This window comes from Halomicrococcus pelagicus, assembly GCF_050954125.1.
The window spans coordinates 1-54530 of the sequence record NZ_JBPBWC010000003.1; the positions used below are offsets into that span (position 1 = coordinate 1).

The following is a 54530-nucleotide window of genomic DNA, read 5'->3' on the forward strand; positions in this document are numbered from 1 at the left end:
GTTGAGGCGGTCGAATTCGGGCATAGATCACTGCGAATTCCAACCGCCTCATCCTTCATCCTTATCTGAACAGTGCCCCACGTGACGGACCCAACGTTTATCACTACGACGGGAAACAGGTACAGGTGATGACACCCGACTGCGTGCGAGTCGCGCCGACGCGCCGGCGTCGCGAGCGCTCCGCTCGCACACTGCGTACGCAGCGGGATGCGTCCGCCCCGAATAGTGCGCCTGCCACGTAGCAGGCGCTCCACACACTCCCCCTCGTTTTCGCCCGGTTCGCCCGACGGCGAGCCACGGTATCGCGCGACGAACGACGCTACCCAACAACACGACTACGCAACGACACGACTCCATGACACACATCGTAGCTATCGGCGGCGGAGAGATCGCCGAACGAGAGACGGAACGAATCGACCGGCGCGTCGTCGCGGCGGCGGACGGCGCGTCACCGACGGCGCTGTTCGTCCCGACCGCGAGCGGTGACGCCGCGGGCTACTGCGAACGGTTCCACCGCTACTACGGCGACGAACTCGGCTGCGAGACGACGGTGCTCCGACTGGTCGACGACCCCGACGGCGACGACGCGGTCGAACGGAAGATCGCGGCGGCCGACCTCGTCTACGTCGGCGGCGGCGACACGGGCGCGCTGCTCGACCGGTGGCGCGAGCGCGGCGTCGCAGAACGACTCCGGACGGCGGCGCAGGACGGGACGCTCCTCGCGGGACTCAGTGCGGGCGCACTCTGCTGGTTCGACGGCGGACTCGCCGACGCGGTTCCGGACGCCGAGTACGGACCGCTCGACGCGCTGGGCTGGGTCGACGGCCTTCGGTTCACGCCGCACGCCCACGCGGAGCGACGGCGTGCGTTCGCGGACGCGCTGTGCGGGACCGGTGCGACGGGGCTGGCGCTCACCGACCGCGCAGCGGTCGAGATACGGGACGACGAGTTCCGGATTCTGACCGGCGGCGACGACGCGGCCGCGTACCTCCTCGTGGACGTCGGCGGACGCGTCGTCATCGAGCGCGTCGAAGCGACGTCGTTCCGGCCGCTCGACGACCTGGGCTACCGGTTCGGTGCGGACTAGACCAGCGGCTCGACCAGGTCGCGACCCGCGTCCAGCAGTTCCGACACCCGGTCCTCGCTGTCCGCTTCGGCGTAGACGCGCATCTTCGGCTCCGTCCCGCTCGGCCGGACGAGCAGCCAGGAGCCGTCGTCGAGCAGTATCTTGAACCCGTCCGCGGTCACGACGTCCTCGACGTCCTGGCCGGCGACCGACTCCGGCAGTTCGGCTTCGAGGTCGTCGAGCACGCGCGCCTTCTCCTCGTCCGGGCAGTCGACGCTGATCTTCCCCTGGTGTATCTCGCCGAACTCCGAGAGGAGCGCGTCGACGCGGTCGTCGAAGCCGCGTTCGGCGGCCGTGGCGGCAGCGAGCAGCGCCACGAGGACGCCGTCCTTCTCGCGGACGTGGCCCCGCACGGAGAACCCGCCGCTCTCCTCGCCGCCGACGAGCGCGTCGTGGTCGGCCATCGCCTGCGCGACCCACTTGAAGCCGACCGGCGTCTCGAACACCTCCTCCCCGTGGGCGTCCGCGACGCGGTCGACGAGGAAGGTGGTGGAGACGGTCCGGATGGCGGGTCCCGAGTCGTCCTCCAGCAGGTAGTCGTACAGTGCGGCGAAAAAGAGGTTCTCGTCGAGGAAGCCCCGGTCGGGCGTGACCACCGCGAACCGGTCGGCGTCGCCGTCGTTGGCGATGCCGAGGTCGGCGTCGCGCTCCCGGACCGCCGCGGCGAGGTCGCCGAGATGCTCCTCGCTCGGTTCCGGCGGCGACCCGCCGAACTCGGGGTCGCGCTCGCAGCGCAGGCGCTCGACCTCCGCGCCCGCCTCCGCCAGCAGGCGGTCGGTCACGCCGCGACCGCTACCGTGCATGGCGTCGTAGACGACCGAGAGGTCCGAGAGGTCGAGGGGAACGTCGCCTTGGCTCCCGTCCGACCCGGCGCGCTCGGCGACGAGACCGAAGGCGTGGTCGGCGTAGGGCGCGACGAAGTCCTCTTCGCGAACCGCGCCGTGTTCGTCTTCGGGGAGCGGGTCGGGTTCCGCGAGTCGCGCCTCTATCTCGTCCGTCACCTCCGGGAGCGCGGGCGCGCCGTCCGACGGGATGAACTTCACGCCGTTGTACTCCGGCGGATTGTGCGAGGCGGTCACCATCAGCCCGCCCGCCAGCTCGCGGTCCGCGATGGTCCACGCGAGCAGCGGCGTCGGCGTGTCCCGCTCGGGAATGAGCACGTCGAAGCCGTTCGCGGCCAGCACCCGGCTGAGGTCCTCCGCGAACCCGCGCGAGGTCTCCCGGGCGTCGTAGCTCACCGCGACGGTGCCGTCCTCGCGCCCCTCCACCTCCCGCAGGTAGTTCGCCACGGCCTGCCCCACGATACGAACGCGCGGAGCAGTGAACTCGTCCAGCGTCGCCCGCCAGCCGTCGGTTCCGAACGAAATCGGCGTCTCCATACTGCCCACGACATCGCGCCCCCCGAAAAAACCTCCGCGTAACGGGGTTCGTTCACAGGCGTCACGGCTCCGCGCCCCGCCGACGCCGGGTGATTCGAGTTCCGTCCGGACGGGCTCGCGGCCGGAATCTCCCCGGGACGGACCGCCGTCGACGCCGGTCGCGGTCGGGAGCGACCGTGACGCGACGACGCGACGGAGCCGGGACGACAGCGGTCGTTTCGCACGCTTTTTGAGGCTCGACCGCAAAACGATGACAACGAATGATCTCGAAGGGCTGTGAACAGTGCGCCAAAGGGGGCAAGATGGTACTTTTCGTCTACGGTTACTGCGACCAGCGCGACTGCTTCTACTGCCCGCTCGGCGAGAACCGCAAGAACGTCACCGACGTGTACGCCAACGAGCGTCTCGTCGAGGACGACGAGGACGTCATCACCGAGGCGAAGCGGATGGACGCCCTCGGCACCTCCATCACGGGCGGCGAACCGCAGGAGGCGATGAACAAGACCTGCCGGTACCTCTCGATGCTCAAGGAGGAGTTCGGCGAGGACCACCACACGCATCTCTACACCGGCATCACGGGCGGCCGGGAGAACATGCGTCGCCTCTCGGAGGCAGGCCTCGACGAGATACGCTTCCACCCGCCCTACGAACTCTGGGGGGACCTCCACGGCACCGAGTGGGAGGAAATCCTTCACATCGCCCGCGAGGAGGGACTGACGCCCGCGTTCGAGATTCCGGGCATCCGACCCGAGGAGGAGTTTCTGGAGTTCCTCGACGAAGGTGCTGCCGAGTTCTGCAACGTCAACGAGTTCGAGATGTCCGACGGCAACTACCGCCGGATGCAGGAGGCCGGCTACGAACTCCAGGACGGGCACATGTCCGCCGTCGACGGGTCGAAAGAGCAGATTCTCGACGTGATGGGCGACCACGAGCGCGTCTACTTCTGTACCTCCGTGTTCAAGGACGCGGCCCAGCACCGCAATCGACTGAAGCGGATGGCCCGGAACATCCGCCGGGAGTTCGACGACGTCACCGACGACGGCACGCTCGTCTACGGCAAGACGTGGGAGACGAGGGAGCGTCTCGAAGAACTCGGCGTCCCCGAGGAGTTCTACACGGTCAAGTCCGACCACGTCGAACTCGCGTGGTGGCTGCTGGAGGAGATGGTCGAGGAGGGCGACGTCGAGCGCGGCGAGATCGTCGAACAGTATCCGACCTACGACGGACAGGTCGTCGAACGCACGCCGCTGGCCTGAGATGACCGGACAGTACCTCACCATCGGACTGCTCGCGCTGTGCTGTGCGACGTTCGGCGTCTCGCTGAGCATGATGGGTATGCTGACCGTCGGCCTCCCGTTCGTCCTGCTGTACGGCGGCAGCGGCGCGTACGTTCTCTGGAAGCGCGACGCCCGCTCCGCGTGAGCGAGGTCGACCGTCGGAACGTCGCAATCCAGGGTGTCGCCGCTCGACGCTTCTCGGACAGGAGACCACGGGCAGCGACGGCGGTGCGTGCCGGCGTCTCGGGCCGTAGAAAACGGCTGTCGGAAGTGTTTAGGCGGGGGGAACACAAGAGGTAGCCATGCCGGACTGTCCACTCGCCGACGACTGCCCGAGTTTCGAGGAGCGCATCGATGGAATGGGGTGTCACCACTACGGTGACCGCGGCGGGGCCGAGTGGTGCAACTACTACAACCAGCCGATTCGCGACCTGAAGACCGCCCCGGTCCAGCCCGGCGAGGAGGTCGTCGTCGACGTCGACGACATTCACGAAAGCGGTGCCGGCGTCGGCCGGACCGAGGACGGCTTCATCGTCATGGTCGACGGCGTCCTGCCGGAGGCCCGCGCCAAGGTCGAGATAATCAACGTCAAGAGCAATCACGCTCGCGCCGACCTCGTCGAACGTCTGCCGATGGACGAAGCGGACGAACCCGACGCAGACGAAGCGGACGCGGACGCCGACGAAGCGGACGACGAGGCGACCGCTGACGACGAGGAGACCGCCGAAGACGACGGCAGCGAGCGACCGCCCCAACTCGGCAGCCGCGACAACTTCTGGGGCGGGTGAGGCCCGACGAGACGACCGTTTCGGGCGTGGACAGTCCCCGGTCTCTCTCGTCTCGACGGAGTTCGCTCGCCGCGGACGGACCTTTTTTCGCTCCCGACTCCTATCGGTCGGTATGAGCCAGCAACCCGACGCCGACGAACTGCTCCGGCAAGCCGGGTTCGACGCCGACGAGAGCGTGCTCACGTATCGGCAGGCGGAGGTGCTCGCGCTCCGCGAGCGCGGACTCTCCCAGGCCGCCATCGCCGACGCGCTCGGGACGTCGCGGGCCAACGTCTCCAGCGTCGAAGCCAGCGCCCGCGGGAACGTCCGGAAGGCGCGCGAGACGGTGGCGTTCGCGGCAGCCCTCGAAGCGCCGGTGCGCATCGAGGTCGACGCCGGAACCGACCTCTACGACGTTCCCTCTCGGGTGTACGACGCCTGCGACGACGCCGGCGTGAAGGTCAGCCACGCCGCGCCGGAACTGATGAAGCTCATCAGCGACTCGGCGGGCGACGCCGTCGACGGTCGGGCGGTCCAGGAGCCGCTGCTCGTCGGCGTGACTCCCGACGGTGACGTGACGGTGCGCAAGCCGGGCCGACCGTCGCCGTAGTCCCGGGCGCTGGCGAACCGCGGACGCGAACCGGTGGGATTGATGAGCGTCGGAGCAAACGTGTCGAACAATGGGCATCCTCGAAAACAAGCGCCGCGCGAGGGTCTTCTACAAGTACCTCTCGAAGGTGTACGACACGGTCAACCCGTTCGTCTGGAACGAGGAGATGCGAGCGGAAGCGATATCGATGCTCGACGTCGACGAGGACGACCGCGTGCTGGACGTCGGCTGCGGTACCGGCTTCGCCACCGAGGGGCTGCTCGAGCGGACCGAGAACGTCCACGGGCTGGACCAGAGCGTCCATCAGCTCGAGAAGGCGTGGGACAAGCTCGGCAAGCACGACCCCGTCAGCTTCTATCGCGGCGACGCCGAGCGCCTGCCGTTCCGCGATGACACCTTCGACGTGGTGTGGTCGTCGGGGTCCATCGAGTACTGGCCCGACCCCGTCGCGACGCTGCGGGACATGCGACGCGTGACGAAACCCGGCGGTCAGGTGCTCGTCGTCGGCCCGAACTACCCCAAGACGGGCGTCATGCAGAAGGTCGCTGACGCCATCATGCTGTTCTACGACCGCGAGGAGGCCGACCGGATGTTCCACGCGGCGGGCTACGACGACGTCCGCCATCGCGAGATGGGCCCCTCGTACGACCCCGACGTCGCCATAACGACGGTAGCGCGCGTGCCCGAGGAGTGACGAACCGCCGGACGAACGTCTTCTCTGCGAGCACCTCTCGGCGAACGCTCGATTCTCGACCGGGGCGTCGGACTCCTGGACTCGACGAATGGGAACTCAGCCCGCGGTCGTCGACACCTCCGCGACGAGTCGACCGTCGAGGCGGACGCGGACCAGGACGCGGTCGCCCGGGTCGAGGAGCGGGTCGTTCGTCCCGGCGAGTTCTATCGCCGTCCGTTCGCCGGGGGTCCAGGTCTCGTTCGTCGCGCTGTTGAACGGCCTCGTCGGGCCGGGTCGGAACCCCGTCGCGGCGAAGAACGGGACCGGCGGCTGGTGGTCGAGCGGCGTCCCGTCGATTCGGACGGCGACCGAGAGCCGCTCGACTGACAGCGGGTCGCCGCCTCGGTGGAGCAAGACGAGCCGGTCGGCTTCCGCGTCGGCCGAGACGGCGAGGGCGGCGTGGGTCGGCTCTCGCGGCACGGTCGTATCAAGCGCGAGCGTCCCGACCCCTCCAGCGAGGACGAATGCCACGACCAGCAGGAGGACGGTGCCGACGGCGGGCGAGAGGGCGCGAGACGACACGCCCCGAGGTGGCCCCGTCTCCGTACTTCAAGTTTCGGACGGGCCGGACGTGGCGTTCTCGGCCTGGACGCCGTACGGACGGACGGTCACGGAGACGGTGTTCAGTCCGCGTCGAGCGGAACGGTGAACTGCTCGCGCGGAGCGACGGTCATCAGGACCCCGTCCGCGCCGGTCGGTCCGAGTTCGGTTCCGGCGACCTCGACGGTGCCGTTGACCGGATTACCGTTCGCGTCGGTCAGGTTGATCCGGAGTGGACCCCCGGAGTACGTCCGGTTGACCGCCAGTTCGAGGTCCGTGGAGTTGTTCCGCACTGCCGGACCGTAGGGGACCCGATACGGACCGGTGAGGTCCTTGTACTGGACTTCGCGGAAGACCTCCTTCGTGCTGCCGTCGAGGTAGGCCTCGATGACTCCCTAGGGGTGGACGAAGTCGGTCTTCCAGATGCCGACCGAACTGTATCGCACGTCGGTACTCTTGTCCACGTTGACCGAGTTCGACTGCAGCCACGGATACTGCGAGACCGTGACGTTCTGGGCTTCCCGGTAGGACATCGTCCCCGTCGTCTTCGGTTTTCGGTAGTCGGCCCGGTACGCTTCGCGGACGTACTGCGAATCGCGAGTCGTCGCGAGGACGACCCCCGCCTTCGTCGCCGCGACGGAGACGACGTTGGCGTCCGACTGGCCGCGAATCGTCCTGCCGATCGACTGCCTGACCGGCCCCTGTAGCGTGACGAGGTCGCCCCTGAGCGTCCAGACCTGCGGCGCGAACCGCGGGACGTCGTCCGCGTGCTCCGCCATCCAGCTTATCGACCGCTCGACGCCGGCCGCCTGCGCATCGATGAGGGCGAGTCTGCGAGTGTACTGCCGCGTCGTGAGCGTTCCGTCGTTGTACTTCTAGCTGGCGGCGCGCTCCGCGTTCTGTAGCGTCGAGAGCCGGGACTTGATCGAGAACTGGTAGCGGAGCAGGATCTGATTTTTCTCCTGGCGACCGCTCGCCGACTGGAGGCGCTCCTCTAGCGTGTACATCTGGTGTCGGGTCTCGGTCCGTTCGGTGTCCATCGCCAGCGCCGTTCCGAGTCCGATAGACGGCGAGTGGACGTCGGTTCTGCCCGGCGTTCCGAGGCTCAGATGCGAAGACGTGTTGTTGAACCCGGGCGGCTGTACCGGATTCGGTTCTTTCTCGCTCGGTGGCCTCTCCGCCGCGGGCGCGTCGACGCCGACGGCGAAAGGAGAAGGAGCAACGACAGGATAAGGGGGAGGGCTCGACTCATAATCGTTGCTTAGGAACTTACTCGTTAAAATACGCGCACGCTGGGACGCCACTGCACGTCCCGGCGTGGCCGCGAGCGTCGACGCCCCCACCGACGTCGACGCAGCGGTCGCGAACCGGTCGGCGCCGGCGAACGTCACGCGGTCGAACGGAACGACGATGTACGTCACGCCGCAATCCGACGGTGACGCCCACTGGAACGTCTCGACGAGGTTCGCGCTCGACGGTGCGAACGAGACGGCCGCGTTCGAGCGCCTCGGCAAGGAGTTCGAACGCGGCCAGAACGACGTGGGTTACTCCGTCGAGTTGTTCCGGAAGGTCGCTCGTCTGGCCGCGGACGAAACGGGTCGGACGATGCGGATACGGCAGGTCGACCGGAGCTACCACGTCGGGAACGGGACGGGGCGGCTATCGCTGACGTTCACCTGGACGAACTTCTCCCGGACGCCGGGCGACCGTATCGTCGTCCGCGACGCCTTCCTCCTCGACGGGGGCAACTCGACGTGGCTCTGGGAACTGCGGGACGACCAGCGACTCGTCATCCAGAAACCGGAAGGGTACCACGTCAAGAGTTCGCCGAACAAGGGTCACGAGAACGGGACGCTCCGCTACGAGGGCCCGACGTCGTTCTTCCCCGGCGAGATAGCGGTGACGTACGAGAAAAACAGCGGCCAGGGGCCGTCCCAGGAGAGTTTCGACTGGCGCGGGATACTGGGAATCGTCCTCCTGTTGTTCGTCGTCAGCACCGGCGGGGCGGGTCTCTACGTCCTGGCGCAGCGACGCGACGGGGAGTCGTCCGACGACGCGCCGCCCGCCGAGGAGCAGACGTTCGACCGCGCCGGCAGCCTCGCTCCCGAACCGGACGAGTCGGACGGGGACACCGACCCCGAACTGCTCTCCGACGAGGAACGCGTCGAACACATGCTCCGCCGAAACGGTGGTCGGATGAAACAGGCCGACATCGTCACGGAGACGAACTGGTCGAACGCGAAGGTGTCGCAACTGCTGTCGTCGATGGCCGACGAGGGGCAGGTCGACAAGCTCCGCATCGGCCGCGAGAACCTCATCACGCTCCCCGACGAGGAAGTCGGCGACTTCGACGAGGAATGACCTCCGGTTCGTCCGCTCGTCTTCGCTGCACGAGGCTCGCCCCGTCAGTTCCTGTGGAGCGCGAAAAGAGTCGGTTCAGGCTCCGCGGGGTTCGCTCCCCGGCGGAGTGGTCGTCTCGCGGGCCGTCTCGCGGCCGCCCATGGCGACGAACACCATCGCCAGACCGCTGGTCAGCAGCTTCACGCCGAAGAGCAGGCCGATGGCCCAGGCCGCGCTCGCCGGGAAGTTCACCCAGACGAGTCCGGCTAACACGAGCGCGAGCGCGCCGCTGACGACGAGTCCGCTCCAGTTCTTCTCCGGCCGCGCCCGGACGCCCATGACGATCTCGAAGACGCCGGCCGTGAACAGGAACGCGGTCACCAGCACGGTCAGCGTCGCGAGTCCGACGACCGGGTTCGCCATCAGCGAGATGCCGGCGACGGCGTAGAGGACCGCCAGCAGCCCCTGGACGACGAATCCCGTCCATCCCTTGCCGGAGAACGCCGCCGCTACGTGGACGAGGCTCCCCACGACGAGCGCCGCGCCGAGCAGGATGGACAGCGAGACGCCCGTGACGAACGGGAACAGTATCGCCAGGACGCCGAGGACCGCCACGACGATTCCGGCTCCCATCATTCCGCGCCACCCCTCGGCGGCGGTGTTCGATACCATTTCGGTGCCACTCTCGTACTCAGTGTTCATCGTAATTCCTCCTCATCATGTAGATACGCTAGAATACTATTTAAATAGAGTTGCCTATTTGAAGCAGCTTCCGGCTTCTAGACCGTTCACCGGGCGTACTGCGGTCAGAATCGGCCGCGTCGATCGAACGTCGCGGCGAGAGCAACTGCGCCCCCGTCGTCAGGACCGGCTACCAACACGTCGAGCGGTCGGCCGATTCGCCGGCCGTCCCGTTCCGCCGCAGTCCGGGCGTTCGGTCGCGGAGCCTCGGACGCCTGATGGGTCGCCGGCAGGACCCTCCCGAACGTCGCTCTCGTTCGTCCGGAACTCCGGTCACCACGTCTCGACGCGCCCGTCGCGGACGTCCTCGACGCAACCCTCGCAGTCGGGATGGTCGGGGTCGAAGCAGGCCGGACGACCCTCGGGGTCGAGGCGGACCGCCCGGCGTTCGACGTACCGCCGACAGACTATCTTCGCCCGGCCATGTTCGTCCTGTGGAAGGTCCGCGAGCGCGGTGTCCCGGGCGTTCCGGTAGGCCTCCTTCGCATCGGAGATCTGGTCGTTGGTGGACCTGCGTCGCTCTTCGACCTTCTTGCCCGCCTTCCGGAGTTTCGAACGGAGGAAGCGTTCGAGGCGGTCGTCCATGCGTCGCGTTTGTGGGTAGAGGTAGATAGGTTAACTGGTGGTCTCGGCCTCGCGGTCGTCGACCAGGTCGAGGGCCGCGTAGAAGGTGAACGCGAGCGGGTCGTCGACCTCGTCCAGCGCGCGGAGGATGCGGAACCGGGTCTCGTGAGCCATCAGTTCGAAGGCCTTGTCGGGAGACAGGCGCTCGACGACGACGTCGCTCATGCCCGTCGTTCTGTCGGCGATGGACAAGGAATTTCGGGTCATCACCGGTCTCACGCTTGTTCTAACCCAGACCACCCTCCGGACGAACCGAAGAGGGCTCTCGAACCGCCCGAAAACGCCAGCTTCAAACCGCTCGTATGCACAGTCTCGACGCCGCTCCCCCGACTTTACACTTTCACTCCGGCTACGTAACCTTTTATACCATCGCGCACCAACCCCGATACGTCTCCCGTGGAAACCAAAGCGGAGACGTGGAGCAAACCATGACCGATGTGCGACAGCATGCGGAAGAGATTCAGGAACAGTTCTCCGACCACCTGGACGTGACGGTAGACGACGTAGCGTCGCGTCTCGACAGCCTGGTCAACGAGTACAGAGTGCCGATGGAGGAGGCTCGACGCAGCGTCGTCAGCCACTACCTCGACGAGGCGGGCCTCGAACGCGACGAGATTCGCAGTGGCGGCGGCACCGAGGAAGCCGAACTCGCCGACATCGACACCGACGAGCAGTGGCTGAACGTCACCGCCAAGGTAGTGGACCTCTGGGAGCCCCGGAGCGACGCCGTCGGGCAGGTCGGCCTGCTCGGCGACGAGAGCGGCACCATCAAGTTCACGAAGTGGGCCAAGTCCGACCTCCCGGAACTGGAGGAGGGCAAGGTCTACCGACTCGGTAACGTCGTCACCGACGAGTACCAGGGCGACTACTCCGTGAAGCTCAACCGGACGACCACCATCGAGGAACTCGACCGCGAGATGGAGGTCGGCGACGACAGCGAGGAGATCGAGGGCGCGCTGGTGGACATCCAGTCCGGCAGCGGCCTCATCAAGCGCTGTCCCCACGACGACTGCACTCGCGTCCTCCAGAACGGTCGCTGCTCGGAACACGGCGAGGTCGAGGGCGAGTTCGACCTGCGCATCAAGGGCGTTCTGGACGACGGCGTCGACGTGCACGAAGTCATCTTCGACGAGGGAGCGACGGAGGAACTGACCGGCATCTCGCTCGACGAGGCGAAACAGATGGCGATGGACGCGCTCGACACGACGGTCGTCGCCGACGAGATGCGCGAAGAGACGCTCGGACACTACTACCGCGTCTCCGGGCCGACGATGGGTCGATACCTGCTCGTCGACGAGATGGAGACGCTGACCGGGCCGGTGGATGCCGAGGAAGCGCTCATCAAAGCGAGGTCGATCTGATATGAGTGGTGCACCAACGCGAGAAGTCGCGCGGCGTGCGTTCGCCGCGGAGTTCAACGACGCGAGTTACACGTTCAAGGAGTCGGAGGACGAACGCGCACCGGTCTACCTGCTCCTCCCCACGGGCGAGCGGGCGAACCGCGTGTTCGTCGTTGGAACGCTGACCGAGAAGGAGGACGTCGGCGAAGACAGCGAGTACTGGCGCGGCCGGGTCGTCGACCCGACCGGGACGTTCTTCGTCTACGCCGGCCAGTACCAGCCCGACGCCGCGGGGATGCTCCGCGAACTCGAACCGCCGGCGTACGTCGCCATCGCGGGCAAACCGCGCACGTTCGAGACGGACGACGGGACGGTCAACGTCTCGGTGCGTCCCGAGTCCATCACGGTCGTCGACGATTCGACGCGCGACCGCTGGGTCGTCGAGACGGCACAGCGCACCATCGAACGCGTCGCGGCGTTCGACGACGACGCGAACGAGTACGCCGCGATGGCGCGCGAGCAGTACGACCTCCCGGTCGAACAGTACCGCGAGGCGGCCATCGACGCGCTGGAGGGCCTCGACGAGGAGGCCGACGCCGGCGACGCTGGCGAGTCCGGCGAGTCGGAGCCTCCTGCGCAGTAGCGGACGCGGTCGACTCGACGGCCGCGGTCCACCGCGTTCGAGAGCATTTCTGGGGGGTGACGACGAACCGTCGAACGAAGACGGAGCCGCGAGTAGTCGTACGAGCGCGATGGGCGGGAGAACAGCGCGATGAACGACGCCTGGCGTCGTGAAACGGTCGGGGTGTCACCAGCACCCCGACGCCGGGCGTGCCTCTGCCAGCAAGCCCAATGCACACCCATACGAGACGGTTACAAGAAAGCACCGTTCCCGAACCGATAACCGGGCCGCACGAGGGACTCGACGCGGACGGACGCCTCGACCACCAGTACTGGCGCTGTGAGCGCTGCGGCCTCGAAAGCACCGACTCCCGCATGCGAGCGGGCTGTTTCCGCTGCGGTGCGGGAGGCGACGATGGTTGACGAGCGGTCCTCGCCCAGCACCGGCTGGGAGGAGGTGTACGACGCGATGGACGCCGACACCGACGCCGAGGACCCGGCCCGCCCGTGTCCGGACTGCGACGCGGAGTCCGAGCGCGTCTTCGACCGGGTGTTCCGCTGTCCGGACCACGGGTTCTGGGCGCTCGGCCGCGACGGCGACGTGCGGTCGGGCAACCGGACCGGGACGGAAGCGTAGTCGCGCTCCGGCCGACTTCGGACTGTTACTCCAGCGACTCGTCGAGGTCGTCCTCGACGCGCGCTTCGAGCAGGCCGGACCGGACCAGCGTCGCTGCGGTCGCGATGTCCTCGTGGATAGGTCGGTCCTCGACGAGCGGCGGCACGACCTCCCGCACCGCGTCGTAGGCCGCGCCCGTCCCGACCCCGTGCGAGAGGTCGTCGTCCTCGCCGTGGTGGTCGGCGCTACCTGTCGCGTCCGCCGCCGCCAGTGCCTCGCGGTCCACGAACTCCGCGGCCTGGGCGGCACAGAGGAGTTCGACCCCGACGACGGTCAGCGCGTTCTCGACCGCGCTCCGGGCGTCGAAGGCGCTCTGGGCGCTCATGCTCACGTGGTCCTCCTGGTTGCCGCTGACGGGCGTGTTGTCCATCGACGGCCGGCCGGTCGCGCGGTTCTCGTTGACGAGCGCGGCGGCGGTGTACTGGGCGAGCATGTACCCCGAGCGCAGGCCGGGCCGTTCGGTGAGGAACGGCGGCAGGTGCGGTTCCTGCACGTTCGGGTTCAACATCCTGTCCACCCGTCGCTCGGCGATGGCGGCGAGTTCCGTGACGGCGTTCGTCAGGTAGTCGAGCGGGAGCGCGAGCGGGTCGCCGTGGAAGTTGCCGCCGGAGAGGACGGCGGCGTCGCCGGTCCCGCTGGCGCGCTCGTCGACCGCGTCGGCCGGGAAGATGAGCGGGTTGTCGGTCGCGCTGTTGAGTTCCGTCTCCACGGCGTTCCGGAGGTGGGCGACGGCGTCCCGGACCGCGCCGTGGACCTGGGGAAGACAGCGAATCGAGTAGGCGTCCTGCACGCGGTCGCAGTTGCGGTGGGACTCGACTATCTCGGAGTCGGCGGTGAGTCGCTTGACGTTTCGGGCGCTCGCGGCGTGGCCGGCGTGGGGACGTACGTCGGCGATGGCCCGGTCGCAGGAGGCGGTCGTGGACATCGTCACCTCGGTCGTGAGCGCGCCGGCCACGTCAGCGGCCCGTATCGCGCGCTCGGCGTCCCGGACCGCGAGCGCGGCCAGACCGACCGTCAACTGGGTGCCGTTGATGAGCGCCAGTCCCTCCTTCGCCTGCAACGTCAGGGGTTCGAGGTCGGCGGTCGCGAGCGCCGCGTCGCCGTCGAGTCGTTCGCCGTCCGCTCGGCGGTCGCTCTCCTCCTCGCTCGCCCCGTCCGTCGAGCGTCGCTCGACGCGGGCCTCTCCCTCGCCGACGAGCACCAGCGCGAGATGCGCGAGGGGGGCGAGGTCACCGCTCGCACCGAGGCTTCCCCGGGAGTTGACGACCGGGTGAACTCCCTCGTTCAGCATCGTCGCGAGGTGGTCGACGACGACCTCGCGCACGCCGGAGTAGCCCTTCACGAGCGCGTTGACGCGCCCGACCATCATCGCCCGGACCTCCTCGCGGGTCAACTCGCGGCCCGCGCCGGCCGCGTGGCTCCGGACGAGGTTGGTCTGCAGGGTCTCTATCTCCTCGGCGGGGATGCGCTCGTCGACGAGTTCGCCGAACCCGGTGTTGACGCCGTACACCGCGTCGCCGCTCTCGACGACCGCGTCGACGCGTTCGCGGGCCGCCCGGACGCGCTCGCGGGCGTCGTCGGTGACGGTGACTGGCGCGTCGTCGCGGGCGACGCGCTCGACGTCCTCCGGCGTCAGGCTCTCGCCGTCGAGGCGTACCTCGGTCATGCTCGTACCTCCTGAACGCTCAGGGTCGTCCGTCGCCGCCGGTGAACGACACCCTGCCGTCCGCCTCGGCGACGTAGCGGTCGCCGAACCGACCGTTCTCCGATAGGACCTCGCGAATCACGACGTGCATCTCCTCGGGCGTCGAGTCGGGCCGCTCGACCAGGAACTGGAGACTGAGCGACCCGATACCGACCGGGCCGACGTCCGGTATCTCCAGTATCGTCGCGCCCGCGTCGTGGTCGTCGCGGAAGCGAATCTCCGGGTCCGGGCTGCCGTCGAAGGTGTCGAGGTACACGTCCGGTGGGACCTCGCCAGCCGGTCGACCGAAACCGAACTCGAGGCGGATTGACTCGACGGTCGTCCCCTCCCGGTGCCACGTGTGATACTCCAGCGGCCGATACGCGGACTCCGAGAGGCCGCTGTAGCCGATACCGACGTTCAGGAGCTTTGTCCCGCCCTCGCGGAACACCCAGGACGCCCGGGTTTCGTCGTCTTCCCGTTCCGGGTTGTGGAGGTGTATCGTCTTTCCGAATGCGGAACAGCCGGCCAGCGACGCACAGGCGGCGACGCCCGACGCGTGGAGGAATCGACGGCGGCGCATACCGGCGACTATTCAGGACCGCGACAAATCCCTTCGGGTTCGTGGACGCAGCGACCGTGACGAGCGGCCACGAGCGACGCTCGTACGCGGCAGTACGCTCGCGCACGGTCGACCACCGACGCGCGACGAACCGTTCGGACGTGGTCGACTGCTCACGCACGGTCGACCGCCTCCCCGCTCTCGACCACGTCGCCACCGTCCGCGACCACCTTGCCGCCCTTCACCACGGTCTCGACGGCATTCACGCCAAAGTTGTAGGGAACGTGGACGTAGGTCGGCGCGTCGAGCACCGCGAGGTCGCCGGGCGTCCCCTCCAGCAGGGTCCCGGTGCCGTCCTCGACGTCGACGGCCCTGGCCGCGTTCTTCGTCGCGGCGACCAGCGCCTCGGCCGGCGTCATCCCCATCTCGACGCAGGCGAGCGACGCGGCGAACCCCATGCTCTGGGAGTAGCAGTTCGGGTTGAAGTCTGTCGCGATGGCGACGGGCGCGCCGGCGTCGAGGAACGTCCGGGCGTCGGCGTAGTCCGCGCCGAGACCGAACGCCGTTCCGGGGAGGAGGACGGGCGAGACGCCCGCCTCGACGAGCGCGTCGACGTCCTCCTCGGTCGAGTGCAGCAGGTGGTCGGCGCTGGCCGCGCCGACGTCGGCGGCGAGTTGCGTCCCGCCGATGTGGGCCAGTTCCTCGGCGTGCACCTTCGGCGTCATCCCCTGCTCTGCCGCGGTCACGAGCACGCGCCGCGACTGGGGCACGTCGAAGACGCCCTCCTCGCAGAACACGTCGCAGAACTCCGCGACGCCCTGGTCGGCGACGGCGGGGATCTGCTCCTCGACGACTTCGGTGACGTACTCCTCCATCTCTCTCCCCTCGGGCACCGCGTGAGCGCCCATGAACGTCGGCACCACGTCGACGGGATGGCGGTCGTCGGCGCGGTCGATGACGTCGAGCATCCGAAGCTCCGTCTCGGTGTCGAGACCGTACCCCGACTTCACCTCGACCGTCGTCGTGCCGTGCGCGAGCATCGTGTCGAGGTGGTCGAGCAGGTTCGAGAGCAGCTGGTCGTCGCCAGCGTTCCGCGTGGCCCGCACCGTCCGGAGGATACCGCCGCCCTCCGCCAGTATATCCTGGTAGGTCTTCCCCCGCAACTTCGACTCGAACTCGTCGGAGCGGTCGCCAGCGAACAGCGCGTGCGTGTGGGGGTCGACGAACCCCGGAATTACGGCCTTCCCGTCCGCGTCGACCGCGTGCGCGGCGTTCTCCGGCGGGAACTCGCGGGTGACCGGGCCCGAGGAGCCGATTCGCGCCACCTCGCCGTCGACCACGGCGACCGCCGCGTCCTCGTAGACGCCGAGTTCGCCGTTCTCCTCGACCGTGACTATCTCGTTCGCGTCGTACACCACGGCGTCGACGTCGCTCATCGTCCACCTCCCGCGGCCGCGGCGAGGAAGTGGGCGACGGCTCGCGCCCCGGCCCGCGCCGTGCGGTCGCCGGACTCCAGCGGCGGCGCACACTCGACCACCTCGAACCCCGCGACGCGGTCGCGAGGCCCGCCGGCGTCCGCCGTGGCGCGTCGCGCTCCGCTGGCGACGAGGCGGAGCGAGCGGAACAGCTCCCGGGTCGAGAGGCCGCCCGGCGTCGGCGCGCTCACGCCGGGCGCCGCGGCCGCGTCGAGCACGTCCAGGTCGACGCCGACGTACACCGAATCGACGTCCGCCATCGCATCCAGCGCGGTGTCGACCGCCTCGACCGGGTCGTCGCCGACCTCCTCCGCGGTGACGACCTCGCCCCGCTCGCGGACGTAGTCGGCGTACGCCGTCGAGTTCTCGAAGTGACGCGCACCGACCACGGCGTAGGCGTCCAGCCCCGCCTCGTGCAACTGGCGGTACGGCGTCCCGCTGGACGGCTGGCCGTCGACTGCCCGGCAGTCGAAGTGGGCGTCGAAGTTGACGACGCCGACCGACTCGTCGAGCAGCGGCGCGACGTTCGGCACCGTCAGCGAGTTATCGCCGCCGAGAAACACCGGTAGCGCGTCGGTGTCGTGGACCGCCGCGGTCGTCTCACCTATCGCGTCTTGGACGTCGGCGACGCTCTCGCCCGTCGGCACGTCCACGTCGCCGAGGTCCGCCACGTCGCCGACGGGACCGGCGTCCAGGTGGTGGGTCTTCGTTCCCGCGAGCGCGCTCCGGACGGCGGCCGGTCCCTCGCGGGCACCCGGCCGGCCGATGACCGCGCCGTCGTACGGTTCGCCGACGATGACGGCGTCGTACCGGTCGGCGTCCGCGAGCGCGGCCCGTTCGACGACGTGGCCGAACTGCTCGTCGTTCGGGTCCGCCGAGGTCCCCGTCCACTCGAAGGCGTGCGTGAGTCCCGTCATTCTCGGTCACGCATCGGGACGGCGACGTTCGACTTCTCCGACTCCTCCAGCGCGATGTCGTAGCCAGCGTCGGCGTGCCGGACGACGCCCATGCCGGGGTCGGTGGTGAAGACCCGCCGGGCCTTCTCGGCGGCGAGGTCGGAGCCGTCGAGCACGACGTGGTTGTTCGCGTGGAGGGCGTTGCCGATGCCGACGCCCCCGCCGTCGTGGACGCTCACGATGTCCGCGCCCGCCGCGCAGTTCAGGAGAGCGTTCAGGATGGGCCAGTCCGCGACCGCGTCCGAGCCGTCCTGCATCGCCTCCGTCTCGCGGTTCGGCGAGGCGACGCTGCCCGCGTCGAGGTGGTCGCGGGTCACGACGATGGGCGCTTCTATCTCGCCGTCGGCGACGAGGTCGTTGATGCGGAGCGCGAACCGCGCCCGCTCGGTGAGTCCCTCGTCGTCCGTCTCGTAGCCCAGCCAGCAGACCCGCGAGGGGAGGCCCTGGAACTCGACCTGCTCCTGGGCGAGGTCTATCCAGCGGTGCAACTGCTCTTTCTCCGGGAACAGTTCCGTGACCGCCTCGTCGGTGCGGTGGATGTCCTCGGGGTTCCCCGAGAGCGCCGCCCAGCGGAACGGGCCCTTCCCCTGGCAGAACAGCGGGCGCACGTAGGCCGGGACGAAGCCCGGATAGTCGAACGCGTCCGCCATCTCCCGGTGTTCTTTCACCTGTCCGCGGATGTTGTTGCCGTACTCGAAGGCGACGGCCCCCGCGTCCTGCATGTCGAGGATGCCCTGGACGTGCCGGGCCATCGTGTCGAGGCTCTCCTCGACGTACGTCTCGGGGTCGCGCTCGCGCAGTTCGTCGGCCTCCGCGACGGTGTAGCCGGAGGGGTAGTACCCCTCCAGTTCGTCGTGGGCGCTCGTCTGGTCGGTGACCACGTCGGGGACGAACCCTCGCTCCAGCATCGCCTCCAGCATGTCCGCGGCGTTGACGTGGACCCCGACCGAGTAGGGTTCGCCCGCCTCGGCGGCCGCCTGGGCCTTCTCGATGGCCTCGTCCAAGTCGTCGGTCTTCTCCTGGCAGTACCCGGTCTCGATGCGGCGGTCGATGCGGTCCTCGTCCACCTCGGCGGCGATGCAGACGCCCTCGTTCATCGTGACGGCGAGCGGCTGTGCGCCGCCCATTCCGCCGAGACCGCCCGTGACCACTATCTTCCCGCGAAGCCCGTCGTTCTCCGGGTAGTGTTCGTCCGCGAGCGCGGCCAGCGTCTCGTACGTGCCCTGGATGATGCCTTGCGTGCCGATGTACGCCCACGACCCGGCGGTCATCTGGCCGTACATTATCAGCCCCTTCGCCTCGAGTTCGTGGAAGTGCTCCCAGTCGTCCCAGTGGCCGACGAGGTTGGAGTTGGCGATGAGGACGCGCGGGGCCATCTCGTGGGTCCTGAAGCGACCGACGGGCTTGCCGGACTGGACGAGCAGGGTCTCGTCGTCGTCCAGTTCGCGCAACTCGTCGACGATGGCGTCGTAGGCGTCCCAGCTCCGGGCCGCCCGTCCGGTGCCGCCGTAGACGACCAGTTCCTCGGGCTTCTCGGCCACCTCGGGGTCGAGGTTGTTGTTCAGCATCCTGAGGGCGGCCTCCTGCCGCCAGCCCTCGCACTCGATGTCGGTACCCGTGGGTGCACCCCGGTACTCGCGCCACTGCTCGCTCGGTTCGCCGACGTCGTGGTCGGCCTCGACTTGTTCGCTCATCTCTACCACGTGTTTGGTTCCCAGAGTGCAAATATCTCGGCCCCCGCAAGCGGAGGGGAATTTAAGTACCATCGGCGAGACGGAGCCTCCATGCACGAGGCGGTGTTGCGCGTCGGACAACCGGGCGTGTACGCGGCGGCGACGGACGGCACCGACACGACGCTCGAACTGTGGTGCAACGACCACTGCGACCTCCTGCACGTCAGCGGTCCAGGCGGTCGGGCGGTGCTGGACCACGTCGAGTCGCTGGTCGGCGTCCGCGAGTGGCTGGTCGAGGGCGACGAGCGCCTGCTCATCACCGAGGCCTGCCTGAAAGACCACGAGAACGACCGCATCGAACCCGTACTCGCCCGCCACAACTGCCTGCTCGTCCCACCGCTGCGGTACGCGGACGGCGAGAAGTGGTGTCGCGTGCTCGCGCTCGACCCGGCGAACCTCACCGCCCTCTACCGCGAACTCGCCGAGTCGTTCCCGGTGACCGTCGAGTCCAAGCGCGAGGTCGCCTCCGTGACCGCCGACCGTCCGCTGCTCACTCCGGAGACGGCGCTGCCGGACCTCTCCGAACGCCAGCGGGAGGCGCTGCTCGCGGCCCACGAGGCGGGCTACTACCGGATTCCGCGCGAGACCACGACGGCCGAACTGGCCGACGCGATGGACGTCGAACGCCGGACGTTCGAGGAACACCTCCGACGCGCGGAGAACAAACTCGTCGCCGGGCTGACCGAGTTCTACTGAAGCAACCCGAGCGCGGCCACGAGGTGCGTCATCGCGGCGACGAGCGGGACGAGGATGACGGTTCGCATCGCGAACAGCAACAGGAGGTCACGGAACCGGATGGGGACGTCGCTGAACATGTCCATTATCATCGGACCGACGCTGGAGAAGAAGATGAGTTGCGACACCGCGAGGACGGCGACGAAGAATCTCGCCATCGGAGCGGCGTTCTTGGCGATGAGGACCGGCACGTACATCTCCGTGATGCCGACGATGGTCGCCGGCGCGACGGTTTCCGCGCTCGGGATGCCGAGCGCCGCGACGACCGGAACGAGCGGCGTTCCCAGGACGTCGAACGTCGGCGTGTACGCGGACAAGAGCACTGCCGCCAGTCCGACAGCGAGGATGGTTCCGAGGATGAGGCTGGTGAGCCGCAGTCCGTCCACGAACCCTCGTTTCGCCGCCTCGAAGAACGTCTCTCCCTCCTCGGCCTTGCCAACCGCTTCGCTGACGGCGAACCGGAAGTAGTCGAGTCCGGACCCCTGGAACGGGACTTCGGGGTCGGGTTCCGCGACGTACTCCCGGGGAATCGAACTGATGGGGGGAATCCGGACGAGAATCGCGCTGCAGACGACGACGCAGACGAAGTACGCTGCGAAGATGATCGGGAAGAGCGCGAGCATGTCGAGCGTGACGGCGACGACGCCGACGAACCCGATGCTGACCGTCGAGAAACAGGTGGCGATGGTGAACACTTCGCGTTTGTCGTAGCCGCCGCGTTCGAATACGTTCCGGGTGACGTACAGTCCGACGCTGTAGGACCCGACCCACGAGGCGAGACTGTCGAGTGCGGCCCGGCCAGGGAGCTTGAACAGCGGTTTCATCAGCGGACGGGCGAGCGTCCCGACGAACTCCAGTCCCCCGAGTTCGACGAATACCGTGATGAACACCGCACCTATCGGGATGATGACGCCGACGCTGTACACCAGCGTTCCCCACATGAACCCGCCGGTGCCGTTCGAGTGGAGCCACGCCGGCCCCAGCTTGAAGAACATGACCGGTGCGAGAATCGTCCCGACGACGCGCAGGAACCAGAATCCAACGGAGCTCTCGTAGTACGAGAGGTCGACGTCGAACCAGCCACGCCTGGCGTCGAGTTCGGCGAGCGTCGTGAGTACGCCGCCAGCGACGATGATAGCGAGCGAATAGACCCCGACGGCGTCCGGGAAGTTGTCGGTGACGTAGCTCACCGCGATGTCGAACGGGACGGTTATCTGGCCCTCCCACGGAATCGGCAACAGGAAGAAGAACGCGCCGACGGCGAACGCGACGACGAACTTCGCCACGGGTCGCGTGCTGTACTCGTTCAGGTCGATATCCTCGATGCTCCGAACCGACGGCTCGGTGTCGACGGTCCACGTGTTTTCGGTAGACATTGACAGACACGAATTTACGGCCGAGTGATATATACCCCACACCGCCACACGCGGAGGAATTTATAAGCTCTCCCACACTCACCGGTCAGCGACGGTCGATTCGCCAGCCGTGTCGATACGCCGTTGCTAAGGCCGTCGCCCGACGCCGGGCGCGGAGAAACGGCTCGTTACGATGGATTCAAGCGGCCCGTAACGGCGGAGCGAAACGGTATCGCCAGGATACCGTCGTGAAAGCGGCTCATAACAAAGCCGGTCGCACCGTTACGCCAGGCCACAGGCGCGAGAGTTGTTATGAGTGGCACGCACGAGACGAGTACGCACGAGGAACAGTTGCCCCAGCGGTTCGACGAACGGGTGGAACTAGAGATCGAAGACGGCGCAGAGCGCGAACGACCGCTGGTCAGGATGCGCGACGCGACCGACGACGAGGCGTGGGTAGCGGCGAACATCGACGCCGTCGTCTCCCTCTCCGAACACCGCTAGGCGTCTTCGACGAGTTCTATCTCGTCGTCGCCGTTCGGGACGGCGCAGATGAACGCGCCCGCCTTCTCGGCCTCGTTGCGGTACCAGTGGACGGTCCCGGCGGGGATGAACAGCGAGTCGCCCGCGCTCACCTCGTACTCTTCGTCCCCGATGCCGACGACGTACTCGCCCTCCAGCACGTACTGCTCGTGTTCGACCTCGTTGGTGTGCTTCGGAACCTCCGCGCCGGCCTCGAGCGTGAACCGCCGGACGGCGAAGTTGGGGGCGTTCTGGTCCTCGCCGACGAGCACGCCCTTCGACAGGCCGTCGGCGGCGTCGACGCTCTCGTACTCGATATCGTCCGACCGGCGAACGACTGGGTCTGGCATACCCGGTCGTAGGCGCTCCGCCGGCTAAGTCTTTGGCACTTCCGACAGTTCCGCGTTCGGAACGAAGTCGCCGTCCGGCGTCACCCGACCCGAGGACAACGCGCAGTACGCCGCGCCGACGCCGGGCGAGGAGAGCGGCCCGCGGCGAACGCACCGGAACGCGACGTTCTTGGCCGCGTTGTAGTCGTCGTTGGCCTCGTTGCCACATTTCAGGCACTCGAAGTGGTTGCGGTCGAGGTCGCGGTTCTGGGGATGGGTGAACCCGCAGGCGGTGCAGCGCTGGCCGGTGTACTCGGGGTTGACCTGCACCACGGTGATGCCGCGTTCGGCGGCCCGGTAGGAGACGAACTCGTACAGTCGCTCGAACGCCCACTCGTGAAACTCCCCGGCGTCCTGCAGTCGGTCGTGGGCGTCACCGAGTTCGCCGAACGCGACGACTTCGCAGCGGTGTCGCTCGGCCTCGTCGACGATGCTGCCGGCGACCCGGTGGAGGTAGTCGCGGGCATGTCGGTCCGTGCGGTCGCCCGTCCTGCGCAGTGTGCGGCGGGCGCTCCGGGTGTCGGTCGCCCGGAGGCTCGCCCGGCGGTCGACGAACTCGCGGTGGCGGTGCGCGAGTTCACCCCCCGGGAAGAACTCCGCGGTGCTGGTCACCGCGAGGTTCTCCACGCCGAGGTCGACGCCGAGGACGGTCGCATCCTCGCCCGGCGGGTCCACGGCGGGCCGGGACGCGCGAAAGCCGAGGTGGAGGTCGAACTCGCCGTCGCGGTAGTGGAGGGCGCTCTTGGCGGGTTCCCAGCGGTCGTCGTCGAGATAGCGCGACTGGTACCCGTCTTCGGCGGTGACGAGGTCACAGCGGACGCGCTCGTCGGTCGTCGTGAGGCTGACGGTGCGGTCGTCGAAGACCGTCATCGTCCGGGTGTCGTAGACGACCGTCGGTGCGGTGAACTCGGGTTTTGCGCCCGGGTCGTCGGCCTGCCCCCGGTCGATCGCACCCTTGACCGCTTCGGCGGCGCGGTGGGTGGCGAGGACGGCGTGCTGGCTCCCCAGGTCGGTGCGCTCGCGAAGCTCGTCGTACGCGAGCTGCTGGACCTCGTTGCGCGTGTGACAGCGTCCCCAGGCGCTGTTGACCGCTATCTGACACCCCCGCTTCCACTCCCGGACCATCGCCAGCAGTCGCTCCCGGTCCCGCGGCTCCACCGCGAGGCGAGTGACCGCCGTCCGCTTGCAGTAGTCGGACTCCGTCACGCTCTTTTCTCGCGGGAGTGGCGCCTTGAATACTTCGGGATGGTACGCCCGCGCGGTCGTGGCGGAACCGGGCTTCGTCGTCCCGCGCTGAACCGGGCGTTCACCGTCTTCAGGAGAGCGAGTCCGGCACGTACTCGTCGGGAACGTACTCCTCGCGGGCGGCGTTCAGCACGCCCTCCGTCGGGAACTCGAACTCCAGTTCGGCCGCGACGAGCGCCTCCGCGGCGCGGGCGACGGCGGGCGAGAACTCGGCGTCCAGGTCCGGCGCGCTCGCCGGGGCGGAGTCCCCGTTCGCTGGCACCACCGCGTCCGCGGCGTCGACCGGCTGGTCGTCGTCCGTCGCGCGGGTGGCGACGACGGTCTCCGCCGTCGCTCCGACGTCGGCCAGTCGACCGCGGGCGCGCTGGACGGCGTCCGCGCCGCGCTCGGTGGCGGGGGCGACGAGCGCGACGCGCTCGACGGCGTTCGCGGCCGCGACGGCCTGGTTCGCCGCGACCGGCGGCGTGTCCACCAGCACGTGGTCGAACTCGCGGGCGGCCTCGGCGATCAGGTCCTCGAAGCGTTCGGCCGCATCGGCGGTCTTGGCGCGCGCGCGCCGCTCGAACGGAGCGTAGGCCGGACAGAGCGCGAGTCGCCCGGCGAGGTCGGTGGGATGGTCGACGAGCGCGTCAGGGAGGTCCACATCGGCGTCGGTCAGCAGCGCGGTCACGTCTGGGTCGATGCGTCCGGGCGCGTGGCGGGCCAGTCCCTGGGTGGCGAAGGCGGCGTCGAGAACGGCGACGTCTCGTCCGGCGTGCGCGAGCAGGGCCGCGACCTCGACGCAGAGCCGGGTCGTCCCGGCCCCGCCGGTCGCGCCGACGAGTGCGACGGTTCGTTTCACGTTTCTGACCGAAACTGCTTCGGTGTCCTACAAAAATCTACGGGTCCGCTGGGCAGAAGAAGGTCAGTGACCGCTCTCGATGTCCGCGGCGATTTCGTCCAGTTCCTCCTCGGAGAGGTCGGGGCGCCGGCCCGCGACCGCGTGGATGGGATTACCGCCGTCGTCGTGGAACCGGGGTATGACGTGGGCGTGGACGTGCGGCACTTCTTGGCCCGCGGCCTCGCCGTTGTTGAACGCGACGTTGCTCCCGTCGGCGTCGACCGCGTGCTCGACGGCGGGCGTGAGCCGGTGGAGGACGCCGAAGAGGTGGGCGGCGGTGTCCTCCGGCACGTCGTCGAGCGTCTCGTGGTGACGCTTCGGAATCACGAGGGTGTGGCCGGGCGCGAGGGGATTCGCGTCGAGGAACGCCATGGAGACGTCGTCTTCGAAGACGGTTCGACTCGGAATCTCGCCGTCGACTATCTGGCAGAAGATGCAGTCGTCTTGGCTCATGACGTCGGTGATTTCGAGCGCGTGGCGTATCAAGGTTGAGGCTCCGCTTCGGCCCCGTCCGCGACCGACGCTCCGTCGGGACGTCCCGAATCGACCTCCGACGGGTACTACAGGCCCGACTGCACAACCGAACTCGATTTAACTTCGGGGAAGCACAGAACCAGTATGAGCAGCTTCGAGGACAGCGAGGAACAGAACTCGTCGAACCGCCGAACGCGGTTCGGCGAAGTCGACGACCAGTACGAGCCGGACGCGGTGGAGGACCGCGTGTTCGAGTACTGGGACGAGGTGGACGCCTACGAGAAGGCCACGGAACACCGCGAGGGAGGGGAGCCGTTCTTCTTCGTCGACGGCCCGCCGTACACGTCCGGGGCGGCCCACATGGGAACGACGTGGAACAAGACGCTGAAAGACGCATACATCCGCTACCTCCGGATGCAGGGCTACGACGTGACCGACCGCCCGGGCTACGACATGCACGGTCTGCCCATCGAGACGAAGGTCGAGGAGCGGATGGGCTTCGAGAACAAGAAGGACATCGAGGAGTACGGGATGGAGAACTTCATCGAGGAGTGCAAGGAGTTCGCCGACGAGCAACTCGACGGCCTCCAGAGCGACTTCCAGTCCTTCGGCGTCTGGATGGACTGGGACGACCCCTACAAGACGGTCACCCCCGAGTACATGGAGGGCGCGTGGTGGGGGTTCCAGCAGGCCCACGAGCGCGGCCTCGTCGAGCAGGGCAAACGCTCCATCAGCCAGTGTCCACGCTGCGAGACCGCCATCGCCAACAACGAGGTCGAGTACGAGGACGTCGAAGACCCCTCCGTCTACGTGAAGTTCCCGCTGCGGGACGGCGGAGCCGGGAACCGCGAGGGCCACCTCGTCGTCTGGACGACGACGCCGTGGACCATCCCGGCGAACACCTTCGTCGCGGTCGGCGAGGACGTGACCTACGTCGGCGTCGACGCGGAACGGGAGGGCGACACCGAGCGCCTCTACGTCGCCGAGGACGTCGTCGACGACGTCCTCAAGCAGGGACGGTACGAGGACTACGAGGTCGTCGAGGAACTGACCGGCGAGGAGATGGTCGGCTGGGAGTACGAGCACCCGCTCGCCGAGGAGGTTCCGGACCACCCCGACGGCGAGGATGCGCTGCAGGTGTACACCGCGGACTACGTCGAGGTCGACCGGACGGGGCTGGTCCACTCCGCGCCCGGCCACGGTGAGGAGGACTTCGAGCGCGGCCGCGAACTAGGTCTCGACATCTTCTGTCCGGTCGGCGGCGACGGCGTCTACACGGAGCAGGCGGGCGAGTACGCCGGCCAGTACGTCAAGGACGCCGACGACGACATCGTCGCCGACCTGGAAGAGAAGGGACTGATGCTCTCGTCGGACACGACGACGCACAGCTACGGTCACTGCTGGCGCTGTGACACGGGCATCGTCCAGATCGTCACCGACCAGTGGTTCATCACGGTGACCGACATCAAGGACGAACTGCTCGTCAACATCGAGGACAGCGAGTGGCATCCCCCGGAGGCCCGCGACGAGCGCTTCCGCAACTTCGTCGAGGACTCGCCCGACTGGAACGTCTCCCGGCAGCGCTACTGGGGCATCCCCATCCCCATCTGGACGCCCGAAGAGGACGGGGACTCGTCTGCCGGCGACTGGAACGGCGACATGGACGACGCCATCGTCGTCGGCACGCGCGAGGAACTCGCCGAACTGGTCGACCAGGACGTCGACCCCGAGAGCGTCGACCTCCACCGTCCGACGGTCGACGACCTGACCATCACGAGAGACGGCAACACCTACACGCGCGTCCCCGACGTGTTCGACGTGTGGCTGGACTCCTCGGTGGCGTCGTGGGGAACGCTCGACTTCCCAAGCGAGCAGGACGACTTCGAGGAGCTGTGGCCCGCAGACCTCATCATCGAGGCCCACGACCAGACCCGCGGTTGGTTCTGGTCGCAACTCGGCATGGGTACCGCCGCACTCGACGAGATTCCCTACGAGGAGGTGCTGATGCACGGATACGCCAACATGCCCGACGGACGCGGGATGTCAAAGTCGAAGGGCATCACCATCGAACCCGACGAGGTCATCGACGAGTACGGCGCCGACCCGATGCGGCTGTTCCTGCTGTCGGTGACCCCGCAGGGCGAGGACATGAGCTTCTCGTGGGACGAGACCGAGAACATGCAGCGGGACCTCAACATCCTCTGGAACGTGTTCCGGTTCCCGCTGCCGTACATGCGCCTCGACGACTTCCGTCCCGACGAAGTCGACCTCGACGAGGTCGACCTCGAACTCGTCGACGAGTGGGTGCTGTCGCGGCTCCAGACCGTCACCGCCGAGATGACCGAGCACTGGGAGGAGTTCCGCCAGGACAAGGCGCTGCACACCTTCCTCGAGTTCGTCGTCGAGGACGTCTCCCGGTTCTACATCCAGGTCGTCCGCGAGCGCATGTGGGAGGAGGAAGACAGCGCGAGCAAGCGGGCCGCCTACGCGACGTTCTACCACCTCCTCACGGATCTGGTCGCCCTGCTCGCGCCGTACGCGCCCTTCGTCAGCGAGGAGATCTACCAGAAGCTCACCGGGGACGCGGGCTACGACACCGTCCACATGCTCGACTGGCCGGACCCCAGCGGCTACCTCCAGGACCCGCAGCTGGAGACCGACGTGACGATGCTGCGCGCCATCGAGGAGGCGGGGTCGAACGCCCGCCAGCAGGCCGAGCGCAAGCTCCGCTGGCCGGTCCAGCGCGTCGTCGTCGACGCCACCGACGAACGAGCGGTCGAGGCGGTCGAGCGCCACCGCGACCTGCTGGCCGACCGCCTGAACGCCCGGAACGTCGAACTCGTCGTACCCGACGAACAGTGGGGCGAACTCCAGTACAGCGCCGAGGCCGACATGTCACTGCTCGGTCCCGCGTTCGGCGACGACGCCGGCCGGGTGATGAACGCGCTCAACGAGGCCCGCGTGACGGACCCGACCGTCGCCGCCGTCGAGGGCGCGGTCGAGGAAGCGCTGGACGAGGACGTCGCCCTCGACGAGGAGATGGTTTCCTTCGTCACCGAGACGCCCGACGACGTCACCGGTGCGTCGTTCGGCGTCGACGGCGAGGAGGTCGGCGTCGTCTACGTCGACACCGCGCTCACCGAGGACATCGAGAGCGAAGGGTACGCTCGCGAGGTCATCCGCCGCGTCCAGGAGATGCGCAAGGCCCTCGACCTCGACATCGAGGAGCGCATCCGTCTCGAACTCGACGTCCGGGACGACCGCGTCGCCGACCTGGTCGACCAGCGCCTCGACCTCGTGACGTCCGAGGTCCGCGCCGACGACGTCGGCCCCGTGGAGGACGGTCACCGCAAGGAGTGGGACGTTGAGGGCGTCGCGATGGAGATCGCCATCGCGCCGCTGGCGGAGGCGCAGGCGTAACCCGACGGCCGTTTTCTTTTCCACCGGAGCAATCGCTGTTTTATGCCGCCCCGGTCTGTCGGTGTCTCCGAAGATGCGTCTCCGCGCTGTTGCCGACCGACCGCCGCGCCGCGGGAGTGAGCCGGCGTGAACTTCGCGGCGCTCGACGACCGCGACGGGATCGAGATCCGCGACCCCATCGAGAACGCCCGGTTCGAGCTGTACACCTCGTCGCCCGTCGATCCGACGCCGGCCGACGCGGACGACTTCTACTTTCCCGTCGATTCGGCGGTCGAGATTCGGACGTCGGCAGTCGAGTATCCGAACCTTGGAATCATCGTTTGGAGCGCGTCGGGTGAACTCCGGTCCGACGACTCCACCGACGTCCGGCGACTGCCCGAGGGCGAGTACCTGGTCGACATCGCTACGGCTCCAGTGAAGGTTTACGTGGCAATACCGGGTCCGGTCTCTTTCGAGGGGGACCCTCCGGCGTTCGCGTTCGACGATGAACGAACCGTCAGGGTCGGAGTCCGCTCCTTCCACGAAAGCCCGGTCGGAACGATAACCGTAACGGACGACGCGAGCGACGTAATGCGGGCGATGTCGCTGCTGGGGTCGGCACTGAAGACGACGATCCCGGAGCGGTCGTGGCCGACGCTCCAGGGCCATCCGCCGCTCGTCGAACGCGGCGACGAGTTCGACGTGCCGGCCGGCATCGAACCGCCGGCAACCGAAACCGGCCTCGTCCTTCCTCCGGAACGGGAGTACCTCTATCCGGCGGCCTTGCTCGCGTACTACCTCGGGGCGACGGTGGAACCGGGCCGCGCTCCGCGACTTGTCGCGGGCGACTTCGAATACCCGCTCGACGGACCGGAGGGGTACGAGACGACCGTCGAACGCGTTCTAGAGCAGGTTCACTTCCTCGACTGTTTCACCCGAACGGAAGGTTACTATCAGGTCACGCTCTACGAGCGCGAAGCGGTCGAACCGCGAGTCGCCCTCGACTTCGCCGCGCTGTACGACGCGACGCCGGCAGAGCGCCTCGAACGCTACCTCAGCGTACCGTTCGACCGCCTCGAATCCGTCATGTCGCCGTGGCACTTCTCGGTCGACGTAGTCCCGACCGCCGAGAACGCCGAGGCGCTGCCGTTTCTGGCCGACGACCTGGCTCACGTTCGAATCGCGCAACCGCCGACCGGAGACGCTGCAGCCACAGTCGAGGCTCCCGAGTTGTACGAAGGGTTCTTCCGAGACGACATCCCATCGACTTCCGGTGGCGAACCATCGGATACCGGTCCTGTCTTCGAACTGGAAAGCTCGAACACGTTGGAACGCGCGTGGCTGGGTTCAGGATATCCGCTGCATGGAACAAACTCACGCTCGACTCCCTACGCCGACGAAGGATTCGCGACGGACCCCCCGATCCGGAGTCGCACGGGGAGTTTACCATCGACATTGATGTCGTCTGTAACGACGCTTCGATGCAGGACGGAAGTGGTGTGGAGCAGTACTACGGTCTCCGGGAACTTCCGTCGTTCGACGTGACAGTCCACCACGGGACGACGACGGACGAACTCACCGAACTGCTCGAAGCTTCCGGGAATTTTTTCCACTACATCGGTCACGTCACCGACGACGGCATCCGTTGCACCGACGGCCACCTCGACGTCGGGACGCTCCAAGAAGTGAACGTCACGGCGTTCCTGCTGAACGCGTGTAGCTCGTACGCCCAGGGGACTGCGCTGGTCGACCGTGGCTCCTGCGGGGGTATAGTCACGCTCTCCAGAGTTGGCAACACCGTTGGAACAAGTATCGGTCACGCTCTTTCCAGATTACTGCGGAGCGGGTTCTCGTTACGTTCGTCGCTCTCGGTAGTTCATCGGCACTTCTTGACCGGGTATCGGTACGTCGTTATCGGAGATGGTGCGCTGACCCTCTGCCAGAGCGAAAGCGGCGTGCTCTTCACGCTCGGCGTCGAGAGTGCCAATTCTGACACGTTCGAAATTACGTCGCTAGCGTATCCCGGCCAGTTCTCCAAGCCTGGAACGATGGACCAATTGACCGTAACGGAGTCGTCGACTCACTACCTATCTCCGGGGCCCCTTCCGACTATCGAGATATCGACCTGAGAAATGAACGACGGACTGTCGCGTGTAGCCATGCCCGTCGAGGTCGGCGACGAACTCAACTGGAGCGACGAGATAACGGCCGACGAGTAGCCGACCTGCTCGACTGACTACAGCGCGTCCGCGACGGTCGGCGCGACCGACACCGCGCTCACCGCGCCCTCGACGGTGTCGGTGCCGTACACGGCCTCCACTCCCGCGCGCGCCAGCTTCGTCCGGGCGTTGCTCGCCAGCACGGGATGGACGCAGGTGACGTACACGTCGCCCACGTCGCGCTCGCCGAGGAGGGAGACGGCCTCGCTCATCGTCGAGCCGGTGGCGATGATGTCGTCGGTGACGACCACGTCGCGGCCGGCGACGTCGGTGTCGCTCGGGCGCATCTCCACCTCGGTGTCCGAGAGGCGCGTCTTCTCGAAGTAGTCGGTGGTTCCCGTACCGTAGGCGTCCCGGACCGTCTCGGCGATGTCGAGCGCGCCGTCGTCCGGCGAGAGGAAGACGGGGTCGACGAGCTCGCTAGGCAGCGGTTCGGCGAGGCGACCGGCGGCGTCGACCGGTTCGGCGGGTACGTCGAAGAAGTCGCAGACCGCGTCCTCGTGGGGATTGACGGTGAGCACGCGATCGGTGCCGGTGCTGACCGCGCGAGCGACGGCGCGGGCGGAGACGGGGTAGCCCGGCGTCGGTCCCTCGTCCGCCTTCCCGGGCGCGAGCGGCCTGTCCTGGCGGGCGTAGCCCATGTACGGGAGGACTGTGACGACCTCCTCGGCACCCCACTCGCGCGCGGCGTCCTGCAACTGGAGCAGTTCGACGTGGGCGTCGCTGGAGACGGTAGAGGCGACGACGACGGCTCGGTCGTCCTGGAAGCCGGGCGCGCTGGCGAGCAGTTCGCCGTCCGGGAACGAGCGGTACGCCACGGACGCGAGCGGTTCGTCCAGTTCGTCGGCGAGGGCCGCCGCGAGCGACTGAGAGGCGGACCCACTGAGTATCATAGAAGAAGGCTGGACGGCCCCGGTTAAACTCGTTTTCACTCCCCGTTACGGGCCCAACAGCATCGCGGCGGCTTCCGACTCGCGTCGCCTCTCGTCCACTTCGTGGTCCTCTGACTCTTGGGACGTTTCTTCTTCTGATTCCATAGTTGTTTACAACTACAGCACTCTACAACTAAAGCGTGTTGGCACGTTGACGACGCGGCGGAGACGACTCCCTCCAGATATATTTTATGTAGTAAAATAATAATATTTTATTTATCTGGCGGGGTATTAGTGTCGGCGCGATGGTTTCGGTAATTCGGCTCGACAGCGATGCCGCGGGGCTCGTCGACGAAGAGAATCTGACACCGGCAGAGACGGGCGTCGTCAATCTGCTGGCGAAGGACCGGTGTACTCCCGCGTACGTTGCCGATCAACTGGCCATCGAACCGGGCACGGCCGGGGCGCGACTGAGCGACCTGTGCGAGCGCGACGTCGCCAGGAAGGTGTACCGCGGCCTGTACGAACTCGCGGACGGGACGCCGGACCCGCATCGCCGACCGACCGAACGGTTGCTCGTCGACGTCCCGTACGACGAGACGCAGTTCTCGCCCACGGAACGCGGAATCCTGAACCTGCTCGCGGAGGGACGAGCCATCCCGGCCTATCTCGCACAGGAACTCGACGTGACCCAGGGTTGGGCGAAGGCGCGACTCCGCGACCTGTCGCAACCCGGCCCCGTGAGACGCGTCCATCGGGGCCTGTACGAACTCGACGCGCGACGATGACCGCGAGCAGCGCTAATGGGCGACCGCCAGCCTGCGCGACTGCGAGCCTGTGGGACCGCCAGCCGGTGCGACCGTCGAGTCACGCGACCGCGAGGCCGTTGACGCCGCGGAGGCCGATTCCCCGGTGTCGCCAGCCGTCACCGACCGTCACCAGGAACGTGCCGTCCGCGGCGACGACGTAGGTCCCCTCGCCGTAGTCGACGTCGGCGACGGGTCCGTCGACGGGGAGCGACTCCTCGCGCCACTCGTCACCTCGGCGGGCGAACAGGGCGTCGTCGGTCGCGGCGTGGGCGCGCCCGGCGTCGGCACCGACGATGCGGAAGTCGCCGTCGAGCAGGTCACGCCAGCCGTTGCCGAGTCCGTAGAGACCGGTGCCGGTCGCGGCAAGCGGCGGTTCGGCGGCCGCCACGTCGCTTGCGTCGTCGAGACCGACGTGCTGGACGCCGTCGTCGAGCGCCCGGTAGACGCCGTCGGCGGTCGCCACGAGGTCGCCGTCGATGGAACGCACGTCGCCGACCGCACCGAGTTCACGCCATCCGTCGTCGCCGTCCAGGCGTTCGACCGTTCCGTCCGGCGACGCCGCAAGGAGGGCGTCGCCGTCGAACCCGACCGCGACCGCCGGGCCGAACCCGAGGGGTTCGAACGCCCCGTCGAGCACCGCCTCGTCCGTGGCGACGGCGACCGCCGGTCGACCGTCCCGTCGCTCGTCGTCCGCGGTTCGGTCCCTGGCCGCCACGTCGCGAGCGGAACAGCGGTGTGCGACGCCGAACTCGCCGACGATGTCGTCCGACACCGACACGGTCACGACGCCGATGTCGGCGGCGACGAGGACCGTCGTCGCCTCGCCCCGGTCGTCGTACACGCGCTTCTCGTCGATGCTGACCATGTCCGGAACTCGAACCCGGGGATGCGAAAACGTTCGGATTCCGACGTACCGGTCCGCGGCCGCCGTCACCGTGCCGTCCCGCACTCGGGCGGCGACGGTGCTCCCGACTGCGGCGGAGGTCGGCCACTCCCGACGTAGTATTCTCGTCGGCCGTTTTCGGGACTATTCGGAATCTCTTTGAATGCAGGGGCCTCACCTGGCGCATATGAAGGTGTTCGGGTCGAGCGGGACTCGCGGGGTCGTCAACGAGGAGCTGACTCCGGAGTTCGTGCTGAAGATCGCCAAGGCAGCCGGTACTGTCTGGCGGTCGGACCGGGTCGCGCTCGCGCGGGACACGCGAGCGACCGGGGACATGCTCGCGGACGCGGCCGCGAGCGGTCTCGCCAGCGTCGGCGCCGATGTCGACCGTCTCGGGGTGGTGCCGACACCCACCGCCCAGGCGTACGCCGAGCGCGAGGGCGTGCCGGCGCTGGTGATCACCGCCAGTCACAACCCGCCGGAGTACAACGGCGTGAAACTGGTCGGGGACGACGGCATCGAACTCTCGGTCGACCACCTCGAACGCGTCGAGGAGAAGTTCCTCACGGAGGCGTTCGAGTCGGTTCGCTGGAACGAGACGGGCCACACCCACCGCGTCGAGGACGTACGCGACCGCTACGTCGACCAGTTGCTCGACGCCGTCGACCGCGAGGCCATCGCGGACGCCGACCTGACCGTCGCGCTCGACCCCGGTCACGGCGCGGGAGCGCTCACCTCCCCCGAGTTCTTCCGGCGACTCGGCTGCGACGTCGTCACCGCGAACAGCCAGCCGGACGGTCACTTCCCCGGCCGCGACCCAGAACCCGTCCCGAAGAACTTAGACGACCTCGGCCGCCTCGTCGAGGTCACCGACGCCGACGTCGGCATCGCCCACGACGGCGACGCCGACCGCGCCATCTTCTACGACGAGACCGGCGAGTACGTCGAGGGCGACGCCACCCTCGCCGCGCTCGCCGCCGCGGAACTCGACGCGGGCGACGCGGTCGTCTCGGCGGTCAACGTCTCCCAGCGCCTCGTGGACGTGGCCCGCGACGCCGACGCTCGACTCGAACTCACGCCCATCGGGAGTACGAACATCATCACCCGCATCCGTGAACTACGCCGGGCGGACGTGTCCGTCCCCGTCGCCGGCGAGGGCAACGGCGGCATCTTCTTCCCGGACTACCGCCTGACGCGGGACGGCGCGTACACCGCCGCCAAGTTCCTCGAACTGCTGGTCGACGGTCGCGCCAGCGAGGTCGTCGCCGACTACGACGGCTACCACAACGTCCGCGTCAACGTCTCCTACGCCGGCGACGCCGAGCGCGACGCGCTGCTCGCGGCCGCAGAGCGCGCCGCGTCGGAGGCCGACGCCGATGTGAACGCCCGCGACGGCTACCGCCTGGACTACGGCGACGCCTGGGTGCTCGCCCGCCCCAGCGGTACCGAGCCGATGGTCCGCATCTACGCCGAGGCGCGCGAGAGAGAGCGCGCCGAGGAACTCGCCGAGGAGATGGCCGAGACGCTGCGCGTCGCGAAAGCGAGCGTCTGAACGCCCGCCGTCGACCGCGGTCCGTACGCTACTCGGAACCGACTGCCCGACGAGCCGTGGGACGGTCGACTCACGTGGTCTCCTCGAAACCCCGGGCCGCTCGTCGGGGATTTCGGCCGTGAGACGCGTCGGTCGGCGGAACTCACGCCTCCTCGCTCCGTTCTTCTCCGTGCGCCGCACAGAGGATGTCGCCGGTTTCCGTGTCGAAGAAGAACGCGTCGCCGGGTCCGATTCGCGTTCCGTCCTCGCCGCACCCGTCCGCGTGCTGCAGGAAGTACTTCCCCTCCTCCCGTCCGGTCTCCAGCCGCCCTGCCTGTGCGGCGAACCGGACGATTCCCTCCCCGATCTGCGTTCGCTCGGTCGAATCCGCCATCTCGAAACGAATGAGTGGCACGTGAATCCCCCGGTGACCTACGGGGACCGGGGGAATAAATCCGCGGACCGGTGCTTGCCATACGGTAACAATCACTATTGCGCTCGCCGACTACGGTACGCCCATGGAGGACGCCACGTCGATCTTCGAAGAGTTCGGTGACGAACGGTTACCGCCGGGCCAGCGCCGCACAAAACGGTTTCCCGTCCTCTCGAAGAGCGGTGTTCCGAAGCGGGACGTGGACGCGTGGGAGTTCACCGTGACGGGCGCGGTCGAGGACGAACTCGCGTTCTCGTGGGACGAGTTCACCGACCTCCCGGCCGAGACCCAGCGCCAGGACTTCCACTGCGTGACGGGGTGGAGCCGGTTCGACAACGAGTTCACCGGCGTGCCGTTTCCGACCATCGCCGAGCGTGCGGACGTGCGCGACGACGCCGTCCACGTCCTGTTCTCCGCGCTCGACGGCTACACGACCAACCTGTCCCTCGAAGAGTGCATGCGCGAGGAGGTCCTGTTCACCTGGGAACTCGACGGTCAACCGCTCCCGTCCGACCACGGCGGTCCGCTCCGCGTCGTGACGCCGCACAAGTACGCGTACAAGGGCGCGAAGTGGGTCGACGGCGTCGAGTTCCTCACCGAACCGGAGCGCGGCTACTGGGAGAAGCGCGGCTACTCGAACACCGCGAACCCGTGGGAGCAAGAGCGGTACAGTTCGTGGTGAGCGCTACGACGCGCCGGAGCGTCCGCGAGGAGGTCCGCGAGCGGACTACTTCCGCGGGGAGTCGAGTTCCATGTCGAGGTCCTCCAGGAGCTCCTCGGCCTCCTCGCGTTTCTCCTGGTGCTCTTCGAGGAACTGCTCCATCAGCTCGGCGGCCTGTTCCTTGCAGCCGCCACAGAGGCGCTCGCCGCCGACGCACTCGTCGTACACTTCCTTGGCGAACTCGTCGTCGTCGCCCGCGAGCAGGTAGGCGTACAGTTCGTACACGGGGCATTCGTCCGCTCGCCCGCCGAGTTCGCGCTGCTTCTCGGCCGTCTCGCGGCCGCCGGTGGTCGCGGCCTTCACCTTGTCGTACCCCTCCTCGGGGTCGTCGAGCAGGCTGATGTGGCTCGCCGGCACGGACGAGGACATCTTCCCGCCCGTCAGCCCGGTCATGAACCGGTGGTAGATGGACGATGGCGGGACGAAGCCGTAGCCGCCGTGGTCGACCTCGACCTCCCGGGACAGCTCCTCGGCTTCCTCCCGCGAGAGGTCGAAGGAGTCGACGTGCTCCTCGAAGACGCGCTTCTCGCCGTCGACGGCCTCGACGAGCGCCTCGAACGCTTCGTCGGTGGCGTTGCGGTCGAGGAACCGGACGCGCGGCCGCAGGGGCTCCATTCCGGCGTTGTCGAGCTTGTCGATGGTTCCGGCGACGACGGGGTCGGTCGCGTCCCTGACGTCGGCCAGCCACTCGGCGGCCTCCTCGCAGCGCGGTCGCTCAGGCTCCTCGGCGTACGATTCGCGGTTCTGATACGCCGCAGCGACGTGGATGCGCTCGGCGTCGGTCAGCTCGAAGCTCGCGTACGCCTCCGTCACGCCGAAGTAGCGCATCCGGGCGGCGAGGTCCCGGGCGAGTCGGACGTGGGGGTCCTGGTCGGGACCGACCGGGATGACGGTCGGCTTCGGCTCCTCCAGTTGCGGGTAGCAGATGTCGGCCATCTGCGTGACGACCGACTGCATGTGGGATACGTCCGTCTCGCCGGAGAAGCCGTAGATGTTCTCCAGTTCGGAGAAGTTCGCCTTGCTCCCGAGTTCGAACGCGAGGTCCTGCAACTCGCGGTTCTCGGACTGCCGGTAGAGCGTTCCCTCCTCGGGGTCGAAGCCGAGCGCCACGAGCGAGAGGAGGTAGTCGCGGGCGTGTTCGTCGATTTCGTCCCACGAGAGGCCGCGAGCGCTGTGGGCCTCTAGGTCTGCGATGAGACCGTAGGTGTCCCCGCCCTGCTGCTGGTGCCAGATGAGTTCGTCGAAGACGAGCTTGTGCCCGATGTGGGGGTCGCCGGTCGGCATGAACCCCGAGAGCGCGGCGAACGGCTCGTCGTTCCGCATCGCCTCGGCGACCCGGCGGTAGTCCCGATGGCCGAAGATGACGCCCCGGCGCATCAGGTAGTGCGGGTCGGGCACCTCCTCGAGCAACTCGTCGAACTCCTCGATGCCGAACTCCTCGAACAGTTTCCGGTAGTCGGCGACGGTCGCCGACCCCCAGGGGTCGAGCGCGACCTGGTCGTCTCCCGCCGCCGTTCCGCCGTCGGGGAGCTTCTCCTCGCGTTCGCTATCGATGTCTCGTGTCATGGTGTGAGTCGGCCGACCGAGAGCCGCGTCGTTGTGCCCTGAATCGGGTCGGTTCGCGCAAAAACTATTCGGTCTCCGCGGGCGCGACGGCGCTCGACACCCGTCGGCGGGAACCGTCCGTGCTCTCCTACGGCGTCAGCCGATTCACGCCCACCCACGACACCGACTCGCCGTCGGTCAGGGCGAACACCATCCGCTTGCGGACGCCGTGGGCCAGTCGCACGTCGAGCGCCAGGTCACGCGGAGAGAACACGTAGTCCCCGGGCAGCACGCGCACCAGGTTCTCGGAGTGGCCGAGGTTCTCGACCGACTCCACGTCGGCGTACGTCCGGAAGTCGGCTCCGAACTTGAACCCCGTCTTCGGAACGACGTCCTTCTCCCGCAGTGTCCGGTAGACGGCCAGTCGGCGGTCGAACCGCTCGCCCTCGACGGTCCGCCCGCGCTCGACGATGGCGTCGTACCCCCCGTCGACGGAGAGGACGCCCTCGGCGGCGAGGTGGGCGGCCTCCAGCAGCGACAGCTGGAGGACGTCGACGGCGCCGCGGTCGCCCAGCGGCTGGCCGTAGAAGGCGTCCTCGTGGACCGCGGCGGGCGGGTCCCACAGCAACACGTTGTCGGCCAGCAGCGCGCCCTCCAGACGCGCGGGCAGGTGCTCCTCGGTGTCGCCGGTCGGGTCCGGACGCTCGGTCTCGAAGTACGTTATCTCGCTCTCCTCGTCGACGACCGCCAGGACCACGTCGCCGAGCTCCGTCGCCGGCAGCGACTCGCGTTCGGAGACGACCCGGACCCGGTACAGCAGGTCGTCGCCCCACGGCCCGTCTCCGCGCGGGTAGACGACGAAGTCCGACCCCGGAAGGGGGTCGGGAACCCACCCCTTCCGGTCGGGTGAGAGGTAGAAGCCGCGCTCGCGGAGGTCGGCGTAGACGAGAAAGCGCGCTCCGAACCCGTCGCCCGTCGAGTTCTGGAGGAACTCGCGAAACCCCGCGCCGTCGACGGAGTCGAGGTCGCCGCGAAAGAGGAGGTGGGCGGCCTCGACCCGCGAGAGCGCCACGTCGTCGCCCCCGAGCGGTCGGCCGTACCCTCGCGAGTCGTAGTAGCGCTGGCGGGCGTCGCCGCTCACGACCACTTCGTCGTCGCGCAAACGTCCGTCCATACGCGCTCTTCCGGCGCGCGGCGTCATAGGTACTGCGACTCTGGTGCCGACGCCGTCCGTCGCTCGCCCGACCGCCCTCCGGAATCGCTCCCACACTTCGCCCCCGTCTGCACCTTTAAATTGCAGAACGGGACCAGGGCGGCCCATGCCCGAGACGATACGCGTCTTCGCCGGCGACTGCACGATAACGTTCGGAGACGACGACCGCCGCCGACAGCGCGGGGAGGTCGTCGTCCTGCTGAAACCGGACGACACCCTGCTCGTCCACGACGTCGACGGGTACCAGCCCGTCGCGTGGCTCACCCGCGCCGATACCGCCCGCGCCGAGGTCGAGGACGGCACGTTCACGCTCGTCGCGGCGACGAACGACCGCCGGGTCCGCGTGGAGTGTCACACCTGCTACGGCATCTCCCGGTACCCCGGCTCCGAAGCCGGCATCCCGGTCGGCGACTGCCCGGACTGCGACGGGCCGCTCGTCCGCGCCGACGGGAGCGTCGCCTACCTCGGCTGTTCGGCGGACCACGCCATCCCCCGCCGGGCGACCGTCCGTCAGGAGACCTGCGAGTGCGGTCTCCCGACGATGCGCGTCGAGCGCGGCGACTCCTTCGACGTGTGCGTCGACCGCGACTGCGAACCGCTCGTCGCGGCGGTCCGCGAGCGGTTCGACCGCGAGTGGGACTGTCCGTACTGCGGGGCCGACCTCCGCATCCTGGAGCGCGGCAGCGTCATCGCGGGCTGTGAGGAGTATCCCGACTGCGACACCGGATTCGGAGTTCCCGACGGAGTGGTCGTCGGCGACTGCGACTGCGGTCTCCCGGTGTTCGAGACCCGAACCGGTCGACGCTGTCTCGACACCGACTGCGACGCGGAAGTCCCCCGCCAGCGCGACCAGCCGCAGTCGAACCGCTCATAAGTACCATGAATGTCAAACTCGTATCCTTAACGATTCGAGCGGCGTTAACGAAATATGACTAGCTCCGGCCCAGATGGGGAGCCAGCGTCTGCTGGCGAAGCGGGGGACGTCGACGTTCGTCGACACCACGACTGGGACAGCGAGGACCACGTCGGAACTGCGATCATCGCTGCCCTGGCGGAAGCCCTCGACGTCTCCCCGCCCGAACTCACGCCGACGCTGTACGACACCGTCGACCCCTCAGCCATCGACGCGCTGTTCGCGCCGTGCGACGACGGAACCGAACGGTCGACGACGGGCCACGTCTCCTTTCGATACGAGGAGCGTCGCGTGGTCGTCGCGAGCGACGGAACCATCGAGGTCAAAAAACGGTGACGCCCGGTCGGTCGGCGTTCACCGTCGACGGGCGACGGTGGCGAGCGACGGGCGTCCGACAGCGACAGTCCTACGATGCCGGGCCGCGTTGGAACGACCGTGCCTACGTTCGATGCAGTACTGTTCGACATGGACGGAGTCATCGTCGACTCGGAAGATTACTGGGTCGACATCGAAGAGCAGACGATTTTCCCCCAGGTCCTCGAAACCACGGTGTCCGCCGACGAGATAACCGGGATGAACTACCGGGAGATCTACGACTATCTCGACGAGCATTACGAGACGACCGTCGAGAAGTCGGAGTTCGTCGACATCTACGACGAGGCCGCCGAGGACGTGTACGGCGAACACGCCGCGCTGATGGACGGCTTCCAGGACATCGTCGCGGACCTGCGCGCCGACGGGGTCGACGTCGCGCTCGTCTCGTCCGCGCCCCACGCCTGGATCGACGTGGTGCTCGAGCGATTCGACCTCGACTTCGACGCGGTCGTCAGCGCCGAAGACGTGGACGCGCCGGGGAAACCCGGGCCGGCCATCTACGAACACGCCGCCGAGCGGCTGGGCCACCGGCCGTCGGCGTGCGTCGCGGTCGAGGACTCCGAGAACGGCGTCGAGGCGGCGGTCCGGGCCGGTGCGGACTGCGTCGGCTATCGGAACGGTGCGAAGAAACTCGACCTCTCGGCGGCCGACGCGGTGGTCTCGACCCCCGAGGCGCTGCGCGAGCAGTTGTTCACTCGACCCTGACCGTCCGCGAGTCGGTGACCGGCACGAGCGGCAAGTCGGGGAACGCGACGCGGACGACGAACTCCATCTCCTCGGCGCTACCGCCGAACACGCCGACCGGGACCGATTCAGGGCCGTCGAGGTACGTCGTCCGGTCGGTCATCTCGACGCCGTTGACGGTCACGTCGATGGCGGCCTGCGCGCCGCCGCCCCGGTTGCGGACGGTCACTTCCCGCATCGCGTTCTCGCCGCGCGCGATGTCGTCGGGGAACGCTCCCCACTCGATTTCGACCGCGGGCAGTTCTCGCACGCTTTCGACGACCCGCTCGGCGACGCCCTCGGAGAGCCCCGCCCGGACGAGGCCGTCCACGCCCGCTTCGCGCACGTCGGCCGGCGTCTCCAGGCCCTCGGCGGCGAGTTTGCTCGCCCGGCCCGAGCCGACCCCGTCGACGGCGGTCAGCCCGACGGCGGTCGACGAGACGCCGTTCTCGACGCGCGCCTCGACGCGGCGGGTGCGGTTGGCGGCCACGGGGCGGTCGAACCGCTCGAAGAAGGCCCGCAACGCGGAGAGGAGGCGGACGGCGTTCTGGCGGATGACCCACGCGTCGCTCCGGAGGTCGGCGGGGGTCGACCCGGTCATGCTCGACCGGAGGATGGCGAGCACCTTCCGACCGCCGGCCTCCAGGTCGCCCGAGTCCTGCCCGACCAGCACGGAGTCGACGGCCTCGCGCTCCGACTGGCGCGCGCTGACGCTGTCGAACTCGCCGGCCCCGGCGACTGTCGCCAGGATGGCGTCGTCGTCGACCGTGGGCAGGTTGGCGAGGTCGGCGAAGCGCTCGGCGGTGTCGAGGCGGAGGTAGAACTTCGAGGCGAGCATGCCGAGCGGAGTGGCGGCGACGCCGAGGTCGTCGCCCGTCTCGACGAAGCCGCGGTCGACGAGGCGTTCGAGCGTGGCCCGGACGCGGTCGCGCAGGTTCTCGAAGTCGTACTGCTCGGGGTCGTTTTTCGCGCGGACGTAGTAGAACGTCGTCCGGAGCCAGTCCATCACGTCGTCGAGGTCGGCGATGGTTCCCATCGCTATCTCGGCGTTGAGGTGGGCGTCCAAATCCTCCGCGAGTCGGGACTCTATCTCCTTGCCCTCGCGCAGCAGTTTCCGGTACTTGTCGGCCTCGGCGTGGTCGCAGACGACCCAGCCGTAGCCGACGTCGTCGTATCCGGGTCGGCCCGCGCGTCCGAGCATCTGGAGCACGTCGAGCGGACTCATGTCCACCTCGCCCTCCAGGGGGTCGTGGAGCTTCGTATCCCGGAGGACGACGCAGCGCGCGGGGAGGTTGACGCCCCACGCCAGCGTCGAGGTGGAAAAGAGGAGCTGTATCTTCCCCTCTCGGAACCACTCCTCGACGAGGTCCTTGTCGTTCTTCGAGAGGCCGGCGTGGTGGAACGCGACGCCGTCGAGGACGGACTTCCGGAGCGTCTCGTTCTCCAGTTCCTGGGTCTTGGTGTGGAAGTCGTAGTCGCCGCGCGCGCCGACCGAGAGGTCGCGTTCCGCTATCTCGTCGCGGGCCTTCTTGGCGGCCTGCACGGTGTCCTGCCGCGAGGAGACGAACACGAGTGCCTGGCCGCCCTCCTCGATGTGGGGCTCCGCGAGGTCGAGCGCGCGGTACAGCCGGCGGTACTTGTCGGCGAAGGAGTTGTCCCCGTGGGTGTAGGTCTTCACGTCCGCGTGGAGGTCGACGGGACGGTACTCGTCGCCGAACTCGAAGGTGGTCTCGGGCGGCGCGTCCAGCCACTCGGCGACGTCGTCGACGTTCGGCATCGTCGCCGAGAGCGCGACGATGCGGGGGTCACAGAGCCGCCGGAGGCGCGAGACGGTCACTTCGAGGACGCTCCCGCGCTTCTCCGAGTCGAGCAGGTGGACCTCGTCGATGACGCAGACGTCGACGTCGGTGATGAACGAGTAGCGCCGCGAGTCGTGCTTCCGGGTCGCCGAGTCGGCCTTCTCGGGCGTCATCACGAGGATGTCCGCACGCTCCGCTCGCCGGGGATTGAGGTCGCGCTCGCCCGTGACAACGTAGACGGAGTGGCCGAGGTCCTCGAACCGCTCCCACTCACTCTCCTTCTCGTTGGTGAGCGCGCGCATCGGCGCGACGAAGAGCGCGGTGCCGCCGTCCCGGAGCGCCTTGCAGATGGCCAGTTCCGCGAGCGCGGTCTTCCCGCTGGCGGTCGGCGCGCTGGCGACGACGTTGTCGTCGCTGTCGAGCAGGGCCGGCAGCATCTCCCGTTGCATGTCGTTGAACTCCTCGAACGGGAACGCCTCCGCGAACTCGGGGACCACCTCGGAGACCTGCATCGTTACGAAGGCAGGACGGGGGGTAGAAAGGCGTTTCTTTACCGGTCGGGCGAGCGCCATCGCTGGTCCGAGACGCAGGCGCCTCCGGTGATTCACTCGGACGCGAGTTTCCGAACTGGCGGAAAGCCGTCGTGACGACCGATTTCCCAAACGATAAAGAGACGCGAGACCCACCGACGGACCATGATAGAACTCGGGGACGTACTGGAGGCCCGAGAGCGAGTCGCCGAGACCTCTCGGCACACGCCGCTCGACTACTCGCACACGTTTTCGGACATGACGGGTGCGGCGGTCCACCCGAAACTGGAGACGTTCCAGCGCACGGGCTCGTTCAAGATTCGCGGCGCGACCAACCGCATCAAGACCCTCTCCGAGGCGGAGAAGGAGGCGGGCGTCGTCACCGCCAGCGCGGGCAACCACGCCCAGGGCGTCGCGCTCGCGGCGACGCGCAGCGGCGTCGACTCGAAGATAGTCATGCCGGAGAACGCGCCCATCTCGAAGATAAAGGCGACCAGGGACTACGGCGCGGAGGTCGTCCTCTACGGCGAGGACTACAACGAGGCCCAGGAGCGCGCCCACGAACTCGAAGACGAGGAGGGGCGCACCTACGTCCACGCGTTCGACGACGAGAAGGTGATGGCGGGCCAGGGCACCATCGGTCTGGAGATAGTGGACGACCTGCCGGACGTCGACACCGTGGTCGTCCCCATCGGCGGCGGCGGACTCATCAGCGGCGTCGCCACGGCGGTGAAGGGCCAGATTCCCGACGCGCGCGTCGTCGGCGTTCAGGCCGAGGGCGCCTCTAGCGTCGCCCAGTCGCTCCAGAAGGGCGAACGCCACCGACTCGACAGCGTCGACACCGTCGCGGACGGCATCGCCACGCGGAGCGCCGGCGAGAAGCCGTTCGAGGTCATCCGTGAACGCGTCGACGAGGTCGTCACCGTCTCTGACTCCGAGATCGCGGTCGCGCTGACCTACCTCCTCGAACGCAGCAAGACGCTCGTCGAGGGGGCCGGTGCGGTGGCACTCGCCGCGACGCTGGGAGAGAAGTTCGACTACGCCGCCGACGAGGTCATCGCCCCCGTCCTCTCCGGCGGCAACATCGACATGAACACCCTCACGACGGTCATCATGCGCGGACTCGTCGAGACGGGCAGGTACGTGAAACTCCGAACCGTGCTGAAAGACCGCCCGGGGTCGCTCCGCGAACTGCTGGACGTGGTGGCCGACGCGCGGGCGAATATCTACGCCATCCAGCACGACCGCACCTCCCGGGACATCGGGATGAACGCGACCGAGGTGGAACTCGACCTCGAAACGCGCGGTCCGGAGCACGTCGACGATCTGCTGGCGTCGTTGCGCGACAGCGGGTTCGACGTCGAAGTGCTCGTTTAGACAACGGCTTTCGCTCTGTTTTGACGTAGGTTTAAGTCCTGGCGAGCGAACTGTCTGTCATGAAGCGAGTTATCAGCACGCAGGACGCGCCGGAAGCGGTCGGAGCGTACAGCCAGGCGACGACCAACGGCGACATCGTGTTCACGGCCGGACAGATACCGATGACCCCCGACGGCGACCTGCTGGACGACGAGGAGATCGCCGTTCAGACCCGCCAGAGCCTGGAGAACGTGAAGGGTATCCTCGAGGAGGAGGGGCTGACGATGCAGGACGTGCTGAAGGTCACCGTCTTCATGGACGACATCGAGGACTTCGACGCGATGAACGAGTCCTACCAGGAGTACTTCCAGGACAACCCGCCGGCCCGGAGCGCGGTCGAGGTGGCGAACCTCCCGAAGGGCGTTGGAATCGAGATAGAGGCCATCGCCGCCGCCGAGTGACCTCGCCGTGGACCCCCGCATCAAGCACAGTCTGCTGTGGGGCGTCATCGGTATGCTCGCCTTCCTCGTGCTCCTGCAAGGGTACGAACTGTTCAGCGGCTACCGGTACGACGTCGCCGTGAAGGTCGGCGTGGCGCTCCTCGTCGCCGTCGGGGCGTCGACGCTCACCTACGTCGCCGACGGCGTCCTGTCGTAAAGGGAAGCCTTTAAACGCGACTCTCGGTTACCAACTGTTGGGCCGGGATGGCCGAATGGCAAAGCGCACGCCTGGAAAGCGTGTCCCCGTTAGGGGTTCTGGGTTCAAATCCCAGTCCCGGCGTCTTCTTGCGATTTCCGACCTCGAGCGCCGCGTCTCGTCGAGGTGACACCTTCGGACTACGCTAGCGACGTGCCGACGCCCGCCGGCAGTGACTCCGCGGCGAACTCGACGGCGAACGCGGCGAGCAACTCGCCGCCGACAAACAGTATCGCGCCCGCCCCGAGCGCGAGCAGGACGAACAGCAGTATCCACCAGAACGGAACTGATTCTTCGGCCATCTCCCGGAAACTACGTGTCGAAGAAACTACTTGTTTCCGGCGTCAGCGGAACAGCGACCCGATGCGGCCGAAGATGCCCGCTTCGTCCTCGTCCGCCTCGTCGTCCTCGTTCGCCATCGCGCCGAGTTCCGTCTGGCCAGGTTCGCCCTCCTCGAACGGGACGGCCCCCGGTTCGTCGTCCGCGTCGCTCGCCTGCCACGGCGCTTTCGCCGTATCGCCGGCCGATTCGGGCGCGTCCTCGGGGACCGCCGCGGTGCCGTTGGACGCGTCGCCGGACTCGGCCTCGTCCGCCACTGGACGGTCGCTCGCTTCCGTCTCGTCGGGCGTCGGTGCCGAGGAATCGGGCGCGACGTCTCCCACCTCCGTTTCGGTTGCGGCGTCGTCCGCCTCGTCGGTCACCCGGACGCGCTTCCCGCCCGTCGCGTCGGTCCGGTCGTCGAGCGGGTCTTCGGAGGCCGGGTCGTCGGTGCTGACCTCGTCGGAACCGGCGGCGTCGACCGCCGTAGAGCCGTCGTCGGGGGGCGTCGCTCCGGAGTCGTCCGGGTTGCCACTCGCGTCCTTCTCGTCCGCCGGCTCGGACGTAGTCTCGTCGGCGACGTCGCTCGCGTCCTCGTCCGGAGCGGTCGGCCCGGGGGCGTCGGCCGCCTCGACGATGCGCTCGTCGATGAGGTCGTGAACCGGGTCGGCGTCAAACGAGTCGGCGTCGCCCAGTTCCGCCTCCGCGTCGGCGAGCGCCGGCGCGGCGACGTCGCCCGGTTCGGGGTCGTCGTCCGCCGCGTCCCGGAACCCGTCCTCGTCCGTCTTTGCCTTCTGGTGGTCCGTCTCGTCCGACCCGGCCAGCACCCCGGCGAGGTCGCGGTACGCCGCCGCCGCGTCGCCGTTCGGCGCGAACGCGGCGAGCGGTCGTCCGGCGTCGATGCTCATCGGGACGGTCTCGTCCGTCGGGACGACCGCCAGGATGTCGGTCTCCAGCGTTCCCTCCACGTCGTCGGCGTTCAGGATGTCGTCGCCGCGCTGGGTGAGCACCGCGCCGCGGACCGTGCCGCCGACGTGCGCGCGGTGAGTTCGCCCGTCTTGGCCGTGTCGCGCACCGAGGCGACGTCCGGCGTCGTGACGAGCAGGACGGCGTCGGCCAGCGAGAGGGGAAGCATCGTGTCGTAGCTGATGCCGGCCCCGGTGTCGAGCAGGACGAAGTCGTACTCCTCGCGGAGTGCCGCGACGACCTCCGGGAGGTTCTCCGTCTCGGACTTGGCGAACGCCTGGATGTCGGTGCTGCTCGGAAGTACGTCGACGTCGCCGGGGGCCTCGTAGACGGCGGCGGCGACGTCCGCCTCGCCGGCCAGCACGTCGTGGAGCGTCGCCCCGTCCATCTCGAAGTCGAGGAACCCGGCGATGTTCGCCATCCCCAGGTCCGTGTCGACGACGACCACGTCGGCCCCCGCCTCGGCGAGCATCGCCCCGAGGTTTATCGCGGTGGTCGTCTTCCCCACACCGCCCTTCCCGCTCGCGACGGTGTACACGTGTCCGGTCATATCTGTTACTTCGAACCCAACGAAGACATGTATACAAAGTTAGCCCGTCGCGAGGCGGCGTCCGACGCGTCTCGGACCGGACCTACCGCGAGTACTCCACGCCGCCCAGATGCGCCAGCAGCGCCTTCTGGACGTGCAGGCGGTTCTCGGCCTGCCGCCAGGCGAGCGAGCGCTCGCTCTCCAGCACGTCGCCGGTGATTTCCTCGCCGCGGTGGGCGGGTAGGCAGTGCATCACCGCCGCGTCCGGGGCGCGTGCGAGCAGGTCGGCGTTCACCTGGAATCCCTCGAAGGCGGTCAGTTTCTCCTCGCGCTCGTCCTCGTCGCCCATGCTTATCCAGACGTCGGTGTAGACGGCGTCGGCACCCTCGACGGCGGACCCGGGTTCGTGGACGACCTCGGGCGCGGGACCGCGCGCCGCTGCGCGTTCGAGCACGTCCGCGGGGAGTTCGTAGCCCTGCGGCGTCGCCACCGTCACGTCGACGCCCATCGTCGCGGCGGCGACGACGAACGACGCGGCGACGTTGTTCCCGTCGCCGACCCAGGTGACAGACAGGTCAGAGAGCGAGCCGAACTGCTGACGGAGCGCAAGCAGGTCGGCCAGCGCCTGGCAGGGGTGAGCGGAGTCGGAGAGCGCGTTGACGACCGGGACGGTGGCGTGCTCGGCCATCGTCTCCAGGGTCCCGTGGTCGAACACGCGCGCCACGACGAACTCGCCGTAGCGCGACAGCACCCGTGCCGTGTCCGAGACGGGTTCGCCGCGGTCGAGCTGCGTGTCGTCCGGGCCGAGGAAGACGGCGTGACCGCCGAGGTGGGTCATCCCCGTCTCGAAGGAGACCCGGGTCCGGGTGCTGGGCTTCTCGAACAGCATCGTCGCCGTCGCGCCCGGCAGCACGGCGTGGGGCTCGCCGTCGGCTCGCGCCCGCTCGAACGCTCGCGCCGAATCGACGACAGCTCGCAGGTCGGCTTCGCCCAGGTCGTCGACGGTCAGGAAGTGTGCCGGGTCGGCGTCGACGTTCGGACTGCTGTTCGACGGCTGCTGTGTCGGGGTCGTCCCGTGGTCGTTCGGCGTCATTGGTTCGTGCTTCGGCGTCATTCGTGGCTCTCCAGGCGGTTCTCCGCGACCCGTCCGAGCACCGCGACGGCGCGGTCGAACTCCGCGAGGTCGAGGCGTTCGTCGGGCGCGTGGTCGAACGTCGAGTCGCCGGGGCCGTAGGTGGCGACCGGGCAGTCCCAGGCCGCGGCGTAGAGGTTCGCGTCGCTGGTCCCGGTCTTGCGGAGCAGACCGGGGTCGCCGCCCTCCGCGCGGACGGCGACCCGGAACGCTCGCGCGAGGTCGGTCCGGGGGCTGGACAGCGTCGGCGGGATTGGCTCGTCCCAGGAGACGCTGCCGGCGTCGAGTTCGCTCTCGGCCGTCTCGCGTATCTCCGCGGCGGTCGTCCCGGGCGGAATCCGGAACTGCACGTCGACGGTGGCCGCGGTCGCGAGGCCGTCGTCGTCGAGGCCGCCGTCGAACTCGACCGGTTTCACGGTCACCGACTCGAAGACGGGGTCGTCGGTGGCGAACTCGGCCTTCACGCGCGAGAGCCAGCTCGTCGCGTGCTCGACGGCGTTCGGGTCGGGGCGCGAGGAGTGGACGGAGTCGACGGCGACCGAGTAGGTGCCGGCGAGGAAGCCGCGGTAGCCCAGCGTCAGGTCGTCCCAGCCGCTGGGTTCGCCGTTGACGACCGCGGCGGGTTCCGCGCGCTCGTCGACGAGGTGGCGCGCGCCCCGGGAGTCGGTCTCCTCGCCGACGACGCCGACGAAGCTCGCGCCCGTCTCGACGGCCGCGACCGCCATCGCGGCCAGCGGTCCCTTGGCGTCGACGCTGCCGCGTCCCCAGAGGACCTCGCCCTCGTCGGTCTCCTCGACCTCCACCGGAATCTCGCCCGGCACGGTGTCGATGTGGGAGGTCAGCAGGACGCCGTCGTCGCCGGGTGCGCGGACGTTGCCGACCTCGTCCAGCCGCGTCTCGCGGTCGTGGCGCTCGAAGAACGCGGCGAGGCGCTCGGCGCACTCGCGCTCGTCGCCCGTCACGGACGGCGTCTCGACGAGGTCGACGAGCAGGTCGCGGGCCGCCGCCTCGGACACCTCGTGCGTGACGACGCCGGCCGCCCCGTCGCTCGCGCTCATCCGTCACCTCCGAGCGCGTCGGCGAGCGCGTCCACCACGCGGTCGACGTGCGAGCGCTCGACGGTCAGCGGCGGGAGCAACCGGAGGACGGTCCGGCCCGCGGGGAGCGCGAGCACGCCGTGGTCGAGCGCGAGTTCCTTCAGGAGGCGGTTCGCGCCGCGTTTCACCTCGACGCCGACCAGCAGGCCCTCGCCCCGGACGTCGCGCACCGGCAGGTCCGCGGCGTGCAACTCCTCGCGAAGGTACGCGCCCGTCTCGGCGGCGCGGGCGGGGAGGTCCTCCTCGACGATGACCGACAGCGTCGCCTCGGCGGCGGCGCTGACGACCGGGCCGCCGGAGAACGTCGACCCGTGCGAGCCAGCGTCCTCCGCTATCCAGTCGGCGCACAGCGTCGCGCCCATCGGCAGGCCGCTGGCCAGCCCCTTCGCGGTCGTCAGCACGTCCGGGACGACGCCCGCGGACTCGCAGGCCCACAGCGTCCCCGTCCGGCCGAGGCCGGTCTGTATCTCGTCGAAGACGAGGGCGGCCCCCGCCTCGTCGGTCAGTTCGCGGGCCGCCTGCAGGTATCCCTCCGGCGCGGGGTTGACGCCGCCCTCGCCCTGGACCGGTTCGAGGACGACCGCGGCCGTCTCGTCGTCCACGGCGTCGGCGAGGTCGTCCTCGTCGCCGTAGTCGACGAACTCCACGTCGGCGAGGAGCGGTTCGAACGGCTCGCGGTGCTTCGACTTCCAGGTGGCCGACAGCGCGCCCATCGTGCGGCCGTGGAACCCCTGCTTCGCGGCGACTATCTTGGAGTTCCCGGTGGCGCTCCGGGCGAACTTCAGCGCCGCCTCGTTGGCCTCCGTCCCGGAGTTGCAGAGCCAGACGTTCCCGACGTCGCCCGGTGCTATCGCGGCGAGCCGCTCGTAGAGGGCGTCGCGCGCGCCGTTGCCGTAGGACGCCTGGACGTACAGCAGCTCGGCGGCCTGTTCCTGCACCGCCTCGACCACCTCGGGGTGGCAGTGGCCGACCGGCGTGACGGCGTAGCTCGCGCCGAAGTCGAGGTACTCCGTGCTGGCGTCGTCGTAGAGGTACGGACCCTCGCCGCGCTCGATGCTGATGGGCTTCTCGGAGAAGACGAACCCGCTCACGCGTCCTCACCGAGCGCGGTCGGCTCGAAGTGGGTTCCGTGACCGTTGCGCGCCGCCGTCACCGGGTCGCGGTTGTTCGCGTCCGCGACGACGACCGACGCGGCGCCGCCCGACAGCGCCTCCGTCGCGGCCATCACCTTCTTCGTCATGAACCCTTCCGCGGCGTCCTCGACGGTCGCCATCTCGGCGGGCGTCGTCACCTCCTCGACGAGTGTCGACTCGTCGTCGGGGTCTTCGAGGACGCCGGGCACGTCGGTCAGCACGACGAGCTGGCCGCCGAGCGCGCCCGCGACGGCGGCCGCCGCGCGGTCCGCGTCGGCGTTGACCGGCGTCAGCGTGGCGTCGCCATCGCCGTTCTCCTCGGCGAGCATCGGCACCGTCACGACCGGCGTGTAGCCCGCGCCGAGCAGGAGTTCGAGCAGGTCCGCGTTCACGTCCTCTATCTTTCCGGAGTGGTCGCCGCGGCGAATCTTCTTCCGGCCGTCCTCGACGACCTTCACCGCGGACTTGCGCGGCCCCGTCAGGAGCGCGCCGTCCACGCCCGAGAGGCCGACAGCGCGGACGCCCTCCGTCTGGAGGCCCGCTACGAGGTCGGTGTTGACCTCTCCGGGCAGCACGCGCTCGAAGGCGGCCATCGTCGTCTCGTCGGTGAACCGGCCGACGACGCCGTCCGGCGTCTCGACGTACTCCGGTTCCTCGCCGAGCGCCTCCAGGTGGTCGTCCACCGCGGTCGAACCGCCGTGGACGACGACGACGTCCTCGCCCGTCGCGGTGAGGTGGGCCACGTCGGCCAGCGCGCCCGCCGGGTCCACGGCGCGCGCGCCGCCGACCTTCACGACGACGGGCGGGGTCTCGTCCGCGACCGTCCCGTCGTCGAACCGACCGTCCGACGAGGACTGCGAACCGCTCGTCCGCTGGCCGCCGTCCGTCCGCACGCGGTCCTCGCCGGCGTTGTTGTCGATGAGTTCCTCGTGGGCCGCGAGCAGTTGCTCGCGGGTGTAGCCGTCCCCGGTCATGGCGACCCCACCGGGTGAAGGCCCGAGAACTCCAGTCCGGCCGTCTCCTCGAACCCGAGCGCGACGTTCGCGGCGTGGACCGCCTGGCCGGCCGACCCCTTCATCAGGTTGTCGATGGCGCTGAACACGACGACGCGCTCGTTGCCGGGGTCGAGTTCGAAGCCGACCTCGGCGTGGTTCGTGCCGGCGACCGCCTTCGGTTCGGGGTAGCGGTAGACGCCGCTCCCGCCAGCGACGAGGCGGACGAACGGTTCGTCCTCGTAGGCGTCGCGGTACGCGGTCCAGAGGTCGCCCTTCGAGACGGGGTGGTCGGGGAAGACGTGGCTCGTCGCCGACGCCCCGCGCACCATGTCCACGGCGTGGGCCGTGAAGGAGACGCTCGTCCCGAGCATGGCCTCTATCTCGGCCTCGTGACGGTGGCCGGTCGGCGCGTACGGGCGGACGACGCCCGAGCGCTCGGCGTGGTTCGACGCCTTCCCGCCGCCGGCGCCGCCCTCCGAGGAGCCGACCTTCACGTCCACGACGACCTGCTCGTCCCCGTCGAGGACGTCCGCGTCGAACAGCGGCTTGAGCCCCAGCAGGGTCGCCGTCGCGTTGCAACCGCCCGCGGCGATCAGGTCCGCGCCGGGGAGTTCCTCGCGGGTGAACTCCGGCAGGGCGTACACCGCCTCGTCGAGGTACTCCGGGCAGACGTGGCCGTCGTACCACTCGTCGTACTCGGCCTCGGTGTCGAGGCGGAAGTCCGCGCTGAGGTCGACGACGGTGTCGGCGGCGTCCTCGAACGCGTCTATCTGCTGCATCGAGACGCCGTGGGGCGTCGCGGCGAACAGCGCGTCGACCGAATCGAGGTCGCCAGGGTCGGAGAAGCGCAGGTCGGCCCCCCGGAGGTTCGGGTGGACCGACCCCACCGTCTTGTTCGCGTACTCGCGGCTGGTAGCCTGTTCGACCTCGAAGTTCGGATGGCCGACGAGCAGGCGAAGCAGTTCTCCGCCCGTGAAGCCGCTCGCGCCGACGATGCTCGCCGTGAGCGTCTCCGCGCTCTCGTCTCCCCGCCGGTCGGTCGCGGTCGCCATCAGACGACCACCTCCTGGGGGACCTTCGTCTCCAGCCAGTCCACGACCGCGGCGGGCACGTCCACGTCCACCGCGTCGTTCAGCGCCTTGAACTCGACCGTGTGGTTGATTTCGTGGACGGTGTACCCTTCTTCCAGTTCCATCAGGTCGACGCCGAGCAGGCCGCCGCCGACCACGTCGCTGGCCGTCTCGACCAGCGCCTCGGCCTCGTCGTCGAGTTCGAACGACGCCGTCTCCGCGCCCTTCGCGGCGTTCGTCAGCCAGTGGTCGGAACTGCGGGCCATCGCGGCGACGGGTTCGCCGTCCGCGGCCAGTACGCGCAGGTCGCGTCCGGGCTTCTCGACGAACTCCTGGACGTAGAACACCTTGTGCTCGTAGTGGCCCAGCGTCGCCTTGTGCTCCAGGATGGCCTCGGCGGCGCTGCGCGACTCTACCTTCGCCACGAGGCGACCCCAGGACCCGACGACGGGCTTGAGCACGCAGGGGTAGCCGAAGGACTCGATGGCCTCCAGCGCGGCCTCCTCGGTGAACGCCACCTTCGTCTCGGGCGTGGGGACGCCCGCGCCGGCGAGCGCGATGCTCGTCTTGGCCTTGTCCGCGCACGTCTCGGCCGTGTCGGGCGCGTTGACGACGGGAATCCCGTACGCCTCGCAGAACCGCGTGGCGTAGAGGCTCCGACTCGTCGCCAGACAGCGGTCGAGCACGAGGTCGACGTCCTCGAACGCCTCGGGGGCCTCGTCGAGCCCGAACGTCTGGTCGCGTACGTCTATCTTCGTCACTTCGTGCCCGCGGTCGCGCAGTTCGGCGAGCAGGAGCTTCTCGTCTTTCCGAATCCGGGAGTAGAGCAGTCCAACGTGCAACTTACTCCCCCCAGTCCTCTTGGAGCTCCGGGGCTCGGTCGAGGACTGGCGGGTTCACGTCGACGACTTCCAGTTCGACACCGCAGGTGGGGCAGTCGATAATCTCTCCGGCTTCGGGATCGTCGTGCAGGGTTACGTCCGCCCCGCACTCGACGCATTCTGTCATCGTACTCTCCCCTACCGCCCTATCGGACTTAAATCCATCGTTATTAATTATGAATAAAAAGGCCGGACTACCGTCTCACCGCGCGAAAGCGGACGCCGCGATTCCGGTTCAGCGACAAGTAGGGACCCCACGAGGGGGTCGCGGTGGTTCAGACATAGTCGGTCACCTCCGAGTGGAGCGCGTCGTCCGCGGCCGCGAGCGCGTCGCGCGCCGCCGCGACCGACGATTCGTCGTCCGTCAGTTCCGCCTCGGCCGTCGCGAGCTGTTCCGCCACCGCGTCGGGCGCGGGGCCGCCGGGCGAGTCGCGGCCGGCGACGCTCTCGGCGGGGTCCAGCGCCGCTTCGACGGCCTCGCGGTCGACGTACGCTTCGAGGGGTTCACCGAGCACGTCCTCGGCCGCCGCGTCGAGCGCCGCGTACTCCGGTGCGGCGTCGGCCTCCGACTCGGCGGCGGCCACGGCGACCGTCTCGTGGGCGGTGCGGAACGGCACGCCGTGGCTCGCCAGCAGGTCCGCGACGCCCGTCGCCGTCGAGAACCCCTCGCTCGCGGCGTCGGCGAGCGCGCCCTCGTTCCACGTCGCGGTCGCCACCGCGCCGCCGGCCACGTCGACCGCGTCGGTCACGGCGTCGACCGCGTCCCAGGCGTGGGGCGTCGCACGCTGGAGGTCCCGGTTGTACGCCCGGGGGAGTCCCTTCAGCGTCGTCAGCAGTCCCGACAGGCCGGCGTGGGCGTCGCCCGCCGTCGCGCGCGCCAGTTCCAGCGTGTCGGGGTTCTTCTTCTGGGGCATGATGGACGAGGTGGACGCGTAGTCGTCGTCGAGTTCGACGAACCCGCGGTTCGAGTAGACGACCAGGTCCTCGGCGAGGCCGGAGACGGTCGTCGCCAGCGCCGTCAGCGCCGCGACCGACTCCAGCAGGAAGTCGCGGGCCGACACCGCGTCGGTGGCGTTGTCGACCGTGCCGTCGAACCCGAGCAGGTCCGCGGTGCGCTCGCGGTCGACGTCGAAAGGTGTTCCCGCGAACGCCGCCGCGCCGAGCGGCGACTCGTTCACGCGACCGTAGGCGTCAAGCAGGCGCGCGGCGTCGCGGGCGAGCGCGCGCTCGTAGGACAGCAGGAAGTGGCCGACCGTCGTCGGCTGGGCCGGCTGGAGGTGGGTGTACCCCGGCGCGAGCGTCTCGGCGTGCTCGTCGGCGCGGGCGAGCAGGGCCTCGCGGAGCGCCAGCGTCGCCTCCAGCGCGGAGAGCAGGTCCTCCCGCAGGCGATAGCGTATGCAGGTCGCCACCTCGTCGTTGCGGCTCCGGGCGGTGTGCATCCGACCGCCCTCGGGACCGACCGCCTCGACGACCGCCGTCTCGATGGCGGCGTGGACGTCCTCGCCGTCGGGGAGCGCGTCGTGGCCGTCCGACTCGACCGTATCGAGCGCGGCCAGTATCTCGCCCGCCGTCTCCTCGTCGACGATGCCCTGTTCTGCGAGCATCACG

The 54530-nt window shown here is 68.6% G+C and carries 59 protein-coding genes, 1 tRNA gene and 1 pseudogene (1 of these 61 running past the window's edge); 26 read left to right on the forward strand and 35 right to left on the reverse strand.

Features of this window, described 5'->3' with window-relative positions; translation table 11 throughout:
• Positions 1-355: 355 nt before the first annotated feature.
• Positions 356-1087, forward strand: a complete 732-nt coding sequence (locus ACRYA2_RS07545; protein ID WP_433626040.1) for a Type 1 glutamine amidotransferase-like domain-containing protein — start codon at positions 356-358, stop codon at positions 1085-1087.
• Here ACRYA2_RS07545 and ACRYA2_RS07550 read toward each other — a convergent pair.
• Positions 1084-2505, reverse strand: coding sequence for a phosphoglucomutase/phosphomannomutase family protein (locus ACRYA2_RS07550; protein ID WP_433626042.1), 1422 nt, complete (start codon positions 2503-2505; stop codon positions 1084-1086). The genes ACRYA2_RS07545 and ACRYA2_RS07550 overlap by 4 nt on opposite strands.
• Before the next feature lie 260 nt (positions 2506-2765).
• On the opposite strand from ACRYA2_RS07550, the gene ACRYA2_RS07555 reads away from it, so the two are divergent.
• The 5 genes from ACRYA2_RS07555 (at position 2766) to ACRYA2_RS07575 (ending at position 5853) form a co-directional block, all read left to right on the forward strand.
• A complete protein-coding gene (locus ACRYA2_RS07555) occupies positions 2766-3761 on the forward strand; it encodes a radical SAM protein (RefSeq protein WP_433626044.1) in 996 nt (331 codons plus the stop codon).
• A gap of 1 nt (position 3762) precedes the next feature.
• On the forward strand, positions 3763-3927 hold the full coding sequence (locus tag ACRYA2_RS07560; protein WP_433626047.1) for a hypothetical protein: 165 nt from the start codon (positions 3763-3765) through the stop codon (positions 3925-3927).
• Positions 3928-4084: 157 nt separating this feature from the next.
• Positions 4085-4570: a TRAM domain-containing protein gene (locus tag ACRYA2_RS07565; RefSeq protein ID WP_433626050.1), complete on the forward strand. Its 486-nt coding sequence runs from the start codon at positions 4085-4087 to the stop codon at positions 4568-4570.
• A 112-nt stretch (positions 4571-4682) separates the two neighbouring features.
• Positions 4683-5159, forward strand: a complete 477-nt coding sequence (locus ACRYA2_RS07570; RefSeq protein WP_433626052.1) for a Tfx family DNA-binding protein — start codon at positions 4683-4685, stop codon at positions 5157-5159.
• 70 nt (positions 5160-5229) lie between these two features.
• Positions 5230-5853, forward strand: a complete 624-nt coding sequence (locus ACRYA2_RS07575) for a methyltransferase domain-containing protein (protein ID WP_433626055.1) — start codon at positions 5230-5232, stop codon at positions 5851-5853.
• 96 nt (positions 5854-5949) lie between these two features.
• Here ACRYA2_RS07575 and ACRYA2_RS07580 read toward each other — a convergent pair whose 3' ends face one another.
• The 4 genes and pseudogenes from ACRYA2_RS07580 to ACRYA2_RS07595 form a co-directional block, all read right to left on the reverse strand.
• Positions 5950-6414: a type IV pilin domain-containing protein gene (locus ACRYA2_RS07580; protein ID WP_433626058.1), complete on the reverse strand. Its 465-nt coding sequence runs from the start codon at positions 6412-6414 to the stop codon at positions 5950-5952.
• Between the two features lie 101 nt (positions 6415-6515).
• Positions 6516-6725, reverse strand: a complete 210-nt coding sequence (locus tag ACRYA2_RS07585) for a hypothetical protein (protein WP_433626061.1) — start codon at positions 6723-6725, stop codon at positions 6516-6518.
• Between the two features lie 102 nt (positions 6726-6827).
• Entirely contained in the window at positions 6828-7115 is a 288-nt protein-coding gene (locus ACRYA2_RS07590; protein ID WP_433627083.1) for a DUF7094 domain-containing protein, read from the reverse strand.
• A gap of 33 nt (positions 7116-7148) precedes the next feature.
• Positions 7149-7853 (reverse strand): annotated as a pseudogene (locus ACRYA2_RS07595) (DUF7096 domain-containing protein); the annotation flags it as partial.
• Between ACRYA2_RS07595 and ACRYA2_RS07600 the strand changes: the two are divergent.
• Positions 7750-8793 (forward strand): helix-turn-helix transcriptional regulator, encoded by a 1044-nt coding sequence (locus ACRYA2_RS07600; protein WP_433626064.1) that lies wholly within the window; start codon positions 7750-7752, stop codon positions 8791-8793. The pseudogene ACRYA2_RS07595 and the gene ACRYA2_RS07600 sit on opposite strands and share 104 nt — an antisense overlap.
• A 75-nt stretch (positions 8794-8868) precedes the next feature.
• Here ACRYA2_RS07600 and ACRYA2_RS07605 read toward each other — a convergent pair whose 3' ends face one another.
• From ACRYA2_RS07605 to ACRYA2_RS07615, 3 genes are all read right to left on the reverse strand, one after another.
• Positions 8869-9474, reverse strand: a complete 606-nt coding sequence (locus ACRYA2_RS07605; protein ID WP_433626067.1) for an HdeD family acid-resistance protein — start codon at positions 9472-9474, stop codon at positions 8869-8871.
• 312 nt (positions 9475-9786) lie between these two features.
• A complete protein-coding gene (locus ACRYA2_RS07610; RefSeq protein WP_433626069.1) occupies positions 9787-10098 on the reverse strand; it encodes a DUF7091 family protein in 312 nt (103 codons plus the stop codon).
• A 30-nt stretch (positions 10099-10128) separates the two neighbouring features.
• A complete protein-coding gene (locus ACRYA2_RS07615) occupies positions 10129-10302 on the reverse strand; it encodes a hypothetical protein (protein WP_433626072.1) in 174 nt (57 codons plus the stop codon).
• Positions 10303-10565: 263 nt separating this feature from the next.
• Here ACRYA2_RS07615 and ACRYA2_RS07620 point away from each other — a divergent pair, with 263 nt between their 5' ends.
• The 4 genes from ACRYA2_RS07620 to ACRYA2_RS07630 all read left to right on the forward strand — a co-directional run bounded on the left by ACRYA2_RS07620 (position 10566) and on the right by ACRYA2_RS07630 (position 12735).
• Complete coding sequence (locus ACRYA2_RS07620) at positions 10566-11498, forward strand: replication factor A (RefSeq protein ID WP_433626075.1); 933 nt, start codon at positions 10566-10568, stop codon at positions 11496-11498.
• Between the two features lies 1 nt (position 11499).
• Positions 11500-12120: an RPA family protein gene (locus ACRYA2_RS07625; protein WP_433626077.1), complete on the forward strand. Its 621-nt coding sequence runs from the start codon at positions 11500-11502 to the stop codon at positions 12118-12120.
• A 209-nt stretch (positions 12121-12329) separates the two neighbouring features.
• Complete coding sequence (locus ACRYA2_RS26630) at positions 12330-12521, forward strand: DUF8118 domain-containing protein (protein WP_472850125.1); 192 nt, start codon at positions 12330-12332, stop codon at positions 12519-12521.
• Positions 12514-12735: a hypothetical protein gene (locus tag ACRYA2_RS07630; RefSeq protein WP_433626080.1), complete on the forward strand. Its 222-nt coding sequence runs from the start codon at positions 12514-12516 to the stop codon at positions 12733-12735. Before ACRYA2_RS26630 ends, ACRYA2_RS07630 begins: the two co-directional genes overlap by 8 nt.
• Positions 12736-12760: 25 nt before the next feature.
• Here the strand turns inward: ACRYA2_RS07630 and hutH are convergent, their stop codons facing one another.
• The 5 genes from hutH to hutU form a co-directional block, all read right to left on the reverse strand.
• Positions 12761-14440 carry a histidine ammonia-lyase gene (hutH, locus tag ACRYA2_RS07635; RefSeq protein WP_433626083.1) on the reverse strand — a complete coding sequence of 560 codons (1680 nt, stop codon included), beginning with the start codon at positions 14438-14440 and terminating at the stop codon, positions 12761-12763.
• 19 nt (positions 14441-14459) lie between these two features.
• Positions 14460-15041, reverse strand: a complete 582-nt coding sequence (locus tag ACRYA2_RS07640; protein ID WP_433626086.1) for a DUF8121 family protein — start codon at positions 15039-15041, stop codon at positions 14460-14462.
• A 152-nt stretch (positions 15042-15193) separates the two neighbouring features.
• Positions 15194-16456: an imidazolonepropionase gene (gene hutI / locus ACRYA2_RS07645; protein ID WP_433626088.1), complete on the reverse strand. Its 1263-nt coding sequence runs from the start codon at positions 16454-16456 to the stop codon at positions 15194-15196.
• Complete coding sequence (gene hutG, locus ACRYA2_RS07650) at positions 16453-17412, reverse strand: formimidoylglutamase (protein WP_433626091.1); 960 nt, start codon at positions 17410-17412, stop codon at positions 16453-16455. The genes hutI and hutG overlap by 4 nt, the downstream gene beginning before the upstream one ends.
• Positions 17409-19145, reverse strand: coding sequence for a urocanate hydratase (gene hutU / locus ACRYA2_RS07655; RefSeq protein ID WP_433626094.1), 1737 nt, complete (start codon positions 19143-19145; stop codon positions 17409-17411). The genes hutG and hutU overlap by 4 nt, the downstream gene beginning before the upstream one ends.
• Positions 19146-19235: 90 nt before the next feature.
• Here hutU and ACRYA2_RS07660 point away from each other — a divergent pair, with 90 nt between their 5' ends.
• Complete coding sequence (locus ACRYA2_RS07660; RefSeq protein WP_433626097.1) at positions 19236-19880, forward strand: helix-turn-helix domain-containing protein; 645 nt, start codon at positions 19236-19238, stop codon at positions 19878-19880.
• Here the strand turns inward: ACRYA2_RS07660 and ACRYA2_RS07665 are convergent.
• The gene (locus ACRYA2_RS07665) at positions 19874-21295 is read right to left on the reverse strand and encodes a YjiH family protein (RefSeq protein ID WP_433626099.1); all 1422 of its coding nucleotides are present in this window, start codon (positions 21293-21295) and stop codon (positions 19874-19876) included. The genes ACRYA2_RS07660 and ACRYA2_RS07665 overlap by 7 nt on opposite strands.
• Before the next feature lie 291 nt (positions 21296-21586).
• Here ACRYA2_RS07665 and ACRYA2_RS07670 point away from each other — a divergent pair, with 291 nt between their 5' ends.
• Positions 21587-21778 carry a hypothetical protein gene (locus ACRYA2_RS07670; protein WP_433626102.1) on the forward strand — a complete coding sequence of 64 codons (192 nt, stop codon included), beginning with the start codon at positions 21587-21589 and terminating at the stop codon, positions 21776-21778.
• Here the strand turns inward: ACRYA2_RS07670 and ACRYA2_RS07675 are convergent.
• From ACRYA2_RS07675 to ACRYA2_RS07690, 4 genes are all read right to left on the reverse strand, one after another.
• Positions 21775-22146 carry a cupin domain-containing protein gene (locus ACRYA2_RS07675; RefSeq protein ID WP_433626104.1) on the reverse strand — a complete coding sequence of 124 codons (372 nt, stop codon included), beginning with the start codon at positions 22144-22146 and terminating at the stop codon, positions 21775-21777. The two genes, ACRYA2_RS07670 and ACRYA2_RS07675, sit on opposite strands and share 4 nt — an antisense overlap.
• A gap of 24 nt (positions 22147-22170) precedes the next feature.
• Complete coding sequence (locus ACRYA2_RS07680) at positions 22171-23391, reverse strand: RNA-guided endonuclease InsQ/TnpB family protein (RefSeq protein ID WP_433626106.1); 1221 nt, start codon at positions 23389-23391, stop codon at positions 22171-22173.
• A 109-nt stretch (positions 23392-23500) separates the two neighbouring features.
• Positions 23501-24271: a ParA family protein gene (locus ACRYA2_RS07685; RefSeq protein ID WP_433626109.1), complete on the reverse strand. Its 771-nt coding sequence runs from the start codon at positions 24269-24271 to the stop codon at positions 23501-23503.
• A gap of 63 nt (positions 24272-24334) precedes the next feature.
• Complete coding sequence (locus tag ACRYA2_RS07690; RefSeq protein WP_433626112.1) at positions 24335-24763, reverse strand: HIT family protein; 429 nt, start codon at positions 24761-24763, stop codon at positions 24335-24337.
• Between the two features lie 165 nt (positions 24764-24928).
• Here ACRYA2_RS07690 and ileS point away from each other — a divergent pair, with 165 nt between their 5' ends.
• The 3 genes from ileS (at position 24929) to ACRYA2_RS07705 (ending at position 30312) form a co-directional block, all read left to right on the forward strand.
• Positions 24929-28204: an isoleucine--tRNA ligase gene (gene ileS / locus ACRYA2_RS07695; RefSeq protein ID WP_433626115.1), complete on the forward strand. Its 3276-nt coding sequence runs from the start codon at positions 24929-24931 to the stop codon at positions 28202-28204.
• 126 nt (positions 28205-28330) lie between these two features.
• Entirely contained in the window at positions 28331-29728 is a 1398-nt protein-coding gene (locus ACRYA2_RS07700; RefSeq protein ID WP_433626118.1) for a hypothetical protein, read from the forward strand.
• The gene (locus ACRYA2_RS07705; protein ID WP_433626121.1) at positions 29683-30312 is read left to right on the forward strand and encodes a hypothetical protein; all 630 of its coding nucleotides are present in this window, start codon (positions 29683-29685) and stop codon (positions 30310-30312) included. The genes ACRYA2_RS07700 and ACRYA2_RS07705 overlap by 46 nt, the downstream gene beginning before the upstream one ends.
• Positions 30313-30419: 107 nt before the next feature.
• Here the strand turns inward: ACRYA2_RS07705 and prs are convergent, their stop codons facing one another.
• Positions 30420-31295 (reverse strand): ribose-phosphate diphosphokinase, encoded by an 876-nt coding sequence (gene prs / locus ACRYA2_RS07710; protein ID WP_433626123.1) that lies wholly within the window; start codon positions 31293-31295, stop codon positions 30420-30422.
• A gap of 284 nt (positions 31296-31579) precedes the next feature.
• Here prs and ACRYA2_RS07715 point away from each other — a divergent pair, with 284 nt between their 5' ends.
• Positions 31580-32062, forward strand: coding sequence for a hypothetical protein (locus tag ACRYA2_RS07715; protein WP_433626126.1), 483 nt, complete (start codon positions 31580-31582; stop codon positions 32060-32062).
• A 79-nt stretch (positions 32063-32141) separates the two neighbouring features.
• Here the strand turns inward: ACRYA2_RS07715 and ACRYA2_RS07720 are convergent, their stop codons facing one another.
• Entirely contained in the window at positions 32142-32948 is an 807-nt protein-coding gene (locus ACRYA2_RS07720) for an HVO_0234 family beta-propeller protein (protein ID WP_433626128.1), read from the reverse strand.
• Positions 32949-33153: 205 nt separating this feature from the next.
• Between ACRYA2_RS07720 and glmM the strand changes: the two genes are divergently transcribed.
• Complete coding sequence (glmM, locus tag ACRYA2_RS07725; RefSeq protein ID WP_433626130.1) at positions 33154-34518, forward strand: phosphoglucosamine mutase; 1365 nt, start codon at positions 33154-33156, stop codon at positions 34516-34518.
• A gap of 142 nt (positions 34519-34660) precedes the next feature.
• On the opposite strand, the gene ACRYA2_RS07730 is transcribed toward glmM, so the two are convergent.
• A complete protein-coding gene (locus ACRYA2_RS07730; RefSeq protein ID WP_472850126.1) occupies positions 34661-34912 on the reverse strand; it encodes a DUF8075 family protein in 252 nt (83 codons plus the stop codon).
• Positions 34913-35015: 103 nt separating this feature from the next.
• Between ACRYA2_RS07730 and ACRYA2_RS07735 the strand changes: the two genes are divergently transcribed.
• On the forward strand, positions 35016-35612 hold the full coding sequence (locus tag ACRYA2_RS07735) for a sulfite oxidase-like oxidoreductase (RefSeq protein WP_433626132.1): 597 nt from the start codon (positions 35016-35018) through the stop codon (positions 35610-35612).
• Positions 35613-35657: 45 nt separating this feature from the next.
• On the opposite strand, the gene ACRYA2_RS07740 is transcribed toward ACRYA2_RS07735, so the two are convergent.
• Both ACRYA2_RS07740 and endA read right to left on the reverse strand, forming a co-directional pair.
• Positions 35658-37217 carry a tryptophan--tRNA ligase gene (locus ACRYA2_RS07740; RefSeq protein ID WP_433626134.1) on the reverse strand — a complete coding sequence of 520 codons (1560 nt, stop codon included), beginning with the start codon at positions 37215-37217 and terminating at the stop codon, positions 35658-35660.
• Positions 37218-37344: 127 nt separating this feature from the next.
• Complete coding sequence (endA, locus tag ACRYA2_RS07745) at positions 37345-38370, reverse strand: tRNA-intron lyase (protein ID WP_433626137.1); 1026 nt, start codon at positions 38368-38370, stop codon at positions 37345-37347.
• A 145-nt stretch (positions 38371-38515) separates the two neighbouring features.
• Here endA and ACRYA2_RS07750 point away from each other — a divergent pair, with 145 nt between their 5' ends.
• The 3 genes from ACRYA2_RS07750 to ACRYA2_RS07760 all read left to right on the forward strand — a co-directional run bounded on the left by ACRYA2_RS07750 (position 38516) and on the right by ACRYA2_RS07760 (position 40402).
• Complete coding sequence (locus tag ACRYA2_RS07750) at positions 38516-39283, forward strand: DUF91 domain-containing protein (RefSeq protein ID WP_433626139.1); 768 nt, start codon at positions 38516-38518, stop codon at positions 39281-39283.
• A 54-nt stretch (positions 39284-39337) separates the two neighbouring features.
• Positions 39338-39658, forward strand: a complete 321-nt coding sequence (locus ACRYA2_RS07755; protein ID WP_433626142.1) for a HalOD1 output domain-containing protein — start codon at positions 39338-39340, stop codon at positions 39656-39658.
• A 99-nt stretch (positions 39659-39757) separates the two neighbouring features.
• The gene (locus ACRYA2_RS07760) at positions 39758-40402 is read left to right on the forward strand and encodes an HAD family hydrolase (protein WP_433626145.1); all 645 of its coding nucleotides are present in this window, start codon (positions 39758-39760) and stop codon (positions 40400-40402) included.
• Here ACRYA2_RS07760 and ACRYA2_RS07765 read toward each other — a convergent pair.
• Positions 40389-42731 (reverse strand): DEAD/DEAH box helicase, encoded by a 2343-nt coding sequence (locus tag ACRYA2_RS07765; RefSeq protein ID WP_433626147.1) that lies wholly within the window; start codon positions 42729-42731, stop codon positions 40389-40391. The genes ACRYA2_RS07760 and ACRYA2_RS07765 overlap by 14 nt on opposite strands.
• Positions 42732-42914: 183 nt before the next feature.
• Between ACRYA2_RS07765 and ilvA the strand changes: the two genes are divergently transcribed.
• The 4 genes from ilvA to ACRYA2_RS07785 all read left to right on the forward strand — a co-directional run bounded on the left by ilvA (position 42915) and on the right by ACRYA2_RS07785 (position 44885).
• A complete protein-coding gene (ilvA, locus tag ACRYA2_RS07770) occupies positions 42915-44126 on the forward strand; it encodes a threonine ammonia-lyase (RefSeq protein WP_433626149.1) in 1212 nt (403 codons plus the stop codon).
• Between the two features lie 59 nt (positions 44127-44185).
• Positions 44186-44566, forward strand: coding sequence for a Rid family detoxifying hydrolase (locus tag ACRYA2_RS07775; RefSeq protein WP_433626151.1), 381 nt, complete (start codon positions 44186-44188; stop codon positions 44564-44566).
• A gap of 7 nt (positions 44567-44573) precedes the next feature.
• Positions 44574-44762, forward strand: coding sequence for a DUF7981 family protein (locus ACRYA2_RS07780; protein ID WP_433626153.1), 189 nt, complete (start codon positions 44574-44576; stop codon positions 44760-44762).
• Between the two features lie 41 nt (positions 44763-44803).
• Positions 44804-44885 (forward strand) — tRNA-Ser (locus tag ACRYA2_RS07785).
• A 56-nt stretch (positions 44886-44941) separates the two neighbouring features.
• Here ACRYA2_RS07785 and ACRYA2_RS07790 read toward each other — a convergent pair.
• From ACRYA2_RS07790 to argH, 11 genes are all read right to left on the reverse strand, one after another.
• Positions 44942-45103 (reverse strand): hypothetical protein, encoded by a 162-nt coding sequence (locus tag ACRYA2_RS07790; RefSeq protein WP_433626155.1) that lies wholly within the window; start codon positions 45101-45103, stop codon positions 44942-44944.
• A 42-nt stretch (positions 45104-45145) separates the two neighbouring features.
• A complete protein-coding gene (locus tag ACRYA2_RS07795) occupies positions 45146-46129 on the reverse strand; it encodes a prolipoprotein diacylglyceryl transferase (RefSeq protein WP_433626157.1) in 984 nt (327 codons plus the stop codon).
• Positions 46099-46635, reverse strand: a complete 537-nt coding sequence (locus ACRYA2_RS07800) for an AAA family ATPase (protein WP_433626159.1) — start codon at positions 46633-46635, stop codon at positions 46099-46101. The genes ACRYA2_RS07795 and ACRYA2_RS07800 overlap by 31 nt, the downstream gene beginning before the upstream one ends.
• An 82-nt stretch (positions 46636-46717) precedes the next feature.
• Positions 46718-47728 carry an ornithine carbamoyltransferase gene (gene argF / locus ACRYA2_RS07805; protein ID WP_433626161.1) on the reverse strand — a complete coding sequence of 337 codons (1011 nt, stop codon included), beginning with the start codon at positions 47726-47728 and terminating at the stop codon, positions 46718-46720.
• Positions 47725-48804 carry a [LysW]-lysine hydrolase gene (locus ACRYA2_RS07810; protein WP_433626163.1) on the reverse strand — a complete coding sequence of 360 codons (1080 nt, stop codon included), beginning with the start codon at positions 48802-48804 and terminating at the stop codon, positions 47725-47727. Before ACRYA2_RS07810 ends, argF begins: the two co-directional genes overlap by 4 nt.
• Positions 48801-49934, reverse strand: a complete 1134-nt coding sequence (locus tag ACRYA2_RS07815) for an aspartate aminotransferase family protein (RefSeq protein WP_433626166.1) — start codon at positions 49932-49934, stop codon at positions 48801-48803. Before ACRYA2_RS07815 ends, ACRYA2_RS07810 begins: the two co-directional genes overlap by 4 nt.
• Positions 49931-50950, reverse strand: coding sequence for an acetylglutamate/acetylaminoadipate kinase (locus ACRYA2_RS07820; RefSeq protein ID WP_433626169.1), 1020 nt, complete (start codon positions 50948-50950; stop codon positions 49931-49933). Before ACRYA2_RS07820 ends, ACRYA2_RS07815 begins: the two co-directional genes overlap by 4 nt.
• Positions 50947-52023 (reverse strand): N-acetyl-gamma-glutamyl-phosphate reductase, encoded by a 1077-nt coding sequence (gene argC / locus ACRYA2_RS07825; protein WP_433626172.1) that lies wholly within the window; start codon positions 52021-52023, stop codon positions 50947-50949. The genes ACRYA2_RS07820 and argC overlap by 4 nt, the downstream gene beginning before the upstream one ends.
• On the reverse strand, positions 52023-52883 hold the full coding sequence (gene lysX, locus ACRYA2_RS07830) for a lysine biosynthesis protein LysX (RefSeq protein ID WP_433626175.1): 861 nt from the start codon (positions 52881-52883) through the stop codon (positions 52023-52025). Before lysX ends, argC begins: the two co-directional genes overlap by 1 nt.
• A gap of 1 nt (position 52884) precedes the next feature.
• The gene (gene lysW, locus ACRYA2_RS07835; RefSeq protein WP_113274696.1) at positions 52885-53049 is read right to left on the reverse strand and encodes a lysine biosynthesis protein LysW; all 165 of its coding nucleotides are present in this window, start codon (positions 53047-53049) and stop codon (positions 52885-52887) included.
• Between the two features lie 148 nt (positions 53050-53197).
• A protein-coding gene (argH, locus tag ACRYA2_RS07840; RefSeq protein WP_433626178.1) for an argininosuccinate lyase crosses the window boundary here: on the reverse strand, positions 53198-54530 show its 3' portion. It continues 125 nt past the right edge of the window; only the last 1333 of its 1458 coding nucleotides appear in the window; the start codon falls outside the window, past its right edge — the gene reads right to left on this strand; it ends in the stop codon at positions 53198-53200.

Coding starts and splice junctions, on each gene's coding strand:
- ACRYA2_RS07545 (WP_433626040.1), top strand. CDS start 356: ATGACACACATCGTAGCTATCGGCGGCGGAGAGATCGCCGAACGAGAG.
- ACRYA2_RS07550 (WP_433626042.1), bottom strand. CDS start 2,505: ATGGAGACGCCGATTTCGTTCGGAACCGACGGCTGGCGGGCGACGCTG.
- ACRYA2_RS07555 (WP_433626044.1), top strand. CDS start 2,766: ATGATCTCGAAGGGCTGTGAACAGTGCGCCAAAGGGGGCAAGATGGTA.
- ACRYA2_RS07560 (WP_433626047.1), top strand. CDS start 3,763: ATGACCGGACAGTACCTCACCATCGGACTGCTCGCGCTGTGCTGTGCG.
- ACRYA2_RS07565 (WP_433626050.1), top strand. CDS start 4,085: ATGCCGGACTGTCCACTCGCCGACGACTGCCCGAGTTTCGAGGAGCGC.
- ACRYA2_RS07570 (WP_433626052.1), top strand. CDS start 4,683: ATGAGCCAGCAACCCGACGCCGACGAACTGCTCCGGCAAGCCGGGTTC.
- ACRYA2_RS07575 (WP_433626055.1), top strand. CDS start 5,230: ATGGGCATCCTCGAAAACAAGCGCCGCGCGAGGGTCTTCTACAAGTAC.
- ACRYA2_RS07605 (WP_433626067.1), bottom strand. CDS start 9,474: ATGAACACTGAGTACGAGAGTGGCACCGAAATGGTATCGAACACCGCC.
- ACRYA2_RS07610 (WP_433626069.1), bottom strand. CDS start 10,098: ATGGACGACCGCCTCGAACGCTTCCTCCGTTCGAAACTCCGGAAGGCG.
- ACRYA2_RS07615 (WP_433626072.1), bottom strand. CDS start 10,302: ATGAGCGACGTCGTCGTCGAGCGCCTGTCTCCCGACAAGGCCTTCGAA.
- ACRYA2_RS07620 (WP_433626075.1), top strand. CDS start 10,566: ATGACCGATGTGCGACAGCATGCGGAAGAGATTCAGGAACAGTTCTCC.
- ACRYA2_RS07625 (WP_433626077.1), top strand. CDS start 11,500: ATGAGTGGTGCACCAACGCGAGAAGTCGCGCGGCGTGCGTTCGCCGCG.
- ACRYA2_RS26630 (WP_472850125.1), top strand. CDS start 12,330: ATGCACACCCATACGAGACGGTTACAAGAAAGCACCGTTCCCGAACCG.
- ACRYA2_RS07630 (WP_433626080.1), top strand. CDS start 12,514: ATGGTTGACGAGCGGTCCTCGCCCAGCACCGGCTGGGAGGAGGTGTAC.
- hutH (WP_433626083.1), bottom strand. CDS start 14,440: ATGACCGAGGTACGCCTCGACGGCGAGAGCCTGACGCCGGAGGACGTC.
- ACRYA2_RS07640 (WP_433626086.1), bottom strand. CDS start 15,041: ATGCGCCGCCGTCGATTCCTCCACGCGTCGGGCGTCGCCGCCTGTGCG.
- hutI (WP_433626088.1), bottom strand. CDS start 16,456: ATGAGCGACGTCGACGCCGTGGTGTACGACGCGAACGAGATAGTCACG.
- hutG (WP_433626091.1), bottom strand. CDS start 17,412: ATGACGGGACTCACGCACGCCTTCGAGTGGACGGGGACCTCGGCGGAC.
- hutU (WP_433626094.1), bottom strand. CDS start 19,145: ATGAGCGAACAAGTCGAGGCCGACCACGACGTCGGCGAACCGAGCGAG.
- ACRYA2_RS07660 (WP_433626097.1), top strand. CDS start 19,236: ATGCACGAGGCGGTGTTGCGCGTCGGACAACCGGGCGTGTACGCGGCG.
- ACRYA2_RS07665 (WP_433626099.1), bottom strand. CDS start 21,295: ATGTCTACCGAAAACACGTGGACCGTCGACACCGAGCCGTCGGTTCGG.
- ACRYA2_RS07670 (WP_433626102.1), top strand. CDS start 21,587: ATGAGTGGCACGCACGAGACGAGTACGCACGAGGAACAGTTGCCCCAG.
- ACRYA2_RS07675 (WP_433626104.1), bottom strand. CDS start 22,146: ATGCCAGACCCAGTCGTTCGCCGGTCGGACGATATCGAGTACGAGAGC.
- ACRYA2_RS07690 (WP_433626112.1), bottom strand. CDS start 24,763: ATGAGCCAAGACGACTGCATCTTCTGCCAGATAGTCGACGGCGAGATT.
- ileS (WP_433626115.1), top strand. CDS start 24,929: ATGAGCAGCTTCGAGGACAGCGAGGAACAGAACTCGTCGAACCGCCGA.
- prs (WP_433626123.1), bottom strand. CDS start 31,295: ATGATACTCAGTGGGTCCGCCTCTCAGTCGCTCGCGGCGGCCCTCGCC.
- ACRYA2_RS07715 (WP_433626126.1), top strand. CDS start 31,580: ATGGTTTCGGTAATTCGGCTCGACAGCGATGCCGCGGGGCTCGTCGAC.
- ACRYA2_RS07720 (WP_433626128.1), bottom strand. CDS start 32,948: ATGGTCAGCATCGACGAGAAGCGCGTGTACGACGACCGGGGCGAGGCG.
- glmM (WP_433626130.1), top strand. CDS start 33,154: ATGAAGGTGTTCGGGTCGAGCGGGACTCGCGGGGTCGTCAACGAGGAG.
- ACRYA2_RS07735 (WP_433626132.1), top strand. CDS start 35,016: ATGGAGGACGCCACGTCGATCTTCGAAGAGTTCGGTGACGAACGGTTA.
- ACRYA2_RS07740 (WP_433626134.1), bottom strand. CDS start 37,217: ATGACACGAGACATCGATAGCGAACGCGAGGAGAAGCTCCCCGACGGC.
- endA (WP_433626137.1), bottom strand. CDS start 38,370: ATGGACGGACGTTTGCGCGACGACGAAGTGGTCGTGAGCGGCGACGCC.
- ACRYA2_RS07750 (WP_433626139.1), top strand. CDS start 38,516: ATGCCCGAGACGATACGCGTCTTCGCCGGCGACTGCACGATAACGTTC.
- ACRYA2_RS07755 (WP_433626142.1), top strand. CDS start 39,338: ATGACTAGCTCCGGCCCAGATGGGGAGCCAGCGTCTGCTGGCGAAGCG.
- ACRYA2_RS07765 (WP_433626147.1), bottom strand. CDS start 42,731: ATGCAGGTCTCCGAGGTGGTCCCCGAGTTCGCGGAGGCGTTCCCGTTC.
- ilvA (WP_433626149.1), top strand. CDS start 42,915: ATGATAGAACTCGGGGACGTACTGGAGGCCCGAGAGCGAGTCGCCGAG.
- ACRYA2_RS07775 (WP_433626151.1), top strand. CDS start 44,186: ATGAAGCGAGTTATCAGCACGCAGGACGCGCCGGAAGCGGTCGGAGCG.
- ACRYA2_RS07790 (WP_433626155.1), bottom strand. CDS start 45,103: ATGGCCGAAGAATCAGTTCCGTTCTGGTGGATACTGCTGTTCGTCCTG.
- ACRYA2_RS07800 (WP_433626159.1), bottom strand. CDS start 46,635: ATGACCGGACACGTGTACACCGTCGCGAGCGGGAAGGGCGGTGTGGGG.
- argF (WP_433626161.1), bottom strand. CDS start 47,728: ATGACGCCGAAGCACGAACCAATGACGCCGAACGACCACGGGACGACC.
- ACRYA2_RS07810 (WP_433626163.1), bottom strand. CDS start 48,804: ATGAGCGCGAGCGACGGGGCGGCCGGCGTCGTCACGCACGAGGTGTCC.
- ACRYA2_RS07820 (WP_433626169.1), bottom strand. CDS start 50,950: ATGACCGGGGACGGCTACACCCGCGAGCAACTGCTCGCGGCCCACGAG.
- argC (WP_433626172.1), bottom strand. CDS start 52,023: ATGGCGACCGCGACCGACCGGCGGGGAGACGAGAGCGCGGAGACGCTC.
- lysW (WP_113274696.1), bottom strand. CDS start 53,049: ATGACAGAATGCGTCGAGTGCGGGGCGGACGTAACCCTGCACGACGAT.